Annotated in this window: 42 protein-coding genes and 1 tRNA gene; 28 read left to right on the top strand and 15 right to left on the bottom strand. The window is 70.7% G+C overall.

All coding sequences use genetic code 11. The annotated features are described in order from the left end of the window. Nucleotides 1–121 precede the first annotated feature (121 nt). Both IE246_RS03265 and greB read right to left on the bottom strand, forming a co-directional pair. Nucleotides 122–667 carry a hypothetical protein gene (locus tag IE246_RS03265; protein ID WP_189987512.1) on the bottom strand — a complete coding sequence of 182 codons (546 nt, stop codon included), beginning with the start codon at nt 665–667 and terminating at the stop codon, nt 122–124. 96 nt (nt 668–763) lie between these two features. Then, entirely contained in the window at nt 764–1,321 is a 558-nt protein-coding gene (greB, locus tag IE246_RS03260) for a transcription elongation factor GreB (protein WP_189987511.1), read from the bottom strand. Between the two features lie 102 nt (nt 1,322–1,423). Between greB and IE246_RS03255 the strand changes: the two genes are divergently transcribed. Together IE246_RS03255 and IE246_RS03250 are read left to right on the top strand one after the other, a co-directional pair. Next, nucleotides 1,424–1,912, top strand: coding sequence for a CinA family protein (locus IE246_RS03255; protein ID WP_189987510.1), 489 nt, complete (start codon nt 1,424–1,426; stop codon nt 1,910–1,912). After that, the gene (locus IE246_RS03250; protein ID WP_229836312.1) at nt 1,909–2,547 is read left to right on the top strand and encodes a GNAT family N-acetyltransferase; all 639 of its coding nucleotides are present in this window, start codon (nt 1,909–1,911) and stop codon (nt 2,545–2,547) included. Before IE246_RS03255 ends, IE246_RS03250 begins: the two co-directional genes overlap by 4 nt. Here IE246_RS03250 and IE246_RS03245 read toward each other — a convergent pair. Both IE246_RS03245 and htpG read right to left on the bottom strand, forming a co-directional pair. Next, nucleotides 2,530–3,816, bottom strand: coding sequence for a GGDEF domain-containing protein (locus IE246_RS03245; protein WP_189987509.1), 1,287 nt, complete (start codon nt 3,814–3,816; stop codon nt 2,530–2,532). The genes IE246_RS03250 and IE246_RS03245 overlap by 18 nt on opposite strands. A 118-nt stretch (nt 3,817–3,934) precedes the next feature. Continuing rightward, nucleotides 3,935–5,836 (bottom strand): molecular chaperone HtpG, encoded by a 1,902-nt coding sequence (htpG, locus tag IE246_RS03240; protein ID WP_189987508.1) that lies wholly within the window; start codon nt 5,834–5,836, stop codon nt 3,935–3,937. A gap of 269 nt (nt 5,837–6,105) precedes the next feature. Between htpG and IE246_RS03235 the strand changes: the two genes are divergently transcribed. The 9 genes from IE246_RS03235 to IE246_RS03195 all read left to right on the top strand — a co-directional run bounded on the left by IE246_RS03235 (nt 6,106) and on the right by IE246_RS03195 (nt 17,222). Then, the gene (locus tag IE246_RS03235; protein ID WP_189987507.1) at nt 6,106–7,362 is read left to right on the top strand and encodes an MFS transporter; all 1,257 of its coding nucleotides are present in this window, start codon (nt 6,106–6,108) and stop codon (nt 7,360–7,362) included. Between the two features lie 51 nt (nt 7,363–7,413). Further along, nucleotides 7,414–7,935 carry a putative pterin-binding protein gene (locus IE246_RS03230; RefSeq protein WP_189987506.1) on the top strand — a complete coding sequence of 174 codons (522 nt, stop codon included), beginning with the start codon at nt 7,414–7,416 and terminating at the stop codon, nt 7,933–7,935. Between the two features lie 51 nt (nt 7,936–7,986). Then, nucleotides 7,987–10,692, top strand: a complete 2,706-nt coding sequence (locus tag IE246_RS03225; protein WP_189987505.1) for a PAS-domain containing protein — start codon at nt 7,987–7,989, stop codon at nt 10,690–10,692. A gap of 318 nt (nt 10,693–11,010) precedes the next feature. Further along, the gene (locus IE246_RS03220) at nt 11,011–11,409 is read left to right on the top strand and encodes a response regulator (RefSeq protein ID WP_189987504.1); all 399 of its coding nucleotides are present in this window, start codon (nt 11,011–11,013) and stop codon (nt 11,407–11,409) included. Between the two features lie 46 nt (nt 11,410–11,455). Next, nucleotides 11,456–12,094 carry a GTP cyclohydrolase I gene (gene folE, locus IE246_RS03215; protein ID WP_189987503.1) on the top strand — a complete coding sequence of 213 codons (639 nt, stop codon included), beginning with the start codon at nt 11,456–11,458 and terminating at the stop codon, nt 12,092–12,094. A gap of 8 nt (nt 12,095–12,102) precedes the next feature. After that, the gene (locus IE246_RS03210) at nt 12,103–12,708 is read left to right on the top strand and encodes a hypothetical protein (protein ID WP_189987502.1); all 606 of its coding nucleotides are present in this window, start codon (nt 12,103–12,105) and stop codon (nt 12,706–12,708) included. A gap of 76 nt (nt 12,709–12,784) precedes the next feature. Continuing rightward, a complete protein-coding gene (locus IE246_RS03205; RefSeq protein WP_229836310.1) occupies nt 12,785–15,580 on the top strand; it encodes a helicase-related protein in 2,796 nt (931 codons plus the stop codon). After that, nucleotides 15,577–15,984: an RNA-binding S4 domain-containing protein gene (locus IE246_RS03200; RefSeq protein WP_189987501.1), complete on the top strand. Its 408-nt coding sequence runs from the start codon at nt 15,577–15,579 to the stop codon at nt 15,982–15,984. Before IE246_RS03205 ends, IE246_RS03200 begins: the two co-directional genes overlap by 4 nt. Before the next feature lie 56 nt (nt 15,985–16,040). Continuing rightward, nucleotides 16,041–17,222: an aminotransferase class V-fold PLP-dependent enzyme gene (locus tag IE246_RS03195; RefSeq protein ID WP_189987500.1), complete on the top strand. Its 1,182-nt coding sequence runs from the start codon at nt 16,041–16,043 to the stop codon at nt 17,220–17,222. 123 nt (nt 17,223–17,345) lie between these two features. Here the strand turns inward: IE246_RS03195 and IE246_RS03190 are convergent, their stop codons facing one another. Beyond that, on the bottom strand, nt 17,346–18,161 hold the full coding sequence (locus IE246_RS03190) for a DUF547 domain-containing protein (protein ID WP_189987499.1): 816 nt from the start codon (nt 18,159–18,161) through the stop codon (nt 17,346–17,348). A gap of 199 nt (nt 18,162–18,360) precedes the next feature. Here IE246_RS03190 and IE246_RS03185 point away from each other — a divergent pair, with 199 nt between their 5' ends. Beyond that, nucleotides 18,361–19,341 (top strand): Tat pathway signal protein, encoded by a 981-nt coding sequence (locus tag IE246_RS03185; protein WP_189987498.1) that lies wholly within the window; start codon nt 18,361–18,363, stop codon nt 19,339–19,341. A gap of 5 nt (nt 19,342–19,346) precedes the next feature. On the opposite strand, the gene IE246_RS03180 is transcribed toward IE246_RS03185, so the two are convergent. Then, nucleotides 19,347–20,198 (bottom strand): glutamate racemase, encoded by an 852-nt coding sequence (locus tag IE246_RS03180; RefSeq protein ID WP_189987497.1) that lies wholly within the window; start codon nt 20,196–20,198, stop codon nt 19,347–19,349. Between the two features lie 161 nt (nt 20,199–20,359). On the opposite strand from IE246_RS03180, the gene IE246_RS03175 reads away from it, so the two are divergent. The 3 genes from IE246_RS03175 (at nt 20,360) to IE246_RS03165 (ending at nt 23,268) form a co-directional block, all read left to right on the top strand. Continuing rightward, nucleotides 20,360–21,316: an AEC family transporter gene (locus tag IE246_RS03175; protein WP_189987496.1), complete on the top strand. Its 957-nt coding sequence runs from the start codon at nt 20,360–20,362 to the stop codon at nt 21,314–21,316. After that, entirely contained in the window at nt 21,316–21,984 is a 669-nt protein-coding gene (locus IE246_RS03170; protein WP_189987495.1) for a GmrSD restriction endonuclease domain-containing protein, read from the top strand. Before IE246_RS03175 ends, IE246_RS03170 begins: the two co-directional genes overlap by 1 nt. Before the next feature lie 72 nt (nt 21,985–22,056). Further along, on the top strand, nt 22,057–23,268 hold the full coding sequence (locus tag IE246_RS03165) for a MalY/PatB family protein (protein ID WP_189987494.1): 1,212 nt from the start codon (nt 22,057–22,059) through the stop codon (nt 23,266–23,268). Nucleotides 23,269–23,452: 184 nt separating this feature from the next. Here IE246_RS03165 and IE246_RS03160 read toward each other — a convergent pair whose 3' ends face one another. Beyond that, nucleotides 23,453–23,881 carry a CBS domain-containing protein gene (locus tag IE246_RS03160; RefSeq protein ID WP_189987493.1) on the bottom strand — a complete coding sequence of 143 codons (429 nt, stop codon included), beginning with the start codon at nt 23,879–23,881 and terminating at the stop codon, nt 23,453–23,455. A gap of 327 nt (nt 23,882–24,208) precedes the next feature. Here IE246_RS03160 and IE246_RS03155 point away from each other — a divergent pair, with 327 nt between their 5' ends. The 9 genes from IE246_RS03155 to IE246_RS03115 all read left to right on the top strand — a co-directional run bounded on the left by IE246_RS03155 (nt 24,209) and on the right by IE246_RS03115 (nt 32,741). Beyond that, nucleotides 24,209–25,246 (top strand): fatty acid desaturase, encoded by a 1,038-nt coding sequence (locus IE246_RS03155; RefSeq protein ID WP_229836304.1) that lies wholly within the window; start codon nt 24,209–24,211, stop codon nt 25,244–25,246. Between the two features lie 67 nt (nt 25,247–25,313). After that, nucleotides 25,314–26,090 (top strand): class II glutamine amidotransferase, encoded by a 777-nt coding sequence (locus IE246_RS03150; protein WP_189987491.1) that lies wholly within the window; start codon nt 25,314–25,316, stop codon nt 26,088–26,090. Nucleotides 26,091–26,230: 140 nt separating this feature from the next. Continuing rightward, a complete protein-coding gene (locus IE246_RS03145) occupies nt 26,231–27,322 on the top strand; it encodes a hypothetical protein (protein WP_189987490.1) in 1,092 nt (363 codons plus the stop codon). 4 nt (nt 27,323–27,326) lie between these two features. Further along, complete coding sequence (locus tag IE246_RS03140) at nt 27,327–27,707, top strand: hypothetical protein (protein ID WP_189987489.1); 381 nt, start codon at nt 27,327–27,329, stop codon at nt 27,705–27,707. Next, nucleotides 27,704–28,726, top strand: coding sequence for a hypothetical protein (locus tag IE246_RS03135; RefSeq protein WP_189987488.1), 1,023 nt, complete (start codon nt 27,704–27,706; stop codon nt 28,724–28,726). Before IE246_RS03140 ends, IE246_RS03135 begins: the two co-directional genes overlap by 4 nt. Nucleotides 28,727–28,750: 24 nt before the next feature. Next, on the top strand, nt 28,751–29,761 hold the full coding sequence (locus IE246_RS03130) for a hypothetical protein (RefSeq protein ID WP_189987487.1): 1,011 nt from the start codon (nt 28,751–28,753) through the stop codon (nt 29,759–29,761). 82 nt (nt 29,762–29,843) lie between these two features. After that, nucleotides 29,844–29,920 (top strand) — tRNA-Arg (locus IE246_RS03125). 218 nt (nt 29,921–30,138) lie between these two features. Continuing rightward, entirely contained in the window at nt 30,139–31,623 is a 1,485-nt protein-coding gene (locus tag IE246_RS03120) for a DUF4062 domain-containing protein (RefSeq protein WP_189987486.1), read from the top strand. A gap of 161 nt (nt 31,624–31,784) precedes the next feature. Further along, entirely contained in the window at nt 31,785–32,741 is a 957-nt protein-coding gene (locus IE246_RS03115; RefSeq protein ID WP_189987485.1) for an NAD-dependent epimerase/dehydratase family protein, read from the top strand. A 6-nt stretch (nt 32,742–32,747) separates the two neighbouring features. On the opposite strand, the gene IE246_RS03110 is transcribed toward IE246_RS03115, so the two are convergent. Continuing rightward, nucleotides 32,748–33,197 (bottom strand): DUF2000 family protein, encoded by a 450-nt coding sequence (locus IE246_RS03110; RefSeq protein ID WP_189987484.1) that lies wholly within the window; start codon nt 33,195–33,197, stop codon nt 32,748–32,750. A gap of 132 nt (nt 33,198–33,329) precedes the next feature. Here IE246_RS03110 and IE246_RS03105 point away from each other — a divergent pair, with 132 nt between their 5' ends. Both IE246_RS03105 and IE246_RS03100 read left to right on the top strand, forming a co-directional pair. After that, on the top strand, nt 33,330–33,791 hold the full coding sequence (locus tag IE246_RS03105; protein WP_189987483.1) for an Lrp/AsnC family transcriptional regulator: 462 nt from the start codon (nt 33,330–33,332) through the stop codon (nt 33,789–33,791). Nucleotides 33,792–34,324: 533 nt separating this feature from the next. Beyond that, nucleotides 34,325–34,921, top strand: a complete 597-nt coding sequence (locus IE246_RS03100; RefSeq protein ID WP_189987482.1) for a DUF1062 domain-containing protein — start codon at nt 34,325–34,327, stop codon at nt 34,919–34,921. Here the strand turns inward: IE246_RS03100 and IE246_RS03095 are convergent. Then, nucleotides 34,916–35,581, bottom strand: coding sequence for a CGNR zinc finger domain-containing protein (locus tag IE246_RS03095; RefSeq protein WP_189987481.1), 666 nt, complete (start codon nt 35,579–35,581; stop codon nt 34,916–34,918). The genes IE246_RS03100 and IE246_RS03095 overlap by 6 nt on opposite strands. Before the next feature lie 121 nt (nt 35,582–35,702). Between IE246_RS03095 and IE246_RS03090 the strand changes: the two genes are divergently transcribed. Next, entirely contained in the window at nt 35,703–36,080 is a 378-nt protein-coding gene (locus IE246_RS03090; protein WP_189987480.1) for a VOC family protein, read from the top strand. Between the two features lie 24 nt (nt 36,081–36,104). Here IE246_RS03090 and IE246_RS03085 read toward each other — a convergent pair whose 3' ends face one another. From IE246_RS03085 to IE246_RS03070, 4 genes are all read right to left on the bottom strand, one after another. After that, a complete protein-coding gene (locus IE246_RS03085) occupies nt 36,105–37,670 on the bottom strand; it encodes a DHA2 family efflux MFS transporter permease subunit (protein ID WP_189987479.1) in 1,566 nt (521 codons plus the stop codon). A gap of 4 nt (nt 37,671–37,674) precedes the next feature. Then, nucleotides 37,675–38,790 (bottom strand): HlyD family secretion protein, encoded by a 1,116-nt coding sequence (locus IE246_RS03080; protein ID WP_189987478.1) that lies wholly within the window; start codon nt 38,788–38,790, stop codon nt 37,675–37,677. A 140-nt stretch (nt 38,791–38,930) separates the two neighbouring features. Next, nucleotides 38,931–39,350 carry a MerR family DNA-binding protein gene (locus IE246_RS03075; RefSeq protein WP_444545899.1) on the bottom strand — a complete coding sequence of 140 codons (420 nt, stop codon included), beginning with the start codon at nt 39,348–39,350 and terminating at the stop codon, nt 38,931–38,933. After that, nucleotides 39,343–41,754: a heavy metal translocating P-type ATPase gene (locus IE246_RS03070; protein WP_229836302.1), complete on the bottom strand. Its 2,412-nt coding sequence runs from the start codon at nt 41,752–41,754 to the stop codon at nt 39,343–39,345. The genes IE246_RS03075 and IE246_RS03070 overlap by 8 nt, the downstream gene beginning before the upstream one ends. A 156-nt stretch (nt 41,755–41,910) precedes the next feature. On the opposite strand from IE246_RS03070, the gene IE246_RS03065 reads away from it, so the two are divergent. Beyond that, nucleotides 41,911–42,954 (top strand): hypothetical protein, encoded by a 1,044-nt coding sequence (locus tag IE246_RS03065; protein WP_189987477.1) that lies wholly within the window; start codon nt 41,911–41,913, stop codon nt 42,952–42,954. Nucleotides 42,955–42,967: 13 nt separating this feature from the next. Here IE246_RS03065 and IE246_RS03060 read toward each other — a convergent pair whose 3' ends face one another. Together IE246_RS03060 and IE246_RS03055 are read right to left on the bottom strand one after the other, a co-directional pair. After that, nucleotides 42,968–43,648: a rhomboid family intramembrane serine protease gene (locus IE246_RS03060; RefSeq protein WP_189987476.1), complete on the bottom strand. Its 681-nt coding sequence runs from the start codon at nt 43,646–43,648 to the stop codon at nt 42,968–42,970. 42 nt (nt 43,649–43,690) lie between these two features. Beyond that, complete coding sequence (locus tag IE246_RS03055) at nt 43,691–44,191, bottom strand: acyloxyacyl hydrolase (protein WP_189987475.1); 501 nt, start codon at nt 44,189–44,191, stop codon at nt 43,691–43,693. Nucleotides 44,192–44,490: the final 299 nt, after the last annotated feature.

The raw sequence follows: 44,490 nt of genomic DNA, 5'->3' as shown, positions 1-44,490 counted from the left end.
GGCCCTGAACCCGGACGTCGCGGCGGCCGGCGTCAATCCGCTCGACCACTTCCTGCGCGCCGGCATCGCCGAGGGCCGGATGGCCCAGGCAGCCGCCGACTGGATCGGCGCCTGAGGTGCCTTACAGATACGGCCAGAACACCCGGGTGACCGCGATCGTCGACAACTCCAGGTACAGCACCATCGACGCCAGCATGCCGTAGCGCTGCAGGTCGCTGACGGTCTTCGACTTCCGGCGTCGCGCGGCGGTGGTGAAGCTCGACCACTTCGCCGTCAGGTAGGCGATCTTCTCCTGCTCGGCCCCCTGCCACCACTGCAGGCTGAGCAGGATGCCGACCGAGGTCAGGCTGAACAGCCAGACGATCACCAGCAGGTAGAAGGTCAGCTTCGAGTCCGCCCAGTCGGACATCTCGCCGTAGGTGGTGACGGCGATCGCCCCGATCGTGAAGTACAGCACGGTGCGCCACTGCTGCTCCTTGGCGAAGCGGATGTTGGCGGACGCGTCATTGTAGACCGCGATGAACTCGGCGTGGGTGAACTCGTCGAGTTCGGTCGGGACGTTCTCCAGCGGATCGAGCGGATCGTCGATGCGCTCCTCGGGCTCCGCCGCGGTTCCGGTCGCGGGGGTGGCGGTCCCGGGCTTCGGTCTCAGTTCGCGGGCGACCATGGCGGCCTCCATCGCCGTGACACCTGGAGTATGCGCCTGTTCAGGGTCTCGGCCAATGCGTACAAACACCAGATCTGGCGGGCTCCACCCCCACTCCTACCCGTCCTCGTAGTCGATGGCGACGACCTCGATGCTCTGCGGGCCGGCCGGCGTGCGCAGCTCGACGACGTCGCCCTCGCGCGCCTTCAGCAGGGCGCGGGCGACCGGCGAGATCCAGCTCACCTCGCCGCGCGCGGTGTCCGCCTCGTCGATGCCGACGATCCGCACCGTGCGCTCGATGTCGTCCTCGTCGGCATAGGTCACGGTCGCGCCGAAGAACACCTGGCTCCGGTTCTTCTGCTGCGACGGCTCGACCACCTCGGCGATCTCCAGCCGCTTCAGCAGGAACCGGATCCGCTTGTCGATCTCGCGCAGCCGCTTCTTGCCGTAGATGTAGTCGCCGTTCTCCGAGCGGTCGCCGTTGCCGGCCGCCCAAGCGACGGTCTCGACCACCTTCGGGCGCTCGACCCGGCGCAGCTGCCGCAGCTCGTCCTGCAGCGCCCGGAAGCCGCGCGGCGTGATGTAGTTCTTGGTGCCGGTGGGTTGAGGCGAGGGGGTGTCGTCCTCGACCTCCTCGATCTCGGCATCGGTCTCCTTGGTGAACGCCTTGCTCATGGTCGTCGTCCGCTCGATTGTTCGCAGGCCCGGCGGGAGCCGGGTAGTATCGCAGGATGGGCCCGGGGCGCAAACCGGGCGGGCGGCAACCGGAGGACGAGAATGCGGTCGCTGACGAGCCTGGGCGAGACCGTCGGGGCGCTGCTGAAGGCGCGCGGCGAGACCGTGGCGGTATCGGAATCGTCGACCGGCGGGCTGGTGTCGGCGGCGCTGCTGGCGGTGCCGGGGGCGTCGGCCTACTTCATGGGGGGCGGCGTGATCTACACCCACCCGGCCCGCAAGGCGCTGCTCGGGGTGCGCCTGCGCGACCACCCGGGCATCCGCTCGGCGTCCGAGCCCTATGCCGCGATCGCGGCCGAGGCGATCCGCGGCAAGCTGGAGACCACCTGGGGGCTGGCGGAGACCGGGGCGGCCGGCCCGACCGGCAACCGCTACGGCGACGCCGCCGGCCACACCTGCGTGGCGGTCGCCGGCCCGGTCGCGCGCCGGTTCACCCTGGAGACCGGCTCGGCCGACCGCGAAGCCAACATGTGGGCGTTCGCCGAGGCGGCGCTGGCCGAGCTCGAGGCGGCACTGCGGGCGGCCGGGTGACCGGCGACGCCGGCATCCGCGGCTATCGGCCGGACGATCTGGAGGCGCTGTACGCGGTGTCGCTGGCGACCGGCGACGCCGGCGGCGACGCGAGCGGCCTGTACCGGGACCCGCGCCTGATCGGCCACGTGTATGTCGGGCCCTATGCGACGCTGCACCCGGAACTCGTGCTGGTCGCCGAGGACGGCGAGGGGGTCGGCGGCTACATCGTCGGGGCGCTCGACACCCGCGCCTTCGAGGACCGCGAGGAAGCCGAGTGGTGGCCGGCGCTGCGGGCCGAATATCCGAGTCCGATCGATACACCGGCCGACCGCTGGACGGCCGATCAGCAGCGCTGCCACCGCATCCACCATCCGCCGCGGATGCCCGACTGGCTGGTCGGCCCCTACCCGTCGCACCTGCACATCAACCTGCTGCCGCGGCTGCAGGGGCGGGGGCTCGGGCGCCGGCTGATCCAGCGGTGGCTGGGCATGGTACGGGCGCGCGGCTCATCCGGGGTGCACCTGGGGGTGAGTGCCGCCAATTCCCGGGCGATCGGGTTCTACCGGGCCTGCGGTTTCCTGGAACTGGACGAACGCGTCAACGGCCTGCCGCGGGCGGTGTGGTTCGCCATGGCGCTACGTGCCGGCCGGTAGCGGGCCCTCTACGCGGTCGCTGCTGCCGACCACGCGGTCGCGGCCGGCATGCTTGGCGACGTACAGCCGGTCGTCGGCGACGTCGAACAGGTGGTCGACATCCAGCGCGTCCTGCGGGCAGGTCGCGGCGCCGACGCTGATGGTGACCGGGCCGCCCGGCTGATCGGCCGTGGCTGCGACCACCGCATAGCGCAGGCGCTCTCCCAGGGACATCGCGGCGGTGTGCGAGAGCCCGTCGCTGAGGATCACGAACTCGTCGCCGCCGTAGCGGAACAGGCGGTCCTGCTTGCGCAGCGACCCGGCGAACGCCGCGCCGATCCGCCGCAGCATCTCGTCGCCCTGGGCGTGGCCGTACTGGTCGTTGACCCCCTTGAACCCGTCGAGGTCGACGATCAGCAGGCTGACCGGCCGCCCGGACTGCAGCGCGGTGTCCACGATGGTGGCGCCGGCGGCCTCCAGGCGGCCGCGGTCGTAGGCGCCGGTCAAGGCGTCGCGGCCGGACTTCTCCAGCAGGTCCTCGTAGCGCTCGCGGTAGGTCAGGGTCTGGAACACGTCCGAGATCCGCAGCGGCACCGGTGCCGGGCCGGCGCGGGTCTCGAACCACTTGAGATAGGCGCCGACCAGCAGGCTGTAGATCAGCGCCGCGCCCATCTTCGCGCACCAGCCGCCGAACATCACGAACCAGGGGGCGTCGGACACGTGGTGAAGCGCCAGGAAGAAGCCGGCCTGGTCGAAGCTCAGGATGGCGGCGAGCGCCAGGAAGCTGCGGGTGATCGGCCAGCGCCGCAGCCAGGTGCCGAGCCGCTCGTACAGCAGGATGATGGCGATCGAGTCGATGAACAGCAGGGTGGTTCCCCACACCATCAGCCAGCCCATCTCGTCGACGAACTTGAAGTCCGGCAGCCGGCCCGGCACCGCCGACACCACCTCGTGGTTCCGCAGCACCATCACCAGGCCGACCATCAGGAAGTTGCCGATGAGCAGCCCGTAGATCGGCTGGCGTACCACCGCGGCGTCTTCGCGGATGTACATCATCAGGATGATCGCCAGTTTGCCGGAGAACAGTACGGTCGAGCCGGGCGATATGATTCCGAAGGGCAGCTCGATGTAGAACACGCTCGCGAGATAGGTCTCGAGGAAGTGCATCACGCCGAGCGCGCACAGGAAGGCCCCCAGGCCGAACCGGTTGCGGTAACGGAACAGCGCGGCCATCACCCCGAAATAGACCAGGGCCTGGACCAGCAGCAGGAAGGTATTCAGGAGCGCCATCGGCAGAGCGTCGACCGCATTGCAGGAGGGTGGAAGCGACGTCCGGGTTGCCCTGGACGCCGCCATCCTAGCGTCTGTTGCGGTGCGTTACACCCGTCCTGCGGTGCAACCGGCCGGGTCACAGGCCCTTGACCATGACCGTCGACAGCCGGCGGGTGAACGCCTTGGCGTCGGGCACCGGCTCGCCCTCCAGGATCCGCGCCTGATCCAGCAGCAGGTGCGCGGCATCGTCGATCGCCGGGCCCGGGGCCCCGGCCTTGACCCGTTCGGCGAGCGACCGGATCAGCGGGTGGTCGGGGTTCACTTCCAGCACCCGCTTCGCGGCCTCGTCGAGCTGCTTGTGCTGGCGCAGCATGCGCTCCAGGTTCATGTCCATGTCGCCTTCGTCGGCGATCAGGCAGACCGGGCTGTCGGCCAGCCGGTCGGTGGTGCGGACGTCCTTCACCGCGTCGCCGAGGGCCAGCTTGACGCTCGCCACCAGGGCGGCAACCGCTCCCTGGTCGGCCCCGGGCTCGTCCTTCGAGGCGTCGTCCGGCTCGCCGTCCGCCTGGTCCGCCTTGATCGACTTCAGGTCGGCGCCGCCGCGGGTGATCGACTTGAGCGGCTTGCCGTCATAGCCCTCGAACAGCATCTGCACCCAGAATTCGTCGATCGGGTCGGTCATGTACAGGACCTCGACCCCCTTCTTCTGGAAGCCCTCGAGCTGCGGCGAGGCGGCGGCGGCCTGCTCGCTCTCGGCGGCGATGTAGTAGATCGCCTCCTGGCCGTCCTTCATGCGCGCGACATAGTCGGCCAGGCTGACCAGACCGTCCCGGGCGCTCGACCGGAAGCGAACCAGCGACAGCAGCGCCTCGCGGTGTTCCAGCCCGTCGCCGTACAAGCCCTCCTTCAGCACCGCGCCGAAGCTCTTCCAGAACTCGGCATAGGCGTCGGCGTCGCTCTCCGCCTTCTTCTTCAGCTCGCCCAGGATGCGCTTGGTGACCGCCTGGCTGACGCTGGCGACCACCGGGTTCCGCTGCAGCATCTCGCGGCTGACGTTCAGCGGCAGGTCCTCGCAGTCGATCACGCCCTTCACGAACCGCAGCCAGGACGGCACCAGGCCCTCGGCGTCGTCGGTGATGAACACCCGCTTCACGTAAAGCTTCACGTGGTGCCGGCGCTCCGGATGGAACAGGTCGAACGGGCGCTGCGACGGCACGAACAGTAGGGCGTGGTATTCGATGCGGCCCTCGGCCTTCCAGTGCACGGTCAGCCACGGTTCGTCGGCGGCGTGGCCGGCGTGCCGGTAGAACTCCTTGTAGTCGTCCTCGGAGATCTCGGACTTCGAGCGAGTCCACAGGGCCGAGGCCTTGTTGAGGGTCTCGCCCTCGGCGTCGGCCTCGACGAAGGTCACCGGGAACGGAATGTGGTCGGAGTAGGTGCGGACCACCTGCTGCAGCCGGCTCTTCTCGAGGAACTCGCCGGCGTCGTCCTTCAGGTGCAGGGTGATGACGGTGCCGCGGCCCGCCTTCTCGGCCGGCTCGACGGAGTACTCGCCGATCCCGTCGGAGGTCCACAGCCACGCCTGGTCCTCGCCGGCCTTGCGGGTCAGCACCTCGACCTTGTCGGCGACCATGAAGGCCGAATAGAAGCCGACGCCGAACTGCCCGATCAGGCCGACGTCCCTCTTGGAATCGCCACTCAGCTCCTCGACGAAGGCGGCGGTGCCGGACCGCGCGATGGTGCCGAGGTTGTCGTGCAGCTCGGCCTCGGTCATGCCGACCCCGTTGTCGGCGACGGTCAGGGTCCCGGCGTCCTTGTCGACGGCGAGCCGGATCGCGAAGGACGGGTCGCCCACGGTCAGCTCGGGCTTCGACAAGGCGAGGAAGCGCAGCTTGTCGCAGGCATCCGCCGCATTGGAGATCAGCTCGCGCAGGAACACCTCGCGCTCGCTGTACAGCGCGTTTGCAACGATCTTCAGGAGCTTGGAGACCTCGGCCTGGAAGGTACGGGTCTCAACGGATTGTGAACTGGCGGTCATCGCGAAGCGTCCGTTTTCTTCTCTGTTGATGGGTCGCGGAGAGCGCGCCGGAGATATGCGACGGAGAGCCGGAGATCGCAAGGGCGGGCTGACGGGGCCGTGCCGGTCCGATTCATCGATTTTCAGGCTTTGTTAATCTGTTTCCGTTTCACTCGACGCCTACGACCGGACGGGGACTTTCTGGGTGGTTCGGGATGACTCAACGCGGCGTAGTCGGCGGTATCGGCGGCACTCTGGGGCGCCGGGCATTGCTCGTCGACGAAACGGCCTTGAACGGTAGCGCGTGGCAGGCGGCTGTGGCGGTGAAGGTCAACGTCATGCTTGCAGCGATGATCGTGCTCGCCGTGCTCAGCCAGTTCTTCCGGTCGTCGAACGGTGTCATCGCGCCGGAGATGATGGCCGAGCTGCATTTCGACGCCCAGGCGATCGGCCTGTCGTCGGGTGCGTTCTTCGTCGTCTTCGCCCTGCTGCAGGTCCCCATCGGGGTGCTGTTCGACCGCTACGGGCCGCGCCGCGTGGTCTCGGCCATGCTGATCTTCGCCGTCATCGGGTCCGGGCTGTTCGCCGTCGCCCACTCCCTGGGGCTTCTGGTCGCCGGCCGCTTCCTGATCGGCCTCGGGTTCGCCGGCGGCATGGTCGGTTCGCTGGTGGTGCTGGCGCGCTGGCTCGACCCGATGGACTTCACGCGGTCGATGACCATCCTGTTCGCCTCGGCCAATCTGGGCAGCCTGCTGGCGACCTCGCCGCTGTCGGCCGCAACCGAGATGATCGGCTGGCGTGCGACCTTCGTCGTGCTGGCCATCGTCACCGCGGTCGTGGCGGCCGGGTTCTTCTGGCTGGTGCGCGACGAGCCACCCGGGCGTCAGCGGACGGCGGCCCGTTCGGAGTCGCTGACCGCGTCGATCCGGGGGGTGGCTGAGGTCGTCCGGGTTCCGGGACTGCTGCGGATCCTGCCGCTGATCGCGCTCGGCTACTCCTCGATCATCACGATCATCGGGCTCTGGGGCGGGCCGTTCCTGCATGATGTCCACGAGGTCGACGGCCTGGATCGCGGCAACGTGCTGTCGGTTCTCGCGGTCGCGTTCATTGCCGGCACGCTCGCCTACGGCCCGATCCAGCGCCGGGTCGGGGCGTTCCGTCCGGTCGTGATCGGCGGCGGCATCGGGTCGGCGGCGCTCATGCTGCTGATGGCGTTGTTCTGCGACGCCTCGCTGTACGTCACCCTGCCGTTGCTGGTCGCGACCTGCTTCGTCGGCGCGTTCAGCGTTGTGCTGATGGGGCACGGCGTGGCCCTGATCCCATCCGACCTGAAGGGCCGGGGCACCACGGCGCTCAACGGCGTGCTGATGGGCGGCACGGCCGTGCTGCAGATCGGCAGCGGTACGGTCGTCGAAGCCGTGCACGACCTGATCGGGTCGCCTTCGTCCGGCTATGCCGGGTTCTTCGCCGTCCTCGGCCTGCTGATGGTGGCGGCGACGATCGTCTATCTGGCAACGCCCGAACCGAACCAGAGGAGCCGGGACTAGCGGGGCCGCGACCCGCACTCCCATTTCCGCCACGTCAGACAGGAGACCGGAATGCCGAAGTCCCTTTCACCATTCGCCCTTGGCGCCCGTGTGCTGGCGATGCTGTTCCTGTTCGCCGGGGCGGCCGCCGCGGACACGCTGCCGAAGCCGGCGGGTTCGGTCATGCTGGAGGTCACCGGCGCGATCGCCAACCACAACGACGGTGACAAGGCGGCCTTCGACCTGGCGATGCTCGAAGGCATGGGGGTGACCAGGATCGTCACCTCGACCGCCTGGACCGAAGGGACGCCGGCCTTCGAGGGCGTCCTGCTCAGCAAGCTGATCGAGCGGGTCGGCGCCACCGGCAAGGTCGCCGTGACCATCGCGCTCAACGACTACAAGGTCGAGATCCCGGTGTCCGACTTCGCGAAGTACCCGGTGATCCTGGCTTACCGGATGAACGGCGAGTTGCTGAAGATCCGCGACAAGGGTCCGCTGTGGATCGTCTATCCGCAGGACGGGTACCCGGAGCTCAAGACCAAGGAAACCCAGGCGAAGTGGGTCTGGCAGGTCAAGGAAATCCGGTTCAAGTAGGCCCATGCGAGCCCCGGCTGCCGGGGCCGTCCACAAGGAGCGCCCCGCGAGATGAAGAGTTGGCGGAACCTCGGATGGCTGATCCCGCGCTACGGGATCCTGTTCGTCGGATTCGTCTCGTTCCTGGTGGGCGTCTTCTTCATCTTCCAGGGCCTGATCCAGCAGCGGGAGATCATCGAGAAGGAAAGCCGGATCTCGGTCTGGTTCCTGGCCCAGACCGAGATCGAGCTGCTGCGGTTCACGGAGTCGCTCAAGGACTTCGAGCTGGCGCCCGGGCCGGAGACCGCGAAGGAGGCGAACCAGCGCTTCGAGATCTTCTGGAGCCGCCTGCCGCCACTCCTGGCGGGATCGCAGACCGCCGAGCTCCGGTCGATCGAGGGGGTGGTGTCGTCCGCCAAGGCGCTCATCAAGGTGCTGGAGGACCTCGAGCCGCAGATGCAGCGCCTGACCGAGCTCGACCCGGCTGAGCTCGACGCCATCAACCTCCGTCTCGACGAGCTGCGGGGGCCGGTCCACGACCTGGTGAGACGGGCGCTGCTGTACGAGTCGAACGAGGTCGGGCGTGCGCGGGCACGCCACAACGAGCTCTACGTCCAGCTGCTCGGGCTGTTCGCCCTGACCGTGGTGGTCGGCCTGGTCATCTTCGTCCTGCTGTTCCGGCAGATCGTGAAGACCAACCAGGCGATCGTGGCGAAGGACGTCGCGGCGACCCAGGCGATCACCGCGCGCAACGAGCTCGAACTGGCGATCAACAGCATCTCCGAGGGGTTCATCGTCTACGACCAGGAGGACCGCGTGGCGCTGTTCAACAAGCGCTACGTCGACCTCCACCCGATGCAGGCGGACGACCTCGCGGTCGGCGTCTCGTTCTCCGACCTGCTGCGGGCGGCGGTCCGCAACGGCGGCGTGAAGGTCCCGGGCGGCGACGTCGAGGCGTGGATCGAGTCGATCCTCGAGACCCGGCGCAAGACCGCGGAGACCACCTTCGAGAGCCGTCTGTCCGACGGGCACTGGCTGAAGATCAGCGAGCGCCGGACCATCGACGGCCGGCTGGTCGGCGTGCACACCGACATCACCGAGCTGAAGGAGCGCGAGCACCTGGTCGAGCAGAAGACGCGACTGCTCCAGACCACCCTGGACAACATGAAGCAGGGCATCGCGGTGTTCGATGCCGACACCAACCTGGTGCTGTTCAACAACCAGTTCCTGACGATCAACCACTACCCGGAGACGCTGGCGCACACGGCGATCCCCTACCGCGAGTTCGTCGAGTACGCCGCCCGGCGCGGTGATCTCGGAGCCGGTGCCGCCGACACCCTGGTCAGGTCGCAGCTCGGGGCGATCGAACGCCTGATGCAGACCCGGACCGGCAGCCTCCGCCAGCAGCGCCGGCTGCAGGATGGCCGGGTGATCGAGACCATCGCCTCGGCCCTGCCGACCGGCGGAATCGTGAAGACGTACGAGGACATCACCGACCGCATCGACTCCGAGGCCGAGCGGGCGCGCCTGACCGAGATGTACCACGCCGCGCAGAAGACCCAGGCCCTCGGTACGCTGGCCGGTGGCATCGCGCACGACTTCAACAACATCATCGGCGGCATCGTCAGCAACTGCGCGTTACTCATGGCCGACACCCGGTCCGACCCGGACGCGCGTCAGCGTCTGCAGCAGATCCTGGACTCGGGAACCCGGGCGCGCGATCTCGTGCGCCAGATCCTGACCTTCAGCCGGAACGCCGAGTCGCGGCGCAAGCCGCTCGACCTCGCCGCGACGATACGGGAGAGCCTGCAGACCCTGCGGCCCCTGTTGCCGAACAATGTGGGGCTCAAGGAGGAGGCGATCACGCCCTGCTACGTCTCGGGCGACGCGACCCAGATCCACCAGATCCTGCTGAACGTTTGCGTCAATGCCGCCCAGGCGATCGGCGAGCGCGACGGCCGGATCTCCGTATCGGTCCAGCGGGTCGACGTGGAGGATCCGGACGCCGAGCGCGGCGATGCCGGCGGCGAGCGTCTGGGGCGCGTCGGTCAGCCGAGCCGCGGCCGGTCGGGAGACCTGCAGCGGGGTGCCTATGCCCGGGTGACGGTCATCGATACCGGCAGCGGCATCCCGGAGGACGTCATGCCGCGGATCTTCGAGCCGTTCTACACCACCAAGGAGGTCGGCGAGGGGACCGGGCTCGGCCTGGCCGCGGTGCAGGGCATCGTCCGCAATCACGAGGGCTGCATCGAGATCGAGAGCCTTCCCGGCGTCGGCACCAGGGTCGACGTCTATCTTCCGGCCATCGAGGCGTCGGTGCCGGTCATGCAGGCGGTGGTGAGGCAGCCGGCCGCGCTGCAGGGGCAGGAGCGCATTCTGCTGGTCGACGACGATCGCGTTCTGCTGGCGGCCACCAAGGAGATCCTGATGCGCCTCGGCTACACGGTCGAGGCGCACAACGAGCCCCAGCAGGCGCTCGCGGTGTTCCGCGACGATCCCACGGCCTGGGACCTGGTGATCACCGACCGCTCGATGCCGAAGCTGAGCGGCGAGGAACTCGTAAGGGAACTGCGGGAACTGCGGGCCGAGGTCCCCATCCTGATGCTCAGCGGATACGTGTCCAACGAGGATTCGGAGCGGCTCGCGACGATCGGTCTGGCGGGCGTGATCGGGAAGCCGGTGTTTCCCGAGGAACTGGCGACGGCCGTGCGCACGACGCTTTCGCAGCCGGAGTCCGGCACCCCCGAGGCGGGTCCGGCGCGGGCATCGCGGGCGTGACCGTCGGCTTTGCCCGGAGGTCAGTGTCAAGTCGATGAGTTCGATGGAATTTGTGCCGTTTACATATCATTTACCGAGAAAGGCTAAGGTGCAGGTAGGCTCGCAGCGGGGGAAACGATCCGCGCGCCGCTGACGTAGAATGCCGAGGAACCGCTTCGCGATCGCGGTCGCCGTGTCCTCCCCCGCTGTCGAGTGCCCGAAGGTATCGGGGCCGGGACAGCGGTTGCGCGAACCCGGCAAGGCGAGGATCGGAGTGGCTGGTTGACGTTTCCGCGCGCCCGTACGGGCGGGAAGCGATCGGGCCGCGGGGAGGGGACGTTGAGGATCTATCTGGTCGACGACGACGCCGCGTTGCGACGGGCCCTTCGGGAGGTTCTCGAGCGCGCCGGCCACGAGGTCCGGGACGATGCGAACGGGCTCGCCACCCGCCGCACCCTCGGGGACTGGCTGCCGGACCTGGTCATTTGCGACATGCTGATGCCCGACGCCGAGGGTTTCGAGGTCCTGCGCACCGTCAGGGGCGGCAATTCGCGGGCGAAGTTCGTCATGATCTCCGGCGCGAGCGGCGAGCTCTCCGGGTTCCTCGACCGGGCGCCGCTGCTGGGCGCCGATGCGGTTCTCAAGAAGCCGTTCACGCCGCCGGATCTGCTGAAGCTGATCGACTCGCTGTTTCCGGCCACGTCGGGCGCTGAGGAGCACGAGCCGTGCATGCGATGACCGACCGGGGGTCGACCGGCCCCCAGGAACCGAGGCGAGGCGACGCATGAACGACACCGACCTGCCGAAGCTCTCCGGTCGCCTGCCTTCGACGCTCGACGACGGGGCCGTCGACGATCCGCGCTTCCGGGCGGCGGAAGACGGCATCCGGGCGCTGCTCGCGGCGATCGGCGAGGATCCCGGCCGCGACGGACTGCGGGATACGCCGGCCAGGGTGGTGCGGGCCTTCGCGGAGTACTGCGCCGGCTATGCACAGGACCCGGTCGCCCTGCTGCGCAAGACCTTCGACGAGGTCTCAGGGTATCGGGACCTGGTCATCCTGACCGACATCGACTTCGTGTCGCACTGCGAGCATCACCTGGCACCGATCGTCGGCCGCGCCCACATCGCGTATCTGCCGTCCAAGGCCGTCGTCGGAATCAGCAAGCTCGCCCGGGTCGTCGACGCCTATGCGCGCCGGCTGCAGATACAGGAGCGGATGACCGCCCAGATCGCCGGCTGCATCGAGGCCGGGCTGGCACCGAGCGGGGTCGGCGTCGTGGTCGACGCCGAGCACGGCTGCATGACCCTGCGCGGAGTCAACAAGCGCGCGCCCAGGCTTCGCACCCAGGCGTTCACCGGTCGGCTGGCCGACGACCCGCGGCTGCAACAACGGCTGCTCGACGCAATCCCGACGACCTGGTGAAGCAGGCCATGCAATCCGGACCTCTTTCCCGTGTCAGTGCCACCGTCGGAGCGGATGTCCGGTCGACGGCGCTCGACCTGCTTGGGGTCGGCATCGCGTCGAGCGACGGGACCGGCCGGCTGCTCGACGCCGATCCGCGCTTTCTCGACCTGCACGGCATCGCCGGCGGGATCGGCGGGCTCGAATGGCCGGCGGCGATCGTGCAGGCGGGGTCCCGGCTCGCGCCGGCCGACGCGACCGCGGTCGCGGCCGGCTGGAGCGCCCTGCTCGATGCCCAGCCCGACGGCGGCCACGGGCGGCGGGTGGTGCGCCTCGCCGGCGATAGGATCCTCGAGATCGGGCGTGCGTGCGTGGCCGCCGACCGGACCGTTCTGATCGCGCGGGACGGCTCGCCCGATGTACGGCTGAGCGGCAGCCTGCTGCACGACGTCAACAACGCCGTCGGCAGCATGCTGGCGCATCTCTATCTCGCGATGTCGGACGTCGACGCCGATCACCCGGCGCGGCCCTGGCTCGAGGCGGTGAACCGGTCGACCCTCGACCTCCGCGAGCACGTTCGCCGGTCGGATGCGGGCGGGACGGCGGAAAACCGCGGGGTCGGGGCGGGCGGCTGAACCCGCGACCCGGGATTTTCGGAGGCCGTCCGGCCGACCCTGAGATATGCCCGGGGAGACCGTTGCCGACAAGCCCTTGCCAGCGCCGCTGCGACCCGGAATCCTGGCGGCGATGGTCCACGCCGAGCTCCCCTCCCTGGTCACCGCCGTCCTCGGCCCGACCAACACCGGCAAGACCCATCTCGCGATCGAGCGGCTGCTGGGTCACGAGAGCGGTATGATCGGTTTCCCGCTGCGCCTGCTGGCGCGCGAGAACTACGACCGCGTCGTGGCGGCCAAGGGACCGCGTGCCGTCGCCCTGATCACCGGCGAGGAGAAGATCGTCCCGCCGGAGGCCCGGTATTTCATCTGCACGGTCGAGTCGATGCCGCTGGACCGCGAGGTGGCGTTCCTGGCGGTCGACGAGATCCAGCTGGCCGGCGACCCGGAGCGTGGCCACGTCTTCACCGACCGGCTGCTGCACGCGCGCGGTGCCGAGGAGACCATGTTCCTCGGCGCCGACACCATCCGGCCGCTGCTGCAGCGGCTGGTTCCGGAGGCCAGGGTCGAGACCCGGCCGCGGCTCTCCAGGCTCGAATATGTCGGGCCCTGCAAGATCACCCGGCTGCCCCGGCGTAGTGCCGTGGTCGCGTTCTCGGCGGCCGACGTGTACGCGCTGGCCGAGGTCATCCGCCGCCAGCGCGGCGGTGCCGCCGTGGTGATGGGCGCGCTCAGCCCGCGCACCCGCAACGCCCAGGTCCGGCTGTTCCAGGAGGGAGAGGTCGACTACCTGGTGGCGACCGACGCCATCGGCATGGGCCTGAACATGGACGTCGACCACGTGGCGTTCGCCGAGGACTCCAAGTTCGACGGCCGGGTGCCGCGCAAGCTGACGCCGCCCGAGTTGGCGCAGATCGCCGGCCGCGCCGGCCGGCACATGAACGACGGCACCTTCGGCGTGACCATGGACTGCCGGCCGTTCGCCGACGAGGTGGTGGCGGCGATCGAGGAGCACCGGTTCGAGCCGGTCCGCCAGCTGCACTGGCGCAACTCCGCGCTGTCGTTCGCCACGGTGCGCGACCTCAAGCGGACCCTGGAGGAGCGCGCACCGCAGGACTTCCTGATCCGCAAGCGCGACGCCGACGACCAGCGGGCGCTGGACGCGCTGGCCCGCATGCCCGAGGTGATGGACCGGACCACCGCGCCGGCCCGGGTGCGGCTGCTGTGGGATGTCTGCCAGATCCCGGACTTCCAGAAGACCATGTCGGAGGCCCATGCCCGACTGCTGGCCCAGGTGTTCGCGCACCTGACCGAGGGCTCGGAGCGGCTGCCCTCGGCCTGGGTCGACGAGCAGATGGGGCGGTTCGACCGTACCGACGGCGATATCGACACCCTCGCCGCCCGCATCGCCCACGTCCGCACCTGGACATACATCACCAACCGGGCCGACTGGATCGACGACCCGGTCGACCGGCAGGCGCGGGCCCGCGCCATCGAGGACCGGCTGTCCGACGCCCTGCACGACCGGTTGACCCAGCGTTTCGTCGACCGCCGCGCCGCCACCCTGTCGCGCCGCCTGAAGGACGAGGACGCCGACCTGATCGCCGCCGTCGCCGCCGACGGCACGGTCCTGGTCGAAGGCCACCGGGTCGGCCACCTGGAAGGCCTCAGCTTCGTGCCGGAGGCGACCGACGCGGCCGACGCCAAGGCGGTGCTGGCGACCGCGCGGCGGGTGCTGCCGGCCGAGATCGCCCGCCGGGTCGCGCGCATCGAGGCGTGCGACGACGCGGCCATCGCGCTCGACGACCGCGGCCGGTTCCTGTGGGAGGGTTCGGCCTTCGCCCGCCTGGTGGCCGGCGACGCGGTCTGGCGCCCGGAGATCCGGATCTCGCGCAACGAGCTGCTCGAGCCGCCCCTGCGGGACCGGCTGCTGGCACGGGCGCGCGCCTGGTTCGAGAGCCACCAGGAAGCGGTGGCGCCGCGCCTGGTCCAGCTGCAGCGCGCCGACCTGGACGGCCCGGCCCGGGGGATCGCCTTCCAGGTGCTCGAAGGGCTGGGCGGCGCATCGGCGCCGGCGGTCGAGACGCTGGTGAAGGATCTCGACGACGACGGCCGAAAGACCCTGGCCCGGGTCGGCATCCGGCTCGGCACCGAATCGCTGTACGTGCCGGAACTGCTGAAGCCGCGGGCGGTGCGGCTGCGTTCGCTGCTGTGGTCGGCGGCCAGCGGCCGGTATCCGGAGGAGGGACCGCCGCCGGAAGGCCGGGTGCAGGTCGTGCGCGCCGAGGCGACGCCGGCGGCCTACGACGCGGCGCTCGGCTATGCCCGGCTCGGCGGCCGGGCGGTTCGGGTCGACATGGTCGAGCGGCTGGCCGCGCTGGTGCGCCGGGCCGGCCGGGAGGGGCCGTTCGCGATCACCCCGGAGATGCTGTCGCTGGCCGGGGTCGACGCCGAGACCTTCGGGCGCATGCTGCTGGACCTCGGCTGCCGGCCGGCTGCGGCCGCCGAGGACGGCACCCCGCGCTTCGAACGACGGCGCAACCGCCCGAAGCCGAAGCCGGAACAGTCGGAACGCCGCCGCCGGCGTCGGCGGCCGAAGGGCGAGACCGCGGCCGCGCCGCGGCCGGCGGCGCCGGCCGCTGCCGCCGAGCCGACGGCAGAGCCCGTACCGGTGCCGGGCGAAGCGGCCGCCGGGGAGCCGGCCGTGGCCCACCCACCCGCAGGACCGCCCGACGGCGACGCCAAGCCGGAACGCCAGCGGCAACGGCCGCGTCGGCGCAAGGGCGGGCCGAAGCCGACGGGCGCCGCCCAGCCGCCGCGCCAGCCGACCTACGATCCGAACTCGCCCTTCGCGGTACTGGCCAAGCTGCGGTTCGGCAATTCCGGGCGATGACCGGCGACGACCCGCAGAGCCAGCGGCTCGACAAGTGGCTGTGGTGCGCCCGGTTCTTCAAGTCGCGCAGCCTCGCCAACGCGCTGCTGGCGGCCGGCCGGCTGCGGCTGTCGGGCACGGTGGTCGGCAAGGCGCACCAGAAGGTGAAGGTCGGCGACGTTCTGACCTTCCCGCAGGGCCCGCACGTGCGGGTCGTCAAGGTGCTGGCGCTGGCGGTGCGGCGCGGCCCCGCACCCGAAGCCCAGGGCCTGTACGAGGACCTCGCACCGGTCCCGGAGCGGCGCCCCGAGCCGTCCGACCCGGCGATGTTCGAGCCCGAGGCACCGAGCCGCGAGCGCGGCGCCGGCCGCCCGACCAAGAAGGACCGCCGGGCGCTGGACCGGCTGGCCGGTGACGAGGGCTGACATCGGTTGCTGCGGGGGCTAGCGTCCGGGGCCCGCTTCTTCGACCGGAGTTCCCGATGCCCATCGATCTCGCCCGCGCCCGCGCCGAAACCCGCGGTTGCGCCACCGTCGCCCACCTGAACCACGCCGGCGCCTCGCTGATGCCGGCGCCGGTCGCCGACGCCGTGGTCGACTGGCTGCGCGAGGAGGAGACGACCGGCGGCTACGAGACCGCCCGCCGGCACCATGACCGGCTGGAGAACTTCTACGACGCCTCGGCGAGGCTGCTGAACTGCCACCGCGACGAGGTGGCCTTCGTGGAGAACGCGACGCGGGCCTGGGACATGGCGTTCTACGCCCTCGACCTCGGCCCCGGCGACCGCATCCTGACCGCCGAGTGCGAGTACGGCTCGAACATGATCGCCTATCTGCACCGGGCCAGGCGCGACGGTTGCGAGGTGGCGGTCGTGCCGAGCGACGCGCACGGCCAGCTCGACGTGGCGGCGCTCGAGGGCATGATCGACGACCGGACGAAGCTGATCTCGATCAGCCACATCCCGACCGGCGGCGGCCTGGTGAATCCGGCCGAGGCGGTCGGCGCGGTCGCCCGCCGGCACGGCATTCCCTACCTGCTGGACGCCTGCCAGTCGGTCGGGCAGATGCCGGTCGACGTCGAGAGGATCGGCTGCGACTTCCTGTCGGCGACCGGGCGCAAGTACCTGCGCGGGCCGCGCGGCACCGGCCTGCTGTACGTCCGAAAGGACTGGATCGAGGGACGGGACATCGACCCGCCGCTGCTCGACCAGCACGCCGCCACCCTGCTGTCGGAGACCGAGTACCGGATGCGCGCCGACGCCCGCCGGTTCGAGAACTGGGAGTGCTATTTCGCCGGCAAGGCGGCGCTCGGCCGGGCCATCGACTACGCTCTGGAATGGGGCCTGGAAGCGATCCGCGAGCGGGTGACGGCGCTGGCCGACGGGCTGCGCGCCGAGCTGGCGGCGATCCCGGGCGTGACCGTCACCGACCTCGGGGTCGAGCGTTGCGGCATCGTCACCTTCACCAAGGACGGCGAGAAGCCGGTCGACATCCGCGATCGCTGCATCGCCAAGGGCATCAACATCAGCGCCTCGTCCGGCAGCGGCAGCCGGGTCGGCTTCGACCGCCGCGGCCTGGAGTCGGTGGTGCGCGCCAGCGTGCACTACCTGAACAGCGAGGCCGAGATCGAGCGCTTCGTCGAGGAGATCCGGCGCGGGGGGTGACGCCCGTCGTCCCTTGGGTCCCGGATGCGTCCCGCTTTCGGCGTGCCGCTCCAGGATGAGGGCGATGTTGGAACCTCATCCCGGCCGGAGAGCCGGGACCTATGCTGTGACGAGCGTCCGTCCCTACGTTCCCGGCCACTCGTTCAGCCGGCGGTCGTCGATCCAGCGGATTGGCCGGCCCGGGTGCAGCTCGGCCCGCAGCTCGCGGTCCGCGTAGGACGCGATGTGGTCGAGCACGGCCGCGTCGGTGCCGCCGAAATCCCCGCGGTAGCGTCGCCAGAACCCGTTGAGCACCAGGGCGTCGGCCTCGATCCGGATGGCGCGCGGGTGGTTGACGTAGGCGATCGCCGCATCCTCCAGGGCCCGGTCGACGGTGGCGCCGTGGAACGCCGTGCGCGGCAGCGACGGGCCACCGAGCGTGGCGTCGCACAGCCCGTAGTGCCAGCGCGGGTCGCGGAACACCGGCCGCAGCGCTTCGGTCCTGATCGCCTGCAGCGACACCGGCCGGCCGGCGACCTCGGCCAGGGTCGCGGTCCACGGCCCGCCGGCGAACGGGCCGCCCAGGTCGATGTCGTCCGGGCTGCGGGCGATCAGGTGGGTTAGCACCACGCGCACCGTCAGGGCGTTGTGCAGGTTGAGCCAGAATGCCAGCTGCTCGGCCCGGTCGAGCCGCGCGACCGCCACCCGTTGCAGACCGGCGACGTATTGCTCCAGCAGCTCGCGATCGGTCACCGGCACCTCGGCATAGGCGACCCGGGTCACCCCGTCGGCGCCCTGGAAGCTGTGGCCGTCGAGGAACAGCTGCCAGGCCCGATGGTCGACGGTGGCGGCCGATCCGCGGCTGTGCGCGGACCACGCGGTGGTGTCGGCGGCGGCGCAGGCTGCCAGCGGCGCGGCGCCGAGGGCGAGCAGGACGGTCCGGCGTGACGACGAGCGCATCGGGAGAGTCTAGCGGTCTGCCGGGACGATGGCACCCCGGACGAGAGGGCACTTCCGGTCGGGCGGTTCGCCGGAGTCCCCCGTATGGGGGATTTCCCGACCGCGGATCGGGGCTACGACAATCCTTCTGAATCGTCTTCGGGCCGGCCGCCGTACGATCGCGGTGACCGGCCCCCGTGGCTTCATCGAGGAGGGAAGCATGGCACCGAGAGTGTTTCCGGAATCCGTGCGGCGCATGCAGGCATCGAAGTCGATGCGGCTGCGGCACGAGCTCTGGCACTACGTCCGCGCGGTCTGGGGCAACCCGCGGTTTCCGGAGCAGGGACGGCAGCTGCTGCGGGAGCTTGGGTGGGCTCTGCCCGGTGGCCGGGAGCCGATGGACGCGAACGGAAGCCTTCAGTTCGACAACCGCGCCGGCGAGGACTTCCTGTACATGCACCGGCAGATGATCGCGATGACCGACCGGGCTCTGGCCGCCGCCGGCGAGCCGCCGATCACCCGCTGGCCGTCGATCCCGGAGCCCGGCGACTCCGACTTCCCGGTGCCGCCGGCCTGGGCCTACGCCGATCCCGCCGCATCGCCGCAGGACAACGCGGCGACCACCCGGTTCCTGCAATTCATCAAGGCCGACGCCTACTACGAGCGGACCATGCGGGTGCGCGAGCGGTTCCTGACCGACCCGGCCAACCTGCGGCGGCTGTCGCTCGGCGCGCTCGGCAACCTGGCCGAGTTCACCATCCACAACGCCATGCACATGCGCTGGGCCGCCGAGCCGAAGGGATACCGGCCGCCGCTCGATCTCGGCGACCCGGCGAGCGGGGACCCGATCTGGGACGGGCTCGACCACGACTACCTCGGCGACACCTATTCGAGCCATCTCAACCCGCACTTCTGGTACCTGCACGGCTGGATCGACGACCTGGTGGAGCTGTGGGCCGACGTGAACGGCGTGCGGACCATCGACTGGGTCGGCGACTGGACCGGCGGCCCGGACCTGACGGCCCCCACCGAGCCGGCGGCCGAGCCGGCGGTCGAGATGGCGGCGCTGGCGACCGCGGCCGCCGCGTCGGTGGCCGACCGGCCGGTGCGGCCGGGACCGGCGCTGGCGGCGCTCCTGCGGAGCAGCGCCATGCCGTCGACGCTGGTGGAGATCACGCGGCTGCAGGAAGGGCCCGGCTGAGACCGTCAGGCCGCCTCGAAGGCGATGCCGCGGCCGAGGAACCGGCGGGCGATCCGGCTGACCTGCTCCGGGTCGCCGGTGGTGAGGAACCGGCACTGCGGCTCGCCGGCCGGCCGCCGGCCGCCGCCGGCGTATTCCGGGCGGCGCAGCAGGTAGCTCCGGGTCGCCGCTGTAACCAGGACCGGCTGCGACATCACCTCGACGCCGGGCGGCAGGAAGCGGGCGAACAGCGGGCCGACCAGCGGGTAGTGGGTGCAGCCCAGCACCACGTGGTCGATCGGCGCACCGTCGACCTGCGCCAGCAGCGCGTCGACGTAGTCCGCGACCAGCGCCGCCAGCTCGGCCTCGGGGGCGCCGTCCTCGATGGCGCCGGCCAGCCCCGGGCACTCCTGCTGCACGACGGTGATCGCCGGGGCCCGCTTGGCGATCTCGATCGGGTAGACCAGGCTGCGCACCGTGTGCACGGTGCCGAACACGCCGACCGTCGCGGCCGGCCGCGGATGTACGGCCCAGGAGCTGTCATGGGCCCACGGCACCCCGGTGAGGGCCTCGACCACCGGCACGATCACCCCGAGGGCGCGGCGCTCGGGATAGTGCCGGGGCAGCCAGTCCTGCTGGATGCCGCGCAGCGCGATCGCGGTGGCCGAGTTGCAGGCGACGATCACCAGCCGGCAGCCTTCCTGGAACAGCCGCTCGATCCCGGCCCGGGTCAGGTCCAGCACCGCCGGCCCGGAATGCGCGCCGTACGGGGCGTTGCCGTGGTCGCCGAGATAGCTGAAGCGGAGCCCGGGAAAGCGCCGGGTGAGGGCCGCCAGCACGGTCAGCCCGCCATGTCCCGAGTCGAAAACCCCGATCATCCAAGGTCCGCCATCGAAGGCCCGCCACGGCCGCAAGTGGCGGCGCGATTACAGCGAAACCGCGCGGGGCGCAATCGGAATGGCGGGGAGGAAGGACGCCCCCGCGTTGACGCCCCGCGCCTTCGCCCGCTAGAAGTCGGCCTCCCATCCGGAGGCCGCGCTTGGCCACGATCCTCGACGCCGTCGTTCCCCTGTTCGCCGTGATCTTCGCCGGCTTCCTGGCCGGGCGGACGCGCATGCTGGCGGAGGACGCGGTGCGCGGGCTGAACCGGTTCGTGTTCACCTTCGCCATGCCGCCGATGCTGTTCCGGCTGATGGCGTCGACCGACGTCACCTCGCTCGGCCAGGGCCGATTCCTGCTCGGCTATTTCTGGGCCGAGCTGATCGTGTTCCTGACCGGCGCCATCATCGGCGGGCTGCTGTTCCGGCAGGCGTTCGCGGCCATGGTCATGCAGGGCTTCGGCTCGTCGTTCTCGAACGGCGTGCTGATCGCCCTGCCTCTGCTGATCGGCCTGCACGGCGAGCAGGGGGCGGTGCCGGCGCTGATGCTGTTCACCCTCGACGTGGTGGCGTTCAGCGCGATCACCACCATGCTGGAGGTGGCGCGGGCGCGCGACGGCGAGGGGGCCGCCTCAGGGCTGGCGGCGGCGAAGACGTCGGGCCTCGCGATCCTGCGCAACCCGATCATCATGGCGACGCTGATCGGCATCCTGTGGGGGATCGCCGGGCTGCCGGTGCCGTCGCTGGTGTCCAAGACCTTCGGCTTCCTCGGCCAGGCCGGGCCGCCGGCGGCGCTGTTCGCGCTCGGCGCCACGCTCGCCTACCGGCGGGTGCGCGGCAGCGTCGGCAGCGCTTCGGCGATGGTGATCCTCAAGCTCGCGGTGCACCCGGCGCTGGTGTTCCTGACCCTGACGCTGCTGGTGCCGGTCGATCCGATCTGGGTGCACTCGGCGGTGCTGTTCGCGGCCTGCCCGGTCGGAGCCAACGTGTACGTGTTCGCCCAGCACTACGGGGTCCAGGTGACCGCCGCATCGGCGGCGATCCTGGTGTCGACCGGGCTGGCGATGCTGACCATCACCGGGCTGCTGATCCTGTACCCGCCGCCGGCGTTCAACTGATGGCGCGCCGGGGGCGTTCCGGGCAGTCGAGCCGGCGCCGAGCGAACTGGGCGCGGGCCGCCCTGCTGCGCGGCCGCGCCGGCTGGATCGTGCGGATCGTCGCGCTGGTCGCGATCGCGGTCGCCGGCGTCGGCGAGCTGCGGCAGTCGGAGTGGCTGTACCCGGTGGCCCGGCCGTTCGACCGGGCCGACTGGCCGCACTGGATCGACGCCGACGGCGACTGCCGGGACACCCGCACCGAGGTGCTGATCCAGGAGAGCCTGGCGCCGCCGAGGCTGTCGGCCGACGGCTGCGAGGTGGTGGCCGGGCGCTGGTACGACCCGTACACCGACCGGACCTTCACCGACCCGCGCGACCTCGACGTCGACCACCGGGTGCCGCTCGGCGAAGCGCACCGCTCCGGCGCCGACCGCTGGGACCGGGCGCGTCGGACCGCCTACGCCAACGACCTGTCGCATCCCGACACGCTGATCGCGGTCGACCGCTCGGCCAACCGCTCGAAGGCGGACGGCGACCCGCTGTCCTGGCTGCCGCCGGCCTGGGGCTATCGCTGCGCCTATGTCGAGCGCTGGCGCGACACCAAGCGCCGCTGGGGGCTGAGCGAGGACCGGCTGGAAGGCTGGTGGATCGACACCGTGCTGTGGGTGTGTGCGACCGCCGGTCGCTAGGTCTTGGCCGACCCGCTGGGGCGCGGTACAGATTCCGTCCCTCCAGGAATACCAACCCACAGGCAGCGCACCATGGACTTCGACTTCGACACCGAGATCGATCGGGAAGGCACCAACTCGGTCAAGTGGGAGTACCACAACCACGGCGGCACCCCGCAGCACTGGGACAAGCCGAGCCGCCGCCACGGCGCCGACCGGACCCTGGCGATGTGGGTCGCCGACATGGACTTCCGCTGCCCGGAGCCGGTGATCAGGGCGCTGCACGAGCGGGTCGAGCACGGCATCTTCGGCTATTCCAACAAGACCGAAAGCTACCTGGAGGCGGTCGCCGGTTGGTTCGCCCGGCGCCAGGGCTGGAACGTCGAGCCGGACTGGATCGTCACCGCCCCGGGCGTGGTGCCGACCCTGAACGTGGTGGTGCGCGGCTTCACCCAGCCGGGCGACAAGGTCATCGTCCAGCGGCCGGTCTACTACCCGTTCTTCCGGGTGACCAACAACAACGGCGCCGAGATCGTGTCGAACGGGCTGGTGTACGAGAACGGCACCTACCGCATGGACCTGGAGGATCTGGAGCGCAAGGCCGCCGACCCGAAGGCCAAGCTGTTCATCATGTGCTCGCCGCACAACCCGGTCGGCAAGGTCTGGAGCCCCGAGGATCTGAAGGCGGTGGCCGAGATATGCGCCCGCCACGGCGTGCTGGTGGTGGCCGACGAGATCCACGGCGACCTGATGCACCCGGGGGTGAAGTTCACGCCGTTCGCCACCCTGGGCGAGGTCGCCGCCGACAACACCATCGTGTGCACCGCGCCGTCCAAGACCTTCAACCTGGCCGGCCTGCACACCTCCAACATCGTCATCCCGAACAAGGACATCCGCGAGCGCTTCCAGAAGGCGATGGCGGTCCAGAGCCTGCCGGGGATGAGCCCGTTCGGCATCGTCGCCACCGAGGCCGCGTACCGTGAGGGCGAGCCGTGGCTGGACGCGGTGATGCAGTACGTCGCCGGCAACGCCCGGCGGATGACCGAGTTCTTCTCGGACGAGCTGCCGGAGTTCAAGGTGATCCAGCCCGAGGGCACCTACCTGCTGTGGTTCGACTGCCGCAGCCTCGGCCTCGACCAGGACGCGCTCGAGGACCTGATGCTGAACAAGGCGAAGATCTACTACGACGAGGGCTACATCTTCGGCCCCGAGGGCGCCGGCTTCGAGCGCATCAACATCGCCTGCCCGCGCTCGCTGCTCGACGAGGCCCTGGTGCGCATGCGCGACGCCGTGCGAGCGCTCTGAGGGACGGCTCCTTCACGAAGGGCGGAGCGGCCGGTGGGTTCCGGCTCTGCGCGACGATGTCGCTTCGGCCGGAATGACGAAGAAGAAGGCAGGGGCCCGGCACCCCTCATTTTCGTCATTCCGGACGGCCGCCCTGCGGTCGATCCGGAACCCACCCGTTGCTATGGGCCCCAGTCCCCGGCCGCTACCCGCCGGCGACGTAGGCCTGCATCTGCCGGACCTCTTCCTGCGCCTCCTCCAGCCGCCACTTGACCACGTCGCCGATCGAGATCATGCCGGCGACCTCGCCGTCGTCGAGCACCGGAACGTGCCGGAACCGGCCGGTCGTCATCATCTCCATGACGTCCGCGATGGTCTGCGACGGCGAGCAGGTGACGACCTTGGCGGTCATCAGCCGCGATACCGGGCCGTTCAGGCAGGACGGTCCCTCGCTGGCGAGCGTGCGGACGATGTCGCGCTCGGACAGGATCCCGGCGACCTTCCCGCCGTCGAGGATCAGGATCGACCCGATGCGCTTGTCGGCCAGAAGGCGCGCGGCATCGGCGACCGGCATCGACGGCGGCGCCGAGACCACGCTGTTGCCTTTGGACTTGAGGATGTCGGAAACCAACATGGCGCTTCTCCCGTCCATCTGTATGGGCGGGCCGCCACGGTGCCGACGGCGACCGTCGTCGTCCTGGTCCATGGGCTGTCCGGGGGTCTGCGGTGTCCAGGACGCCGGGAGCGTCGTCGACGCGGGACGGCCCGATCACGCTAAGACCCCGATCGGTGGGCCGTTGTGGAAATGATCCGCCATACTCCGGCACTTGGCAAACCCCAAGTGCCGGGGTATGGCAGCGGGCTGCCTCGGTGTTGCCGCGATCCGGTGGCACCAAGGGGGCCGGTTGTTTCCGACGACGGGGATCTCTCGATTACCAACCACCGTTCATGCGTCGAGACCGTGCCCGCGACGGGCGGGGTCGAGACGACCCGCGACCGCGCCCTGCGCTGGCGGCGGATCGCTGCCGCCTACGGCGAGCCGAGCCTGCGCCGCAGCGTCGTGCAGCTGCTGACGACGGTGGTGCCGTTCGCGGCGCTGTGGGCGGCGATGAGCCTCACGGTCGGGCAGGCCTATTGGGCGACGCTCCTGCTGGCGCCGGTCGCCGCGGCGTTCCTGATGCGACTGTTCATGATCCAGCACGATTGCGGCCACCGGTCGTTCTTCCGGTCGGCGCGCCTCAACGACCTGCTGGGGAGCGCCATCGGGGTGCTGACGCTGACCCCGCACGGGTACTGGCGCACCGCCCACAACATCCACCACGCCACCTCCGGCAACCTCGAGAAGCGGGGCATCGGCGACGTGTCCGTGCTGACGGTGCGCGAGTACCTCGCGCTGCCGAAATGGCGGCGGCTGGCCTACCGGATCTATCGCCATCCGGCGGTGCTGCTGGTGGTCGGCCCGCTCTACGTCTTCGTGCTGAAGTATCGCCTGCCGCTGGACCTGCTGAGCCGGCACCGCGACATGATCCCCGGCGTGCTCGCCACCAACGGCGCGATCGCGGCCCTGGCGGTCGGCATGGGGCTGTGGATCGGGTTCGCCGAGGTGGCGATGGTCCATGTCCCGATCGTCCTGCTGTCGGCGGCTGCCGGGGTCTGGCTGTTCTACGTGCAGCACCAGTTCGAGACGACGTACTGGCGGTCCGACGCCGCGTGGGACTTCCACGAGGCCGCGGTGCACGGCAGCTCCTACTACGACCTGCCGCAGCCGCTGCGCTGGCTGACCGCGGACATCGGCATCCACCACATCCACCATCTGTCGAGCCGGATCCCGAACTACCGCCTGGCGGAGTGCCTGCGCGACCATCCGGAGATGAAGGATGTCAGCCGGCTGACCCTGCGGGGCAGTCTGCGCTGCCTCCGGCTCGCGCTCTGGGACGAGGAGTCGGAGCGCCTGGTCGGGTTCCGGGCCTTGCCGGGGGCGCTGCCCGAAGCCGCATGACGGCGCGCTGCGGAACGGCGGGTTCTGGTATCATGGCACCCCGCCGTCGACCGTCAGTGAGGACCGCATGTGCCGCTGGCTCGCCTACCTCGGTGCCCCCCGCTATCTCGAGACCCTGGTGACGGAGCCGGCGAACTCGCTGGTCCGCCAGTCGCTGAGTGCCCAGCGCGGCACGGTTCCCACCAACGGCGACGGCTTCGGCCTCGGCTGGTACGGCGACCGCGACGTACCGGGCGTCTACCGCGAGACCCTGCCGGCCTGGAACGACCGCAACCTGCGCTCGCTGTGCCACCAGATCCGGTCGCCGCTGTTCTTCGCGCATGTCCGGGCCTCGACCGGCACCGCCACCACCCGCGCCAACTGCCACCCGTTCGTGGTCGGCCGCTGGCTGTTCATGCACAACGGCAAGATCGGCAACTACGACCGGGTGCGCCGGCGGCTCGAGCTGGACATCGAGGATTCCCGCTACGGTCTGCGCGAGGGCACGACCGACAGCGAGCTGTTCTTCCTGCTGCTGTTCGCCGACGGGCTGGGCGAGGGCGCCGGGATCGGCGAGGCTCTGGCCCGGACCACGCGCCGGGTGCTGGACGCGATGGCGGCGGCCGGCGCCAGCGAGCCGCTGCGGCTGACCGCCGCCCTGACCGACGGGCGGCGGATCGCGGCGGTGCGCTACGCCAGCGACGATCAGCCGCCGAGCCTGTACTGGGCGCGCTCCGGCGATCACACGATCATCGTGTCGGAGCCGCTGGAGGCGGACGGCGCCGAGCCCTGGGAGGAGGTGCCGAACGGAGGGCTGGTGCTGGCCGAGGGCGACGCGGTCGAGCTGCGGGCGTTCGCCGCCTGATCCCGGGCACGCCTGTCGATTCCGCCGGGAAATTCAACCTCGACGGGTTCGGCGGCCGAATGCTACCGTCGCAGGGCTGCAAACGCGCCCTTTGCGGACCGCAGGAAGCGTCCGATGGCAGACTCGGATCGGCACGGATCATGAAGCTCGTCCACCCGAGCCCGGCCCAGCTGGCGGCGGTCGTCCAGGCCCTGTACGCGGTGGCGTCGGCCGAGGGACGGATCGCCCCGATATCGGTCGAGGTTCGCAGCATCGATGCCATCCAGCGCCACCTGCTGGGTCAGGAGAGCCCGGCGGCCGGGACCGCCGGTCCGCTGCCGGCCAGCCTGGCGGCGGTGCTGGATGCCCCCGACATCCGGCGGATGACCGTCCGACTCATGATGATGCTGGCGGTGATCGACCGCCGGGTGCGCCCGGAGAAGGTCGCGGTTGTCGAGGAGGCGGCCCGCCAACTCGGCATCGAGGACCGCGGCCTCGGCATCCTGCGCCGCGCCGCCCGCGGCCAGAACAAGCGGATCGCGCTGACCTTGATGAAGACCTTTGTCGACTGGTGGTCGCCGTCGGGCAAGGCCGGGCTGCGCGACTGGCTGCGGTTCGTGTGGTGGATGCTGCCGCAGCTGCACGGCGCCGGGACCGCCCGCAAGAACCGCGAGATGCTGGCCCGCTACCAGGGCCTGGCGACGCTGCCGGAAGGCAGCTTCGGGCACACCCTGTACCGATTCTACGCCGATCACGAGATCGCCCTGCCGGGTGCCCCGAAGAGCGTCCCGTGGATCATGCACGAGGTCTACCACGTGCTGTCCGAGTACGGGGTGGCGCTGGAGGCCGAACTGCTCCTGACCGCCTTCGTCGGCGGCACCCAGGAGGAGACCTGCATGGACCAGATCCTGTTCGGCCTGCTGTCGTATCAGGCCGGCCGGCAGATCGTCGGCGGCGTGATCTCCGAGGGCCTGCTCGACCCCGAGGACTATTTCCGGGCGATGGCGCGCGGCGCCCGGGTCCAGGTCGACCTGGTGCACGGCTGGGATTTCTGGGCGGTGGCGGAGGTCGACATGGCCGAGCTGCGGGCCCGCTACAACCTGCCGCCGATTTCCGAGCCCGAGCGCCGGAAGGTCGGCGGCTACAACGGGCTGCTGACCGGGTCCGGCCACTCCACGCCGGCCGACGCCACGCCCGGCCCGTTCGCGCCCGGCCCGCTCGATGCCGGTCCGCTAGAGCCGGCGGCGGCGTAGAGCGATGGCGGTACAGACACAGGACGACGGCGCCGCGATCTCGACCGCCATCGTGTGGGACGATGCCGCGTTCAAGCGTCGGTTGCTGAGCGAGCCGAAGCCGGCGCTGCGCGAACTCGGGATCGCCGTGCCGGACGACGTTTCGGTGCGGCTGGTCACCAGCAAGGGCGCGCCCGGCGACGAGGACGACCATTCGCTGATGCAGTTCGTGCTCGAGCGCGGCGACGACTTCGCGCACTTCTTCCTGCCGTCGCCGCGCAGCCCGTGCGCCCAGCAGGCGGTGTACGGCCGGATCCTCACCAGGCGGCTCGGCGACCCGCTGCTCGACCGGGCGATCCGGGCCGACGCCGAGGCGGCGCTGCGCAGGCTGGGCGGGACGGCATGAAGCTGCTGGACCTGACGCCGGACCAGCGGGCGGCGGTCGTCGCCGCCGCCTGGGCGGTGGTGTCGGCCGGCGGCCGGATGCAGCCCGCGCCCATCGAGGTCGAGTGCGTCGAGGCCCTGCAGCGCCACATGCTGATGCAGGATCCGCCGATCCGCGGGGTCGGCGAGGGGGCCGGCGGACCGCTGCCGGACGACCTGGCCGAGCGCTTGCCCGGCCCGGTCCTGCGCCGCCAGACGGTGCGCCAGCTCGCCATCCTGGCGACGGTCGACGGAGCGGTGCTGCCCGAGAAGGTGGCGGTGGTCGAGGAGGCGGCCCGGCGGCTCGGCGTCGACGAGTTCGGCCTGCTGGTGCTGGGCCGGGTCGCCCGCGGCCAGTACAGGCGCAACGGCCTCGGGCTGATGAAGCGGATCGTCGCCCATTACTGGTCGCCGACCGGCAAGGCCCGGCTGCAGGACTGGGTCAGCATGCTGTGGACGGCGATGCCCTGGTTCCCGGGGCTGCGGTCGTATCTCGGGCTCGACGCGGTGCTGGCCCGCTACCGGGCGCTGGCGGCGCTGCCGGACGGTACGCTCGGTCACGAAGTGCATCGCTACTACGCCCGCAACGGGTTCCCGGTGCCGGGCGAGCCCAAGAGCATTCCCGAGGGCTGGGCGCGCCACGAGGTCTATCACGTGATCAGCAGCTACGGCATCACCCTGCAGGGCGAGCTGCTGCTGGCGGCGTTCATCGCCGGCAACACCGAGGAGCTGTGCCTGGACCTGGTGCTGCCGGCCCTGGTGCAGCTGCACGCCGGCAAGACCTTCGTGCCGGGGCCGACCGCCTCGGGGCAGTTGAAGCCGGACGAGTTCTTCCGGGCCATGGCGCGCGGGGCGGCGATGCGGGTCGACCTGCTGGACGGCTGGACCCTGTGGGACGTCGCCGACCAGGATCTCGGGGCACTGCGCGCGCGCTACGGCCTGCCGGCGCTGTCGGCCGAGGAGACCGCGACGCTGGCGACCGCGAAGGCACTGCTGGCCTGAGCGGGCTGATTGGGGGACGGCGGCATGCGGATCATTCACCCCGACGACCGGCAGACCGCGGCGATCGTGCAGGCCATGCACGCCGTCGCCACCGCCGAGGGCGGCATCGAGCTGCTGCCGGTCGAGCGCGACAGCATCGCGGCGATCCAGCGCCACCTGCTGCACCGCGACCCGCCGATCGAGCCGGCCGGCCGGGCGCTGCCGGCCGACCTGGCGACGGTGCTCGACGACCCGGTCATGCGGTGCCAGACCGTGCGGATCCTCGCCATGCTGCCGGTGATCGACAAGCGGGTGATGCCGGCCAAGGTCCGGGTCGTCGAGGACGCGGCCGAGCGGCTCGGCGTCGAGGACCAGGGGCTGGCGATCCTGCGGCAGGCGGTGAAGGGGCAGTACCGGCGCCTGGCCTTCGGGCTGATGATGCGGTCGGTGGCGCACTACTGGTCGCCGACCGGCAAGGCCCGGCTGCGCGACTGGCTCGACATGCTGCGGATCGGCATGCCGGCGATCCCCGGGCTGTACGGCTTCCTGACCGACCGCAGCCTGCTGGCGCGCTACGAGGGCCTGGGCGGGCGGCCGCACGATTCCTTCGGCTACGGGATCTGGCGGTTCTACAAGGACCGCGGCTTCCCGATCCCGGGCGAGCCGAAGAGCTTCCCCGAGGGCTGGTCGAAGCACGAGGCCTACCACGTCATCAGCGAGTACGAGACCAGCCTGCAGGGCGAGATGCTGAACGCCGCGTTCAGCGGCGGCAACACCGAGGTGCTGTGCATGGACCTGCTGCTGCTGACCCTGCTGCAGTTCCAGGCCGGCATCCAGGTGATGCCGGGGCCGTGCCTGACCGACGAGCTGCGCCCGGACGCGTTCTTCCGCGCCGTCGCCCGCGGCATGGCGACCAGCGTCGACCTGCTGGACGGCTGGGATCTGTGGACCGTGGTCGACCTGCCGCTCGACGAGCTGCGCCGCCGCTACCACGTGCCGCCGCTCAGCCCCGAGGAGCGGGCCTGGCTGGCCGCCAACAAGGCGCTGCTGGCGTGAGGCGGATGGGTCGTGGGGGAGGCGCCGGGCGAGGCGGCGGACGGTGGCGAAACCGGCCGGATTGCGCTAAACAGGCAGCGACGTCCTCGTAGCTCAGCAGGATAGAGCACCAGATTCCTAATCTGGGGGTCGCAGGTTCGAATCCTGCCGGGGACGCCAGCTCTCCATTGCCGAAGTCGGTGGCGCGTCGTTCGACGGGGAGTCGCTCTCGCCGGCGATTGGTTGTGCGTGCCTGGTTGCAGAGCCGCCGATCTGCGCGGATCCCCGAGAAGCGGGTGCCGACAGCACTGCTCTTGTCCGACACAACCCTTAGAGGGAAAATACAAGAGCGAGGCCGTCTTTGCTCGAGGGTTGTCGGATATGCCTCGACTGGCGACATGACAGCGAGCAGACCGATCTTCCTGTCATCCTGCTTCACCGATCCGACCGGGATTCGGCTGCGTCTCCGCGACAGGATTCAAGCGACGATCGGCAAGAGCAAATTGAGTACGGAGGCCCGCCAGTTGATCTGGATGGCCGAGGACTTCGCGGCGTTTCAGGCCGACTCACCCTTGGGGGACCTCGAGAAGACGGCGCTTTGCCTCGAGGGAGTCCGCCAGGCCGAGTGCTTCGTTGCGGTCATGACCTCTCGGCACGGCTCGCGGATCAGCGTGGAGGGTGCCGGCGAGGTACCGACCTCGTTCTTCGAAGCGGAGCTCTTCGAAGCCGCCCTTCTCGGCAAGCCCTCCTTCATCTTTCTCCTCGATGGCTATGAGCCGGAGGGCCGGCTGGCCGGCCTTCTGAAGGTGCTCGAGCCGTCGTTCCCGAACATGGATCTGACGCCTCGTTCCGAGGACGAGATCCTGAGGCGTCTGGATCGGTTGGCAGAGCACTATCAGCGGCCGCGCTGGTTGCGTCGTCTCCTGGTGCCGCCCCGCCTCGAGCGGTTGGTCGACACCCAGGTCTCGCTTCGGCATCGCCCCTATGATCCGATCTCCTCTCCGCCGCCGCTCCGGTTTCTCGAGACATTGTCCGATCCGGCGGTGGGCCGGCCGGATCTCGGTAAGGTGGAAGCACTCCTGGACCGGGCGAGCGCCGAGCCGGCCCACCAACTCCGGCTCACATTGGTCTGGTTCGCGATCCGGGCGCTCATGGGGGCCCCGTTCGATGACCCGACCTGCCGGGATGCGGTACCTCTGTGGGATCGCGCATTCCGGACCTGGATCAGCAACGGGGCCTGGTACGGGCTCCACAGCCATTTTCCAATGAGCTGCCTTGCCGCTCTCGGATCATTGACGGATCTTCGCATGAGCTCAATCGTAACGGGTGCACAACGGTCAGGCCTCCCCCATGGCTCGCTGGCAAGCGAGTACTACTCGATCGCGAAGCTGGCAGGGCATGCGGACCGGCTCCTCGGCTTGGCCTTGGAGCACATCGAGCTGGCGGTCGGCGAGGCGCCTGACGCGGCGGGGAACCAGTTCGCCATCCGGGGCAGCATCTTGCTTCAGTTGGGGCGGACGGACGCTGCCCTGAACGACTTTAGAGCAGTCGCCGACGCTCGCCGGGAGCAGGGCGGACCCGCCTATGGCGAGGCCCTGAGTGAATTCGGCTATGCCATGCTCAGGGCGGGGCAGCCGAAACGCGGTCTGGAGAAGATGGAGAAGGGCCTGGAGCTGCTGCAGCTCGGTCCGCCGTCCGGTTTCCAGGTCAGGGCCATGCGAAAGCTCGCCTTGGGCTACGCTCGCTGCTGGAAGCCGGTGGCGGCGCTGGATCTCGCTGCGGACGCGTACGGTGTTGCCGAGGAGATTGGTGCGTACGATCAGATGCGACAGCTCGGCCGGCTCTTCGCCTACCTCCACAAGCGGCGACATCCAGACACGTAGAGCGGGCTCGACTGAGGCGGCACCCTTTCGGCCGCCCTCCGCCTCTCGGCACCTCCGTAGTGCCGCGCCGGACGGTTGCGTGGGGCCCCGATCGCATCCGCATAATGCCCCGTGAGCCTCGGTCGCCTTCGGACCGGGCGACAAGCGGGGGAGACAAACCCATGGCGCATGTCCTGGTGACCGGGGCGGCCGGGTTCATCGGTGCGGCGGTGACGGCGGCGCTGGCGGCGCGCGGCGACCGGGTGACCGGGATCGACGTGGCGGTCGGGCCGGCGCTGGCCCGGCTGGCCGAGGCTCATGCCGGGGTCACGGCGTATGTCTGCGAGATCACCGAGTGGGCGGCGCTGGCCGAGCTGATGCGCCGCGACCCGCCGGACACGATCGTGCACTGCGCGGCGATCGTCGGGGTGCCGGCCTCGGTGCTGTCGCCGCACCGCACCTTCGACGTCAACGTCGGCGGCTCGCTCACCCTGTTCGAGGCGGCCCGGCTGTTCGGGGTGCGCCGGGTCGTGCACATCAGCTCGGAGGAGACCTACGGCGCGTTCCAGGCCGAGTGCATCGACGAGACCCACCCGCAGAACCCGGTGCTGGCCTATGGCATCTCCAAGCTGGCGGTCGAGCACCTGGGACGCACCTTCGCGACCCTGTACGGGCTGGAGGTCGTCCACCTGCGGACCTGCTGGGTGTACGGCCCCGGCCTGCCGCGGCCGCGGGTGCCCAAGACCTTCGTCGACGCCGCGGTCGCCGGCCGGCCGTTCCACCTGCCCTGGGGTGCGGCGATGAAGGTCGACCACACCTACATCGACGACCTGGTTGCCGGCGTGCTCGGCGCCCTCGACTGCGCGAACCACCCCCACGACGCCTACAACCTCGGCAGCGGGAAGGCGCCGACCCTGGCGGAGATCGTCGGGATCATCCGCGAGCTGGTGCCGGGGGCCGACATCTCGGCCGGCGACGGCGAGTTCGAGCACAGCCTGCCGGGGGCGTCGGTGCCTGCCGTCCGCAAGGGTGCACTGAACGTCGCGCGGGCACACGCCGCGTTCGGCTACACCCCGCGCTACGACATCCGGGCCGGGCTGGCGGCCTATATCGAGGCGGTCCGCGCCGGCGGTAGCTGACGCGCCCTACCGCAGCAGCTTGAGCGAGCCGGTCAGCGACCGCACCCAGCGCGCCGGCCCGGCCAGGCCGATGCCGTCGACCGGCTCGGCCAGCAGGTCGCGGTCCGGGAACTGCCGGCGGTACTCCTCGAACACGTGCAGGCTGCGGCCGTAGCGCAGGAATGCCACCACCGTGGCACCTTCCGGGGCCGGCAGGGCACGGGCCAGCAGGGCGGCCATCGCCGGGCCGTCGGCCTGCAGGATCGGGATCGGCCGGTTCGAGCTGCTGGCGACCGTGCGGCCCCGGCTGTCGGTCAGCGGCACCGCCCCGAGCGAGGCGTCGGCGGCACCGATGCCGACCCCGACCACGGCGACGGTGTTGGTGATCTGGCCGAGCGCCAGCGTCGGGTCGACGATGACGGCGACCCTGATGTCGGGGGCGGGCTGCGTGGCGGGAACTTCGGCGAGTGCGGACATCGTCTGCTCCATCTGTCGGGGCGGTCACGATGTCCCGCGCGGCCGGGAATGTCGTTTCGAACTCTCCCGGAATCGGGTTTCAGGAGGTAGAATGTCATCAGTTTGATCGATTACAGGGAAGATCCTGCCGCAATGACCGACGCCGCCGACCGCCGCATCCTCGAAGCCCTGCAGGCAGACGGCCGCCTGACCAACGTCGAACTGGCCGAGCGCGTCGCCATGTCGACCTCGCCGTGCTGGCGGCGGGTCCGGCAGCTCGAGTCGGCGGGGGTCATCAAGGGCTACCGGGCCGAGCTCGACCGCCGCAAGCTCGGACTCGGCGTGCTCGCTTTCATCAGCGTGCAGATCGACAGCCATTCCGACGCCGACGCCGTGCGCTTCGAGGAGCAGGTCGCCCGGCTGCCGGAGGTGATCGCCTGCTACAGCGTCTCCGGCGAGGCCGACTTCCTGCTGCAGGTGGTGGCGCCCGACCTCGACACCTACGCCGACTTCGCCATGACCGTGATCCGCCGGCTGCCCGGCATCAAGGCGATGCACACCAGCTTCGTGCTGAAGGAGATCAAGGAGCCGGGGCCGCTGCCGGTTCCGGCGTAGGGTCTAACAGCCGGAGCCCGCTTCCGGGCTCGATCCTATCCATCGCATGCCGAGCCCCGGCAGCGAGCCCGTCATGACCGCCATATGACCGTCGGGCGCGCAGCCGGTTGGAGGCTTCGAGCGCTTGCTCCGGATGAAGTGCGCCGCTATTGACGGAACGGCCTGAAGGTTCCGCCGCTGACGAGGGTCGTCTTGCCAACGCGTTGACCGATCTCAGTTCGATGCCGTTCCTCGGCCGGGGCAGGTCTCCGATCCTGCGCCCGCCGGGGATGTTTGTGCGCGTAGCGGTCGGCTGGGATCGGGAAGGCAAGTGGGTCACGATTCCCCCCCCCAGCCCCGGGCGCGCGTCGGCTACCCGCCGCCCTGCTCCTGCGGAACTCGTGATCCGCCCACCGGGCGCCCCAGACACTGCCTGACCATCCGCCCGGACCCGTCCGGGCCTGTTCCCAGCATACGGCTGCGCAGCGCTTCTCGACGAGAAGGCTGTCATCGGTATGCAAGATGTCGTCCACGTACGATGGACCGTGAAATCTATGGAACCCCCCCGGATCTGGCAGAACTGCAGTCGTTGCGATGCAAGGACCCCGTTCGTCTGCAGCGGAAGGTTCCGCGTCAATGCGTGCGGCAAGCGCATCGACGCCTGGCTGATCTACCGGTGTGCCCGGTGCGACCAGACCTGGAACTGTCCGATCCTGGAGCGTACCCCGGTGACGGCGGTCGAGCCGGCCGAACTCCGCGCGCTGTCGGAGAACTGCGGCAGGCTGGTCGAGCGTCATGCGTTCGACGTGGCCCGGCTCCGGCGCTACTCGGACCGGGTCGAGGAACGCGGCGAGGCGGCGGTGGAAGCGCGGCTTCTGGGCCAGGGCGACGGCGAGCCGCGAACCCTGGTGGTGTCGATCGCCGTTCCGCAGCCATGCCGGATACGCCTGGATCGCCTGCTGGCGAGCCGATTGGGGCTTTCCCGCACGGCCGTCCGGCGGCTGCATGACGCGGCGGTCCTGGTCGTGTCGCCGCCCAACCGGGGGGCACTGCGCCAGCCGGTCCGGGACCGGCAGACCGTCACGGTCGATCTTCGATCCGTCGGATCGGCGTTCGGCCTGCTGTCGGCGGCGCTTCGCGACACGTCATAGCGGATCGGTCGCCGTCTGCTCGTTCCGGTCCTCGGCCTGCTGCTTGCGCCGCATGTAGTGGCGGTGCGCCTTGGCGCGGTTGCCGCACTGGCTCATCGCGCACCAGCGCCGGTTGGCGCTCTTGCTGTCGTCCAGGAACAGCCAGCGGCACTGCGGATTCGCGCATTGCCGGACGCGGCCGAGCCGGGTCCCGGTCAGCAGGTCGCCGGCCGACCAGAAGATCGGCGCCAGGATGGTCTCGAGCGCCAGCGGCGCGGCGATTTGCCAGGCGAAGCGTCCGTCGCGGGCGGCCAGCCGGCCGCGTGCCGGGGCCCGGGCCAGGGCGACGTTCAGGGCTTCCAGATCGTCTTCCGCCGGGCCGCCGCCGGCCGCCAGCGCGGCGAACACGCCGTAGATCGCCTCGCGCTCCCGGACCGTGCGCTCGAACGCCCGGACGGCACCCTCCGGATCCTCCTCCCAGCGCCGTCGCAGGGCCGCGGTCAGCATCGGGTCGGCACCCGCCGACGCCGCCCAGTCGATCAGGTCGGCCGGGGCGTTCAGGGTCTCGGTGGCGGGGTCGCTGCCGCGCCAGTAGCGGGTGTTCGCGAAGTCGAGGCAGAGATCATCGCGCGGGGCCGGGACCACGATTCCCGGCGGCGCAAGCGGCGGTGGGAGACTCATCCGCCGACAATACTAACCGTCATACCGGTTGACAAGGATCGCGGGATTTGATGATGTAACCATCATGAAAGTTAGTCATTTGCGGACGGCTCCGGAACGAGCCGCCGCCAGGGAGGAAGCCATGCTCGACCACGTCTCCATCGGGGTTCGCGACATCGCCGCCACGCGGCGGTTCTACGACGCCGCCTTCGCGCCGCTCGGCTACGACCGGCTCAGCGACGGCGCCGACTCGCTCGGCTACGGCCGGGGCGGGGTCGGGTTCTGGATCTCCAGGAGCGAGCGGCCGGTGCCGGCGGACGACGCGTCCGGCCTGCACTTCTGCTTCGCCGCCGACGACCGGGCGGCGGTCGACGCGTTCCACGCCGCGGCGCTGGCCGCCGGCGGGCGCGACAACGGGGCCCCGGGGCTGCGGGCGGACTACGGCGCCAACTACTACGCGGCCTTCGTGGTCGACCCGGACGGCTACCGGATCGAGGCCTATTGCGGCCAGCCCGGGTAAGGCGCTCAGCGCGGCGTCCGAGCCTCAGGGCCGGCCGCCGCGCCGCCGCATCAGCAGCACGGTCGTCACCAGGCCGACCGTGAAGGCGGCGGCCAGCACCGCGAAGCCGTCGTGGAACGCCAGCTCGTGCGCTTTCATGTCGAGCAGTTGCCCGACATAGGTCATGGCGGCGCCGTGGCGGTCGCTCGCCGGCACGCCGATCCGGGCCAGCCGGTCCGACAGCATCGCCAGCAGTTCCGACAGCGGCACGTTGCCGGGGGTCTGGGTCGCGCTCAGCGCCTGCAGGTGCGACGCGATCCGGCCGTCGATGATGATGGCCAGCGCGTTCACCCCGATGGCGGCGCCGGTCATCCGGATGAAGTTCAGGGTGCCGGCGGCCGACGGCACCAGGTCGCGCGGCACCGACGACATCGCGCCCAGGTTCAGCGACGGGATCACCAGGCCGAGCCCGATCCGTCCGAACGCCACCAGGAAGGCCAGGGTCCAGAACCCGGTGGCGATCCCGGCGTCGCGCAGCCACACGCAGGAGAGCGCGAACACGATCAGCCCGATCGAAATCGGCCAGATCGGGGCGACCGCCTGCGACAGCCGGCCGGCGATCGGGAACACCGCCATGGCGACCATGCCGCCGGGCAGCAGCATCAGCCCGGCCTTGGTGGCGGTGAAGCCCTGCACGGTCTGGACCATCACCGGGATCAGGAACAGCGTGCCGAACATGCCGGCACCGAACACGAAGGCGACGATCGCCGAGGCGGTGTACTGCCAGACCGAGAACAGCCGGAGCTGGATCAGCGGCGCCGGGTGGCTGGACTCCCGGTACAGGAAGCACGCGAAGCACAGCGCCGAGCCGAACAGCATCAGGAAGCTGCGGTGCGCGTCCCAGCCGTTGCGCTGGCCTTCGGTGATGCCGTTCAGGAACAGCCCGATGGCCAGCGTGATCAGCACGAAGCTGACGATGTTCAAGCCGGGGCGCCGGGCCGACGGGTCGCGGCCCGGCAGGTAGACCAGGGCGAGAGCCGCGGACACCGCCATGATCGGCACCGGTGCCGTGAACACCCAGCGCCAGGCGACGGTATCGACGATGATGCCGCCCAGCGTCGGGCCGATGGTCGGGCCGAGCACGATGCCCATGCCGAACCAGCCCATCGCCCGGCCGCGCTCTTCCGGCGGGTAGGCGAGGAACACCGTGCTCATGGCCAGCGGCTGGATGATGCCGGCGCACACCCCCTGGGCGACCCGGGCCAGCACCAGCCCGCCATAGGTCGGGGCGGTCTGGCCGATCACCCCCGCGATCATGAAGATCGCGACCGCGCCCAGGAACGACGCCCGCGGCCCGAACCGGCCGACCAGCCAGGCGTTCAGCAGCATCGACACCGTCATCGCCGACAGGAACCCGGTCGCCATCCAGTGCGCCTGGTCCTGGCCGATGCCGAACGCCCCCATGATGTCGGGGATCGCCACGTTCACCATGGTCGAGGACATGATCATCGAGATCATGGCGATCATCGTGGTGATGGTGACGCCGAGCTTGCTGATCGCCGGCGGCGGGACCGGTCGCGGGCCGGGCAGGGCGTCGGCGACGGTGCTCACGCTCTCAGAACGGCCACAGGCGGTCGTTCGGCGCGTCGATCGACACCTCGACCATCATGCCCGGCCGCAGCCGTCCCTCGTGCTGCTCGACCGCGATCCGGACCTCGAGACGCTGGGTGACCTTGGTGAAGGTACCGGACTCGTTGAGCCGCGGCAGCAGCGCGTACTGGCTGTTCGCGGCCTGCCCGACGCGCGCGACCGTGCCGACGAACCGTTCGCCCGGGTAGGCGTCGACGGTGATCGCAACGGACTGGCCGGCGGTGATGCGGCCGACCTCGGTCTCGCGCACGTTGGCCTCGACCCAGATCGCCGCCGGGTCGTGCATCGACATCAGGCGCTGGCCTTCCTCGACGCGCTCGCCGGGCGATGCAAAGGTGCGGCCGATCACGCCGTCGATCGGGCTGACGATGGTGTGCTGCTCGAGCTCGACCCGCAGCCGCTCGCGCCGCGCGGCGACCTCGGCCAGCTCGGCCTCCAGCCGGGCCCGTTCGGCCTGCTTCACCGACACCTCGGCCAGCTCCGACCGGGCCTCGTCGAGGCCGGCCCGGGCGCTGGCGATCTCGGCCTCGGCGCGCGACAGCTCCTGGCGGGCCCGCAGGTAGTCGGTGTGGGCGCGGTCGAGCCGGGCCGAGGAGATCGCGCCGGACGCGGCCAGCGAGCGGGCGCGCTCGTAGTCGGCCTTGGCGAAGTTGAGCTCGTGCTCGTACAGCTCGCGGCCGGCGGTCATCTCCTCCAGGCCGGCCCGGGCGCGGGCGATGCGACTCTCGGCCCGCTCGCGGATCATCGCGACCTCGGCGTCCAGCCGGCCGATCCCGGCCAGCAAGGTCGATTGCGCGGCGTCGGCTTCCTCCAGCCGCAGCGCGGCCTCGCGGGAATCGAGACGCAGCAGGACCTGTCCCCGGGCGACCCGGTCGCCGTCGTCGACCGGGCGCTCGACCACCCGCCCGGACACCTCGCTCGCCACCGCGATCAGGTCGGCCTTGATCCGGGCGTCGGTCTCGTGGACGTAGCGGATGGCGGAATGGCCCCAGTACGTTCCCACCGCCGCCATCAGGCCCAGCACCAGCAGGAACAGCGACAGGCGCACCCAGAACGCGGTCGTCCGCCGCCGGTGGCGCACGATCCCCGGTGCGCCCTTTTCGCCTGCGGGCGCGGTCTCCCCCGGTTTTGGTGATAGTTCGTTCATGACTGAGCGTTTCCGACGCCCAGTGTTCTTCAATTCATGAGGCAACGCAAACTAATGAATGCGCGTTTCAAGCCTCACCGGCCGCCGGCCAGATTGTCGAGGATCGGGCAGTCCGGCCGGTGATCGCCGTGGCAGGCGTCGATCAGCCGGTCGAGTTCGTCGCGCAGGCTGAGCAGCTCGGCGACCTTGTGCTCGATCGCCTCGCGGTGCTGCTGGGCGATCGCCTTGACCTCGCTGCTCGTCCGCCCCGGATCGCCGTACAGCGACAGCAGGACCCGGCAGTCGTCGATCGAGAACCCGAGCGAGCGGGCCCGTTTCAGGAAGCGGAGCCGGTGCACCTCGCCCGGCCGGTAGGCACGGTAGCCGTTGCCGCGGCGGTCCGGCACCACCAGCCCGATCTCCTCATAGTACCGCAGGGTCTTGGCCGGCAGGCCGACCGCATCGGCGGCCTCGCCGACGGTCACCGCCCCGGCGTCGTGAAGGGTATCAGGCATCGGGCTTCCAGCGGGTAAGGGTGAGGGCGTTGGTCACGACGCACACCGAGCTCAGCGCCATCGCGGCCCCGGCGATCGCCGGCGACAGCAGGCCGAACGCGGCCAGCGGCAGGCCGACGACATTGTAGACGAACGCCCAGAACAGGTTCTGGCGAATCTTCGCCCGGGTCCGGGTCGCGACCGCCAGGGCGGCCGGCACCAGCCGCGGGTCGGCGTGCAGCAGGGCGACCCCGGCGGTCGCCAGCGCCACGTCGGTGCCGGAGCCCATGGCGATGCCCAGGTCGGCGGCCGCCAGCGCCGGCGCGTCGTTGATGCCGTCGCCGACCATGGCGACGACCTTGCCGGCGGCCCGCAGCCGCTCCACCTCGGCGGCCTTGTCCTCGGGGCGGACCGGGGCCAGCACCCGGTCGACGCCGACCTCTCGGCCGACCGCCTCGGCCACCGTCCGGGCATCGCCCGACAGCAGCAGGGTCTCGATACCGCGGCGGCGCAGGCGGGCGACCGCCTCGGCCGCCCCCGGCCGCACCGTGTCGGCGACCGCGACCAGCCCGACGGTCCGGCCGTCGACCGCGACCCGCACCGTGGTGCGGCCCGCTGCCTCCAGCGTCGCGACCCGATCCCCGGCGCCGTCGGCGATGCCCTCGGCCGCCATCAGCGCGGCGTTGCCGACGACCACGCGGGCGCCGTCCACCGTGGCGGTCAGCCCGGCACCGGTCCGGCTCGCGAAGTCGGCGGCGGCCGGCAGGACCAGGCCGCGATCGCGCGCCGCCTCGACCATGGCGGCGGCGATCGGGTGCTCGCTGAGGGCCTGGGCGGCGGCGGCGATCCGCAGCACGGCGTCGGCCTCCCAGCCGTCCGCGGTCGGCTCCACCGCGACCACCTTCGGGCGGCCTGCCGTTAGGGTGCCGGTCTTGTCGAAAATCACCACGTCGACGGCGTGCGAGCGCTCCAGGGCCGCCACGTCCTTGACCAGCACGCCGGCCCGCGCCGCCGTCCCGGTCCCGGCGACGATAGCCGCCGGGGTGGCGAGGCCGAGGGCACACGGGCAGGCGATCACCAGCACCGACACCGCCGCGATCAGCGCTGTCTCCAAGGTGGCGCCGGTGGCGAGCCAGCCGCCGAGGGTGACGGCCGCCAGCACCAGCACCGCCGGCACGAACACCGCCGCGACCCGGTCGACGAGGCGCTGGATCGGCGCCTTGCCGGCCTGCGCCTGCTCGACCAGCCGGGCGATCCGCGCCAGGGTGGTGTCGGCGCCGATCGCGGTGGCCCGGACCCGCAGGTGGCCGGTGCCGTTGATCGAGCCGGCGATCACCGGGTCGCCGACCGACCGATCGACCGGCACGCTCTCGCCGGTGACCAGGGACTCGTCGACCGCGCTGTCGCCCTCGACCACCGTGCCGTCGACCGGCACCCGCTCGCCCGGCCGCACGCGCACCACGTCGCCGACCCGGACCTCGGCGACCGGCCGCTCGACCGCGTCGCCGTCGCGCTCGATCCGCGCGGTCTCGGGCCGCAAGGCCATCAGGGCGCGGACCGCCCTGGTGGTGCCGCGCTTGGCGCGGGCCTCCAGCCGCTTGCCGAGCACGACCAGGGTGATGACCGCGGCCGACGCCTCGAAGTACAGGTGGCCGGAACCGGTCGCCATCACGTACAGCGAGTATCCGAAGGCGGCGGTCGTTCCGAGCGCCACCAGCACGTCCATGTCGGCGGCCCCGGCCCGCAGCGCCTTGACCGAGCCCGCGTAGAACCGGGCGCCGGCGATCACCTGGACCGGCGTGGCGAGCGCGAGCTGCAGCCAGGCCGGCAGGTGCCAGCCGAGGCCGAGGGCCATCGCCGCCATCTGCAGGACGAACGGCAGGGTGAGCGCGATCGCGCCGGCCAGGATTGCGTCTTCGAGGTCGAAACGGGCGCCGTCCTCCGGCTCGGCCTCGGCCGCGCCGCCCCGGACCGCGGCCCGATAGCCGGCACCGGCGACCGCCGCCACCAGGGCGTCGACCCCGACCGGTGCCGCCAGTCTGAGGCTGGCGGTGTCGGTCGCGGGATTCACATCCGCGTCGATCACGCCCGGGACGGCCTTGAGGGCGGCCGACACACGGCGGGCGCAGCCGGCGCAGGTCATGCCTTCGACGTCGAGGACGAGGTCGGTCGTCGGCACCTTGAACCCGGTCGCGGACACAACCCCGGCGAGTGCCGCCGGGTCGGTGCGGGCCGGATCGTAGGCGATCTCCGCACTCTCGCTGGCGAGGTTGACGCTCGCCGCGACGACGCCTTCGGCGGCGCCGAGCGCCCGGTCCAGCCGGCCGGCGCAGCCGGCGCAACGCATGCCCTGGACCGGCAGCCGGATCGAGGTGGTGGGGGTCGTGTGGGCGCGCGCGAGTGGCTCGGCATGGACTGCGGACATCGGACTCTCCATGGTTCGCCGCGGATATCGGGCTTCCAGTGACTGGAAGGTCAAGTCCTCTCGTGCGACGTGCGTCGATTCATCCTCCGTTAACCCTTGGCGGGTGATAAGAACGCTGGTGGTCGGAGAGGGGCGACGGGAGCTAATGGGACCGAGATGACGACCGTGACCGCCGAGTCGCAGCAGCAGAAGCAGGACGACCTCGATCCGGTCGATCGTGATTCCCTGCACACCCTGCCGCTGAAGATCGTGCCGTTGCGCCTGGCGGCGTTGAGCCGGGCCCGCATGATCAAGACCTCGCGTCTGGAATCCGAGATCGAGCTGTTCCGCGACGCCGGCGTCGGGCTGATCCAGATCAAGTCGCTGCCCGACTTCATCCAGGCCGACCCGGAGGACGTCGAGGCCGACCTCGAGGTCCTGCACCGGCTGGGCGACCTCAACAGCTTCGACGTTTTCTCGCTGCGCAATTCGCTGCGCGACCTCAAGATCGACGTGCGGTCCGCCGGCGACCTCCAGCTCTCCGGGACGATGGAGGAGAAGCTGACCGAGTACATGAAGTCGTTCACCCGGCCGCTGGTGGTGAACGTGTTCGGCGCCACCAACGACAACATCCAGAACTCCGGCCAGATCATCCACATGTTCACCAACATCGACCGCGAGGTCGCGTTGAAGAACATGAAGAAGATCGCCCAGATGATGGGCATCACCATCGCCGACATCCCGGACTTCCTGGAGAAGTACGGCGACATCTACCTGTCGCTGTCGTACTTCCGGCGCTGCCTGGACGAGATCGTGCCGAAGTTCGACCAGTTCACCGAGTGGATGGACGAAGTGAAGACCACGATGCTGCGCGAGAACCGGCAGCTCATGGACAAGTGCACCTTCGTCAACGACGGGCTGAACGAGGTGCTGAGCTCGGTGACCGGCCGGTTCGAGTCGTTCGACCGGAACTCCCAGACCTTCTGGGAGAACATCTCGATGGACAGCTTCCAGGCCCTGCACCGCCTGATCATCGCCCACCACGAGACCATCGGCGGCGTGCTGTGCGGCCTGACCGTCAAGCTGAACTCGTGGGAGCAGAAGTTCCCGAACCACGCCGGCAGCCCGCAGAAGCGCGCCGATTTCATCCTGGCGGAAATGGCGCCCGGCCTCGACCGGCTGATCCGCCTCGAGCGGTCCGCCCCGTCGACCACCATGTGACGGCGCGGCGCGCTCAGCCGTCCCGGTCCCGACGACGTTCCTGCAGCTCCACCACGTTCGGCCCGCGCCGGTCGCTGCCGGCGAGCAGCGCGCCGACGACGAACCCCGCGGCGTGCGCCAGGAAGGCGACCGGCTCGCCCTGCTCGAACGCGATGCCGGCGACCTGGACCACCAGCCAGACCGCGACCAGCGGCAGGATCGGAACCTCCAGCCGGCGCAGCCGGAAGCCGCGGCGCGGAACCGTGAGGCGGACCCGGCCGTGCGGGTCGCGCCGGGCGACCGCGCCGATCAGGCCGGCGACCGAGGCGCTGGCCCCGAGGATCGGGACGCTCGAGCCCGGCGTCGTCGCGGCCTCGACGGCGAGGCCGATCGCGCCGGCGACGGCGAAGATCGCGGCCAGCCGCAAGGCCCCGACCCGGGCCTCCAGCGGCGGCCCGACGAACAGCAGGGCGACGACGTTGCCGAGCAGGTGCCCGAAGCCGCCGTGCAGGAGCTGGGCGGTGACCAGGGTGGCGGCCGGCGGCACCAGGTCGATCTGCGGCGGCGGTGTGCTCAACCCCCACAGATGGGCCGGCACGACGCCGAGCGCGAGGATCGCCTGCATGTCGTGGTAGGCGTCGAGCCCGGCCTGCCAGGCGAACACGGCGACCAGCACGAGGGTCAGGGCGACGGTGGCGAACGGAAGGCGGCGCATCGCGCCGAGGTAGGCGGTCGGGACGCCGGCGTCCAGTGTGGATCAGTCGCCGAACAGCCGGTCGAACGGCATCGAGTACACCAGGACCAGGGATTCGACGCCCGGATTGCGCTCGTCCAGCCCGGCGTTCGAGATGTGGGTGAACGACAGCCCGAGCCGCGAGTAGTCGTCGAACCGGTAGGCGACCTCGAGCCCGGACCGGAACTCGATGGCGTGGCCCAGGTCCTTGCCGTCGCCGTTGCCGTAGAGACCGACCGCGAAGTTCGGGGTCGCGACCCAGCGGCGGCCGAAGAACACGTCGACCCCGATCCCGCCATAACCGTAGGTGCCGCCGTCGGTGGTCGCGGTCACGCCGACGAACGGGGTGAAGAACAGCAGCTTGTTCGCTTCCGAGAACCGGTATTCCAGGCGCGCCTCGCCAGCCGACTGGTCGTCGAACAGGTCGTAGTAGCCGACCCCGAGGCTGATGAAGGACGGCTCCTCGGCGGCGGCCGGAAGCGTGGCGGCGAGCAGGGCGGCAAGCCCGAGCAGCAGACGACGCACGATGGGATCCCCCGTTCAGACGCGCCGGGCATCATACCGGCGACCGGCGGCCGGACAAGGGGCGCCGGGTCGGCGGCAGGAGGCGGTGCCCGCGGCCGGCACACCGCCCCGGCGGCCGCGACGCAACCCCTGTGAGAATCGGCCGGATTCGGCTATATTCACGGTTCAAGCACCCGTACTCCAACCCGACGATCGAGGGTCCGCGCCATGGGCATGCGCGTTCGCGAGGACTACCGCAGCATCACCGGCCCGGAGAAGGCCGCCATCCTGCTGATGTCGCTGGGCGAGGAGCAGGCCGC

It is taken from the genome of Thalassobaculum fulvum (genome assembly GCF_014652915.1).
Lineage (GTDB): Bacteria > Pseudomonadota > Alphaproteobacteria > Thalassobaculales > Thalassobaculaceae > Thalassobaculum_A > Thalassobaculum_A fulvum.
The sequence above is the reverse complement of the archived record's forward strand: the minus strand, read 5'-3'. Positions and strand labels throughout refer to the sequence as shown.

Excerpts from the sequence above, each read along its gene's own strand:
- IE246_RS03115 (WP_189987485.1), top strand. The coding sequence starts at position 31,785 with ATGGCGCATGTCCTGGTGACCGGGGCGGCCGGGTTCATCGGTGCGGCG.
- IE246_RS03065 (WP_189987477.1), top strand. The coding sequence starts at position 41,911 with ATGACGACCGTGACCGCCGAGTCGCAGCAGCAGAAGCAGGACGACCTC.
- IE246_RS03160 (WP_189987493.1), bottom strand. The coding sequence starts at position 23,881 with ATGTTGGTTTCCGACATCCTCAAGTCCAAAGGCAACAGCGTGGTCTCG.
- folE (WP_189987503.1), top strand. The coding sequence starts at position 11,456 with ATGAACGACACCGACCTGCCGAAGCTCTCCGGTCGCCTGCCTTCGACG.
- IE246_RS03190 (WP_189987499.1), bottom strand. The coding sequence starts at position 18,161 with ATGCGCTCGTCGTCACGCCGGACCGTCCTGCTCGCCCTCGGCGCCGCG.
- IE246_RS03185 (WP_189987498.1), top strand. The coding sequence starts at position 18,361 with ATGGCACCGAGAGTGTTTCCGGAATCCGTGCGGCGCATGCAGGCATCG.
- IE246_RS03210 (WP_189987502.1), top strand. The coding sequence starts at position 12,103 with ATGCAATCCGGACCTCTTTCCCGTGTCAGTGCCACCGTCGGAGCGGAT.
- IE246_RS03195 (WP_189987500.1), top strand. The coding sequence starts at position 16,041 with ATGCCCATCGATCTCGCCCGCGCCCGCGCCGAAACCCGCGGTTGCGCC.
- IE246_RS03255 (WP_189987510.1), top strand. The coding sequence starts at position 1,424 with ATGCGGTCGCTGACGAGCCTGGGCGAGACCGTCGGGGCGCTGCTGAAG.
- IE246_RS03110 (WP_189987484.1), bottom strand. The coding sequence starts at position 33,197 with ATGTCCGCACTCGCCGAAGTTCCCGCCACGCAGCCCGCCCCCGACATC.
- IE246_RS03170 (WP_189987495.1), top strand. The coding sequence starts at position 21,316 with ATGGCGCGCCGGGGGCGTTCCGGGCAGTCGAGCCGGCGCCGAGCGAAC.
- IE246_RS03105 (WP_189987483.1), top strand. The coding sequence starts at position 33,330 with ATGACCGACGCCGCCGACCGCCGCATCCTCGAAGCCCTGCAGGCAGAC.
- htpG (WP_189987508.1), bottom strand. The coding sequence starts at position 5,836 with ATGACCGCCAGTTCACAATCCGTTGAGACCCGTACCTTCCAGGCCGAG.
- IE246_RS03180 (WP_189987497.1), bottom strand. The coding sequence starts at position 20,198 with ATGATCGGGGTTTTCGACTCGGGACATGGCGGGCTGACCGTGCTGGCG.
- IE246_RS03135 (WP_189987488.1), top strand. The coding sequence starts at position 27,704 with ATGAAGCTGCTGGACCTGACGCCGGACCAGCGGGCGGCGGTCGTCGCC.
- IE246_RS03165 (WP_189987494.1), top strand. The coding sequence starts at position 22,057 with ATGGACTTCGACTTCGACACCGAGATCGATCGGGAAGGCACCAACTCG.
- IE246_RS03120 (WP_189987486.1), top strand. The coding sequence starts at position 30,139 with ATGACAGCGAGCAGACCGATCTTCCTGTCATCCTGCTTCACCGATCCG.
- IE246_RS03070 (WP_229836302.1), bottom strand. The coding sequence starts at position 41,754 with ATGTCCGCAGTCCATGCCGAGCCACTCGCGCGCGCCCACACGACCCCC.
- IE246_RS03200 (WP_189987501.1), top strand. The coding sequence starts at position 15,577 with ATGACCGGCGACGACCCGCAGAGCCAGCGGCTCGACAAGTGGCTGTGG.
- IE246_RS03075 (WP_444545899.1), bottom strand. The coding sequence starts at position 39,350 with ATGCCTGATACCCTTCACGACGCCGGGGCGGTGACCGTCGGCGAGGCC.
- IE246_RS03150 (WP_189987491.1), top strand. The coding sequence starts at position 25,314 with ATGTGCCGCTGGCTCGCCTACCTCGGTGCCCCCCGCTATCTCGAGACC.
- IE246_RS03095 (WP_189987481.1), bottom strand. The coding sequence starts at position 35,581 with ATGAGTCTCCCACCGCCGCTTGCGCCGCCGGGAATCGTGGTCCCGGCC.
- IE246_RS03245 (WP_189987509.1), bottom strand. The coding sequence starts at position 3,816 with ATGGCGCTCCTGAATACCTTCCTGCTGCTGGTCCAGGCCCTGGTCTAT.
- IE246_RS03225 (WP_189987505.1), top strand. The coding sequence starts at position 7,987 with ATGAAGAGTTGGCGGAACCTCGGATGGCTGATCCCGCGCTACGGGATC.
- IE246_RS03090 (WP_189987480.1), top strand. The coding sequence starts at position 35,703 with ATGCTCGACCACGTCTCCATCGGGGTTCGCGACATCGCCGCCACGCGG.
- IE246_RS03100 (WP_189987482.1), top strand. The coding sequence starts at position 34,325 with ATGGAACCCCCCCGGATCTGGCAGAACTGCAGTCGTTGCGATGCAAGG.
- IE246_RS03230 (WP_189987506.1), top strand. The coding sequence starts at position 7,414 with ATGCCGAAGTCCCTTTCACCATTCGCCCTTGGCGCCCGTGTGCTGGCG.
- IE246_RS03130 (WP_189987487.1), top strand. The coding sequence starts at position 28,751 with ATGCGGATCATTCACCCCGACGACCGGCAGACCGCGGCGATCGTGCAG.
- IE246_RS03265 (WP_189987512.1), bottom strand. The coding sequence starts at position 667 with ATGGTCGCCCGCGAACTGAGACCGAAGCCCGGGACCGCCACCCCCGCG.
- IE246_RS03140 (WP_189987489.1), top strand. The coding sequence starts at position 27,327 with ATGGCGGTACAGACACAGGACGACGGCGCCGCGATCTCGACCGCCATC.
- greB (WP_189987511.1), bottom strand. The coding sequence starts at position 1,321 with ATGAGCAAGGCGTTCACCAAGGAGACCGATGCCGAGATCGAGGAGGTC.
- IE246_RS03060 (WP_189987476.1), bottom strand. The coding sequence starts at position 43,648 with ATGCGCCGCCTTCCGTTCGCCACCGTCGCCCTGACCCTCGTGCTGGTC.
- IE246_RS03145 (WP_189987490.1), top strand. The coding sequence starts at position 26,231 with ATGAAGCTCGTCCACCCGAGCCCGGCCCAGCTGGCGGCGGTCGTCCAG.